The organism is Proteus sp. PR00208 (assembly GCF_016238545.1).
Lineage (GTDB): Bacteria > Pseudomonadota > Gammaproteobacteria > Enterobacterales > Enterobacteriaceae > Proteus.
Window position 1 is genome coordinate 1 of the sequence record NZ_JAEHQE010000016.1, and the last position, 57671, is coordinate 57671.

49 protein-coding genes and 5 tRNA genes (1 of these 54 running past the window's edge) are annotated in these 57671 nt (G+C 39.7%); 41 read left to right on the forward strand and 13 right to left on the reverse strand.

The genetic code is table 11. The features are described 5' to 3' along the window. Positions 1-5: 5 nt before the first annotated feature. Positions 6-81: transfer RNA gene (locus JEP36_RS11730), tRNA-Trp, on the forward strand. Positions 82-329: 248 nt separating this feature from the next. Here JEP36_RS11730 and hdfR read toward each other — a convergent pair. Further along, entirely contained in the window at positions 330-1151 is an 822-nt protein-coding gene (gene hdfR, locus JEP36_RS11735) for an HTH-type transcriptional regulator HdfR (protein ID WP_198626380.1), read from the reverse strand. A 115-nt stretch (positions 1152-1266) separates the two neighbouring features. Between hdfR and JEP36_RS11740 the strand changes: the two genes are divergently transcribed. After that, a complete protein-coding gene (locus JEP36_RS11740) occupies positions 1267-1605 on the forward strand; it encodes a DUF413 domain-containing protein (RefSeq protein WP_036939631.1) in 339 nt (112 codons plus the stop codon). Positions 1606-1650: 45 nt separating this feature from the next. Here JEP36_RS11740 and JEP36_RS11745 read toward each other — a convergent pair whose 3' ends face one another. After that, positions 1651-3183 (reverse strand): YifB family Mg chelatase-like AAA ATPase, encoded by a 1533-nt coding sequence (locus tag JEP36_RS11745; protein WP_198630236.1) that lies wholly within the window; start codon positions 3181-3183, stop codon positions 1651-1653. 450 nt (positions 3184-3633) lie between these two features. Between JEP36_RS11745 and ilvL the strand changes: the two genes are divergently transcribed. From ilvL to ilvA, 6 genes are all read left to right on the forward strand, one after another. Then, complete coding sequence (ilvL, locus tag JEP36_RS11750) at positions 3634-3735, forward strand: ilv operon leader peptide (RefSeq protein ID WP_071788577.1); 102 nt, start codon at positions 3634-3636, stop codon at positions 3733-3735. 130 nt (positions 3736-3865) lie between these two features. Continuing rightward, on the forward strand, positions 3866-5515 hold the full coding sequence (ilvG, locus tag JEP36_RS11755) for an acetolactate synthase 2 catalytic subunit (RefSeq protein ID WP_198620258.1): 1650 nt from the start codon (positions 3866-3868) through the stop codon (positions 5513-5515). Continuing rightward, entirely contained in the window at positions 5512-5787 is a 276-nt protein-coding gene (gene ilvM, locus JEP36_RS11760; protein ID WP_023583660.1) for an acetolactate synthase 2 small subunit, read from the forward strand. The genes ilvG and ilvM overlap by 4 nt, the downstream gene beginning before the upstream one ends. Positions 5788-5797: 10 nt before the next feature. Continuing rightward, a complete protein-coding gene (locus JEP36_RS11765) occupies positions 5798-6724 on the forward strand; it encodes a branched-chain-amino-acid transaminase (RefSeq protein WP_198630237.1) in 927 nt (308 codons plus the stop codon). A 72-nt stretch (positions 6725-6796) separates the two neighbouring features. Beyond that, a complete protein-coding gene (gene ilvD, locus JEP36_RS11770) occupies positions 6797-8647 on the forward strand; it encodes a dihydroxy-acid dehydratase (protein ID WP_109372751.1) in 1851 nt (616 codons plus the stop codon). Positions 8648-8650: 3 nt separating this feature from the next. Beyond that, entirely contained in the window at positions 8651-10225 is a 1575-nt protein-coding gene (gene ilvA / locus JEP36_RS11775; protein WP_198626378.1) for a threonine ammonia-lyase, biosynthetic, read from the forward strand. Here ilvA and ilvY read toward each other — a convergent pair. Next, positions 10211-11098 carry an HTH-type transcriptional activator IlvY gene (ilvY, locus tag JEP36_RS11780; RefSeq protein ID WP_198630238.1) on the reverse strand — a complete coding sequence of 296 codons (888 nt, stop codon included), beginning with the start codon at positions 11096-11098 and terminating at the stop codon, positions 10211-10213. The genes ilvA and ilvY overlap by 15 nt on opposite strands. A 170-nt stretch (positions 11099-11268) precedes the next feature. Here ilvY and ilvC point away from each other — a divergent pair, with 170 nt between their 5' ends. Both ilvC and rep read left to right on the forward strand, forming a co-directional pair. Then, complete coding sequence (gene ilvC, locus JEP36_RS11785; protein ID WP_109372748.1) at positions 11269-12744, forward strand: ketol-acid reductoisomerase; 1476 nt, start codon at positions 11269-11271, stop codon at positions 12742-12744. 550 nt (positions 12745-13294) lie between these two features. Then, positions 13295-15319 carry a DNA helicase Rep gene (rep, locus tag JEP36_RS11790; RefSeq protein WP_196534380.1) on the forward strand — a complete coding sequence of 675 codons (2025 nt, stop codon included), beginning with the start codon at positions 13295-13297 and terminating at the stop codon, positions 15317-15319. A gap of 77 nt (positions 15320-15396) precedes the next feature. Here rep and gppA read toward each other — a convergent pair whose 3' ends face one another. Together gppA and rhlB are read right to left on the reverse strand one after the other, a co-directional pair. Next, positions 15397-16905: a guanosine-5'-triphosphate,3'-diphosphate diphosphatase gene (gene gppA / locus JEP36_RS11795; RefSeq protein WP_109372744.1), complete on the reverse strand. Its 1509-nt coding sequence runs from the start codon at positions 16903-16905 to the stop codon at positions 15397-15399. A 3-nt stretch (positions 16906-16908) separates the two neighbouring features. Next, positions 16909-18213 carry an ATP-dependent RNA helicase RhlB gene (gene rhlB / locus JEP36_RS11800; protein ID WP_160229885.1) on the reverse strand — a complete coding sequence of 435 codons (1305 nt, stop codon included), beginning with the start codon at positions 18211-18213 and terminating at the stop codon, positions 16909-16911. Between the two features lie 119 nt (positions 18214-18332). On the opposite strand from rhlB, the gene trxA reads away from it, so the two are divergent. The 19 genes from trxA to JEP36_RS11895 all read left to right on the forward strand — a co-directional run bounded on the left by trxA (position 18333) and on the right by JEP36_RS11895 (position 35705). Further along, positions 18333-18659: a thioredoxin TrxA gene (gene trxA / locus JEP36_RS11805; protein WP_006535838.1), complete on the forward strand. Its 327-nt coding sequence runs from the start codon at positions 18333-18335 to the stop codon at positions 18657-18659. Positions 18660-19226: 567 nt separating this feature from the next. Further along, complete coding sequence (gene rho, locus JEP36_RS11810; protein WP_023583649.1) at positions 19227-20486, forward strand: transcription termination factor Rho; 1260 nt, start codon at positions 19227-19229, stop codon at positions 20484-20486. Between the two features lie 409 nt (positions 20487-20895). Continuing rightward, complete coding sequence (gene wecA / locus JEP36_RS11815) at positions 20896-21984, forward strand: UDP-N-acetylglucosamine--undecaprenyl-phosphate N-acetylglucosaminephosphotransferase (protein WP_198620254.1); 1089 nt, start codon at positions 20896-20898, stop codon at positions 21982-21984. A gap of 24 nt (positions 21985-22008) precedes the next feature. Continuing rightward, positions 22009-23067 carry an ECA polysaccharide chain length modulation protein gene (gene wzzE, locus JEP36_RS11820; protein WP_198630239.1) on the forward strand — a complete coding sequence of 353 codons (1059 nt, stop codon included), beginning with the start codon at positions 22009-22011 and terminating at the stop codon, positions 23065-23067. Between the two features lie 127 nt (positions 23068-23194). Beyond that, complete coding sequence (gene wecB / locus JEP36_RS11825; protein WP_198630260.1) at positions 23195-24325, forward strand: non-hydrolyzing UDP-N-acetylglucosamine 2-epimerase; 1131 nt, start codon at positions 23195-23197, stop codon at positions 24323-24325. Then, positions 24322-25584 (forward strand): UDP-N-acetyl-D-mannosamine dehydrogenase, encoded by a 1263-nt coding sequence (gene wecC / locus JEP36_RS11830; protein WP_109372740.1) that lies wholly within the window; start codon positions 24322-24324, stop codon positions 25582-25584. The genes wecB and wecC overlap by 4 nt, the downstream gene beginning before the upstream one ends. After that, positions 25581-26648 carry a dTDP-glucose 4,6-dehydratase gene (rffG, locus tag JEP36_RS11835; RefSeq protein WP_198630240.1) on the forward strand — a complete coding sequence of 356 codons (1068 nt, stop codon included), beginning with the start codon at positions 25581-25583 and terminating at the stop codon, positions 26646-26648. Before wecC ends, rffG begins: the two co-directional genes overlap by 4 nt. Before the next feature lie 21 nt (positions 26649-26669). Next, the gene (gene rfbA, locus JEP36_RS11840) at positions 26670-27551 is read left to right on the forward strand and encodes a glucose-1-phosphate thymidylyltransferase RfbA (protein ID WP_198620262.1); all 882 of its coding nucleotides are present in this window, start codon (positions 26670-26672) and stop codon (positions 27549-27551) included. Then, complete coding sequence (rffC, locus tag JEP36_RS11845; protein WP_198620253.1) at positions 27529-28242, forward strand: dTDP-4-amino-4,6-dideoxy-D-galactose acyltransferase; 714 nt, start codon at positions 27529-27531, stop codon at positions 28240-28242. Before rfbA ends, rffC begins: the two co-directional genes overlap by 23 nt. A gap of 1 nt (position 28243) precedes the next feature. Beyond that, positions 28244-29374: a dTDP-4-amino-4,6-dideoxygalactose transaminase gene (gene rffA / locus JEP36_RS11850; protein ID WP_198620252.1), complete on the forward strand. Its 1131-nt coding sequence runs from the start codon at positions 28244-28246 to the stop codon at positions 29372-29374. A gap of 2 nt (positions 29375-29376) precedes the next feature. Next, positions 29377-30633 (forward strand): lipid III flippase WzxE, encoded by a 1257-nt coding sequence (wzxE, locus tag JEP36_RS11855; protein WP_196534386.1) that lies wholly within the window; start codon positions 29377-29379, stop codon positions 30631-30633. Beyond that, positions 30630-31715: a TDP-N-acetylfucosamine:lipid II N-acetylfucosaminyltransferase gene (locus JEP36_RS11860; protein WP_198630241.1), complete on the forward strand. Its 1086-nt coding sequence runs from the start codon at positions 30630-30632 to the stop codon at positions 31713-31715. The genes wzxE and JEP36_RS11860 overlap by 4 nt, the downstream gene beginning before the upstream one ends. Continuing rightward, the gene (wzyE, locus tag JEP36_RS11865) at positions 31712-33076 is read left to right on the forward strand and encodes an ECA oligosaccharide polymerase (RefSeq protein ID WP_198620249.1); all 1365 of its coding nucleotides are present in this window, start codon (positions 31712-31714) and stop codon (positions 33074-33076) included. Before JEP36_RS11860 ends, wzyE begins: the two co-directional genes overlap by 4 nt. Beyond that, positions 33076-33813, forward strand: coding sequence for a lipopolysaccharide N-acetylmannosaminouronosyltransferase (gene wecG, locus JEP36_RS11870; protein WP_099076342.1), 738 nt, complete (start codon positions 33076-33078; stop codon positions 33811-33813). The genes wzyE and wecG overlap by 1 nt, the downstream gene beginning before the upstream one ends. A 226-nt stretch (positions 33814-34039) precedes the next feature. Further along, positions 34040-34116, forward strand: a tRNA-Arg gene (locus JEP36_RS11875). A gap of 64 nt (positions 34117-34180) precedes the next feature. Beyond that, a tRNA-His gene (locus JEP36_RS11880) sits at positions 34181-34256 on the forward strand. A 22-nt stretch (positions 34257-34278) separates the two neighbouring features. Beyond that, positions 34279-34365 (forward strand) — tRNA-Leu (locus tag JEP36_RS11885). A 28-nt stretch (positions 34366-34393) separates the two neighbouring features. Further along, positions 34394-34470, forward strand: a tRNA-Pro gene (locus tag JEP36_RS11890). 917 nt (positions 34471-35387) lie between these two features. Beyond that, positions 35388-35705, forward strand: a complete 318-nt coding sequence (locus JEP36_RS11895) for a hypothetical protein (protein WP_198630242.1) — start codon at positions 35388-35390, stop codon at positions 35703-35705. An 89-nt stretch (positions 35706-35794) separates the two neighbouring features. Here JEP36_RS11895 and hemY read toward each other — a convergent pair whose 3' ends face one another. Genes hemY through hemC form a run of 4 tightly spaced genes read right to left on the reverse strand, consistent with a single transcriptional unit; the run spans position 35795 to position 39984 of the window. Then, positions 35795-37015 carry a protoheme IX biogenesis protein HemY gene (gene hemY / locus JEP36_RS11900; protein WP_196534390.1) on the reverse strand — a complete coding sequence of 407 codons (1221 nt, stop codon included), beginning with the start codon at positions 37013-37015 and terminating at the stop codon, positions 35795-35797. 4 nt (positions 37016-37019) lie between these two features. Further along, positions 37020-38288: a uroporphyrinogen-III C-methyltransferase gene (hemX, locus tag JEP36_RS11905; RefSeq protein WP_198630243.1), complete on the reverse strand. Its 1269-nt coding sequence runs from the start codon at positions 38286-38288 to the stop codon at positions 37020-37022. 20 nt (positions 38289-38308) lie between these two features. Continuing rightward, entirely contained in the window at positions 38309-39046 is a 738-nt protein-coding gene (gene hemD / locus JEP36_RS11910) for a uroporphyrinogen-III synthase (RefSeq protein WP_196534392.1), read from the reverse strand. Further along, positions 39043-39984 (reverse strand): hydroxymethylbilane synthase, encoded by a 942-nt coding sequence (gene hemC / locus JEP36_RS11915; RefSeq protein WP_198626373.1) that lies wholly within the window; start codon positions 39982-39984, stop codon positions 39043-39045. The genes hemD and hemC overlap by 4 nt, the downstream gene beginning before the upstream one ends. 996 nt (positions 39985-40980) lie before the next feature. Here hemC and JEP36_RS11920 point away from each other — a divergent pair. Then, on the forward strand, positions 40981-43575 hold the full coding sequence (locus JEP36_RS11920; RefSeq protein WP_198626372.1) for a class I adenylate cyclase: 2595 nt from the start codon (positions 40981-40983) through the stop codon (positions 43573-43575). Positions 43576-43643: 68 nt separating this feature from the next. On the opposite strand, the gene cyaY is transcribed toward JEP36_RS11920, so the two are convergent. Continuing rightward, positions 43644-43961, reverse strand: a complete 318-nt coding sequence (gene cyaY / locus JEP36_RS11925; RefSeq protein WP_088494024.1) for an iron donor protein CyaY — start codon at positions 43959-43961, stop codon at positions 43644-43646. A gap of 79 nt (positions 43962-44040) precedes the next feature. On the opposite strand from cyaY, the gene lptM reads away from it, so the two are divergent. From lptM to JEP36_RS11960, 7 genes are all read left to right on the forward strand, one after another. Beyond that, positions 44041-44208, forward strand: a complete 168-nt coding sequence (gene lptM / locus JEP36_RS11930; RefSeq protein ID WP_151436666.1) for an LPS translocon maturation chaperone LptM — start codon at positions 44041-44043, stop codon at positions 44206-44208. A 41-nt stretch (positions 44209-44249) separates the two neighbouring features. Continuing rightward, complete coding sequence (gene dapF, locus JEP36_RS11935; protein ID WP_099076350.1) at positions 44250-45074, forward strand: diaminopimelate epimerase; 825 nt, start codon at positions 44250-44252, stop codon at positions 45072-45074. 25 nt (positions 45075-45099) lie between these two features. Continuing rightward, positions 45100-45810 (forward strand): DUF484 domain-containing protein, encoded by a 711-nt coding sequence (locus tag JEP36_RS11940; RefSeq protein WP_198630244.1) that lies wholly within the window; start codon positions 45100-45102, stop codon positions 45808-45810. Next, positions 45807-46730 (forward strand): tyrosine recombinase XerC, encoded by a 924-nt coding sequence (gene xerC, locus JEP36_RS11945; RefSeq protein WP_160229887.1) that lies wholly within the window; start codon positions 45807-45809, stop codon positions 46728-46730. Before JEP36_RS11940 ends, xerC begins: the two co-directional genes overlap by 4 nt. Continuing rightward, positions 46730-47446 (forward strand): 5-amino-6-(5-phospho-D-ribitylamino)uracil phosphatase YigB, encoded by a 717-nt coding sequence (gene yigB / locus JEP36_RS11950; protein WP_198620242.1) that lies wholly within the window; start codon positions 46730-46732, stop codon positions 47444-47446. Before xerC ends, yigB begins: the two co-directional genes overlap by 1 nt. A 145-nt stretch (positions 47447-47591) precedes the next feature. Beyond that, a complete protein-coding gene (gene uvrD, locus JEP36_RS11955) occupies positions 47592-49748 on the forward strand; it encodes a DNA helicase II (protein ID WP_198630245.1) in 2157 nt (718 codons plus the stop codon). Positions 49749-49895: 147 nt separating this feature from the next. Next, entirely contained in the window at positions 49896-50291 is a 396-nt protein-coding gene (locus JEP36_RS11960; protein WP_198630246.1) for a hypothetical protein, read from the forward strand. A gap of 7 nt (positions 50292-50298) precedes the next feature. Here the strand turns inward: JEP36_RS11960 and rarD are convergent, their stop codons facing one another. After that, positions 50299-51192 (reverse strand): EamA family transporter RarD, encoded by an 894-nt coding sequence (gene rarD / locus JEP36_RS11965; protein WP_099076355.1) that lies wholly within the window; start codon positions 51190-51192, stop codon positions 50299-50301. A 145-nt stretch (positions 51193-51337) separates the two neighbouring features. Continuing rightward, positions 51338-51805: a thioesterase family protein gene (locus JEP36_RS11970; RefSeq protein WP_109372720.1), complete on the reverse strand. Its 468-nt coding sequence runs from the start codon at positions 51803-51805 to the stop codon at positions 51338-51340. 233 nt (positions 51806-52038) lie between these two features. Between JEP36_RS11970 and pldA the strand changes: the two genes are divergently transcribed. From pldA to yigL, 4 genes are all read left to right on the forward strand, one after another. Continuing rightward, on the forward strand, positions 52039-52914 hold the full coding sequence (gene pldA / locus JEP36_RS11975) for a phospholipase A (RefSeq protein WP_109372719.1): 876 nt from the start codon (positions 52039-52041) through the stop codon (positions 52912-52914). Positions 52915-53028: 114 nt separating this feature from the next. Next, entirely contained in the window at positions 53029-54858 is a 1830-nt protein-coding gene (recQ, locus tag JEP36_RS11980; protein WP_198630247.1) for an ATP-dependent DNA helicase RecQ, read from the forward strand. Between the two features lie 18 nt (positions 54859-54876). Then, positions 54877-55881, forward strand: a complete 1005-nt coding sequence (gene pldB / locus JEP36_RS11985) for a lysophospholipase L2 (RefSeq protein WP_198620238.1) — start codon at positions 54877-54879, stop codon at positions 55879-55881. Positions 55882-55893: 12 nt separating this feature from the next. Continuing rightward, a complete protein-coding gene (yigL, locus tag JEP36_RS11990; RefSeq protein ID WP_109372716.1) occupies positions 55894-56694 on the forward strand; it encodes a sugar/pyridoxal phosphate phosphatase YigL in 801 nt (266 codons plus the stop codon). Between the two features lie 70 nt (positions 56695-56764). On the opposite strand, the gene mscM is transcribed toward yigL, so the two are convergent. Then, positions 56765-57671, reverse strand: the 3' end of a protein-coding gene (gene mscM, locus JEP36_RS11995; protein ID WP_198630248.1) for a miniconductance mechanosensitive channel MscM. It continues 2429 nt past the right edge of the window; 907 of the gene's 3336 nt are visible here — the last part of the coding sequence; its start codon lies off the right edge, out of view; its stop codon occupies positions 56765-56767.

Below are 57671 nucleotides of genomic sequence, written 5' to 3' on the forward strand. Positions count from 1 at the left end.
TATTTAGGGGCGTAGTTCAATTGGTAGAGCACCGGTCTCCAAAACCGGGTGTTGGGAGTTCGAGCCTCTCCGCCCCTGCCAGTTACCAATTAAGTAATAACAAAATTTATACTTCTTTGTAGCCCAGTTAATTAACTGGGCTTTTTGTTATCTATATATTCTCAATACTTACTGCACTAAATTCCCACCGACTAACCTGCCAATGAGCTTCTTTTACCAATATCTATTAGTAATATTCTCTGTTATATGTAATAAAAATTCTAGAGATGAAGCTTAAACCCAAGAGTGATTCGTTAATATCATGAATAACTATAGCGTGGATTTAAGCTTTATTGATGATTTATCGGCTGTTTTAATAGCTGTTGTATCAATACTTGTTGATCACTCGTATTTAGCCAAACCGCAAATAAAGGTTTTTGAATAATTTCTGTTGAGGCAGGGGCTAGATCTGAATAGAGATCTAGCCAATGCGTAGGTAAAAATGCAACTGCTTGTGTTGTTTTCATTAACTGATAAGCAATCATTGCGGAGTTAGTGGTTAAAATAGGATCAATTTTTTGCACTGCACCATTAGAAAGAAAAGACTGAAAATCAGCACTCCATTCAATTTTGATAAATTGTGCTATCTCTTCGGTTTTATTTGATGCGATTTTCATCAACTGAAAAGTAATATCACCAATAATTTTACTTTCTAATTCATCCATCTTTGGTGCTTCAGTCGTAAAAAGAAGATCGAGCTCTCTTGCATGAAGTTGTTTTACAAGAGATTGCCTTGTAGAGACTCTAGATTCGATTCTGAGCTCTTCTCTTTCTAGATAAGATTCCTGCAACCAAGATGTCAGATATGCTTCCCAGAGTGATGCTGTGGCGCCAATTGATAGCTCTGAATGTTGAGAAGCATGGCTAATCTCTTTTTTAGCGAGAAGCCATGTATTCATTAACGATTCAGCATAAGGGATCAGCCTTTCACCTGCGACAGTTAGACGAATATTATTACGATGGCGAGTAAATAGATTTGTGCCTAATTGTGTTTCCAGTTGTCGTATTCTAAAACTAACCGCAGACTGAGTTAAATAAAGAGATTCAGCGGCTCGCCCAAAGTGTCTAGTCTTACTGACTTCCAAAAAGGTTTTCAGTAATTCGGTATCCACATATATCTCCAAAAAAATTTGTCGTTACGATTTAAATATTTTGTTTTACAGAACCGCATGACTATCTAATACTCCGCGCCATAAGTATGATGATAGAGAATTAGGAGTGTGTCAGATGGCAGAAAGTTTTATCACGACTAATCGTTTTTTTGACAATAAACATTATCCGCGTGGTTTTTCTCGTCATGGCGATTTCACTATCAAGGAATCCCAGATATTGGAACGTCATGGTCAAGCCTTTAACGAGCTTGATTTAGGTAAACGAGAGCCTACAACTGAAGCGGAAAAATTATTTGTTGCCATGTGTCGTGGCGAACGAGAAGCAGCAACGGTTGAAGAAAAAATTTGGAAGAAATATACGAGTCGTATAAGTCGTCCAAAACGTTTTCATACATTATCGGGTGGAAAGCCGCAGCTCGATCCATCTGATGACTATACCGACTCTGATGATTAATATCATTAGTTTTAGTCAAAAGGAGCGTTTTTTCGCTCCTTTTTATTACCCATCTAGTTGTTTTTGTAAATAGATCATTAATCTATCCATTGCACGAAAGCTTAATGCTTCAATTAAATGATTTTTCTGTATTTTCTCTTCATTTGCAAGATCTGCAATAGTCCTCGATACTCTTAAAATTTTATGCCAAGCTCGTATCGATAATCCTAATTTATTAAGCGTATCTTCAAGAAAAGTTGCATCACTGGTATTCAATGAGCAATAGCATTCAATCTCTTTTCCAGTTAAATAAGTATTCACTTTTCCACATCGTGCAAATTGTCTTTCTCTTGCCTTTAGAACACGTTCTCTAATTGTCGTACTATTTTCTGTAGTAAATGTAGGATGAATAAGCGCGCCTTGGGGAAGAAGTGGCATTTCGACAGATAAATCAAACCTATCTAAAAAAGGTCCAGAAACCTTGCTTAAATAGCGTAGGATTTGCTTTATTGGTACTCGGTTGTGATTACCTTGATAATGTCCTGTTGGGCTTGGATTTAATGCACCGACCAATAATACATTGGCAGGGTAGCTTATTTTGGCTTTTGCGCGTGAAATAGTAATTTCCCTAGCATCTAGAGGTTCACGTAATGCATCGAGTACTCGGCGCTCGAATTCTGGTAATTCATCTAAAAATAAAATACCGTGATGTGCTAATGTAATTTCTCCAGGTTTAGGAAGAGAGCCTCCTCCCGTTAAAGCAACAGCAGAGGAAGTATGATGTGGAGCTCTAAATGGTCTTGTAGGCCACTTTCTTTCATCAAATGTCACTCCTCTTAAGCTACTAATGATTAATACATCAAGTGCTTCTTTAGCAGTTAAAGGCGGAAGAAGCGTACTTATTCTTTGCGCTAACATTGTTTTGCCTGTTCCTGGTGGCCCAAGAAATAAAATGTTGTGATTTCCTGCGGCTGTGATTTCTGCTGCCCTTTTTGCATTATTTTGACCAATTATATCGCTCATATCTTTATTATTTTGATTTTCAATTTCATCATTAATAATAAAACTTTCTGTTTCAATTAATGGCGTATTATTTTCTAGATGATGACAAATCTCTAAAAGATGAGAGGCTAATAAAGCCGATTTATTGGGTAATAATGAAACTTCAGTTTGATGTTCTGTTGATACAATACATATTCGATGATCTTTTGATGCACTAAGAATTGATGGAATAACCGCATTAACTCGTTGTAATTTTCCAGAAAGTGCAAGTTCTCCAATAAACTCATAACACTCTAATTTATCTGATATTAATTGTTCTGATGCAATGAGTATTGCTAGTGCAATAGGTAAATCATAACGCGCACCTTCTTTGGGTAAATCGGCAGGTGAAAGATTAATCGTTATTCTTTTTGCAGGATAAGTATATCCGCTATTAATTAATGCACTCCTTACTCTATCTTTTGCTTCTTTTACGACAGTTTCAGGTAATCCAACTAATGTTAATCCAGGTAATCCCTGACTAATATGAGCCTCGATAGTAATAAGCGGAGCTGATATTCCTAAAGAGGCACGCGTATATATTATTGCTAATGCCATTTTTTATTCTCCATTATTTTTTTCTTTTTAAATTATTTTTTCTTTTGTGTTAAATGAAGAGTTAAATAAATGCGAGATATCTCGAAAATAATATAACATATTGAAATATAATGATTAATTTTTTAAATAATTAATTTAATAAATTAATATAAATATAATGAAAATTATCATTGTTTTTTAACTTGGAATAATAAAATGCAATAGCAGAAAAAACAAAATAACGCGTTCTTTCTTGGTATTAATAACTGAAAAATAAATATTTTATAGATGAATATTCTAATTGGTGTTTGCGCTATAAAAAACATATAAAATTCATCATGTTATAATTATTTTTAAAATAAACATTGTCAATTCTAAAATATCATGATAACTCTAAAAGGACAGAGTGAAAGAAAACACAACACAACATTACAAACATACATTTTAAATAAGAAAAGAAGTTATAAAACTATGAATACTATCGTCCTAGTGATTAGCCTAATTATTGTCAGCGTGGTGGTGATTATTAACCCACCGTGCGGGGCTGCACTAGGACGAAGAAAGGCTAACTAAACTAGCCGGATCTCTTAAAAACCCCCGCACCGAAAGGCGCGGGGGTTTTTTTTGAGCCTGAGTTTGAAAAAAAGATTAAATAGAAAATAAATTCAAATTAAACAAGAAGTTAAGATGGCAGGGTGAAAGAATGAATGGAGCACAGTGGTTAGTACAGGCATTACGAAAACATCAAGTCGAAACAGTCTTTGGTTATCCTGGCGGTGCTATCATGCCTGTTTACGATGCCCTTTATGATGGTGGTGTTGAACATGTTTTATGTCGCCATGAACAAGGTGCTGCAATTGCTGCTATTGGTTTTGCTCGCTCTACGGGTACGACAGGTATTTGTATCGCGACATCAGGCCCAGGCGCTACTAATGTCATCACTGGACTTGCTGATGCATTGTTAGATTCTGTGCCTGTTGTTGCTATCACTGGGCAAGTTGCTTCCAATTTAATTGGTACTGATGCATTCCAAGAAATTGACGTTTTAGGTCTTTCATTGGCGTGTACGAAACATAGTTTTTTAGTTTCGACGGTTGATGAATTACCAAGAGTGTTATCAGAGGCATTCTCTATCGCATCTCAAGGTCGCCCTGGCCCTGTTTTAATTGATATTCCTAAAGATGTTCAATTGGCGGATGCTTCTCATTTATCAAGCTATGAATTACCAGAAGAGCAAGAATTTTCTTATCCAACACAAGAGTTAAATCAAGCTAAGCAGATGTTAGCGAAGGCACAAAAACCGATTTTGTATGTAGGTGGTGGTGTTGCCATGAGCAATGCAGTAGAAACGTTAAGAGCATTTGTGAAGCAAACAGAAATGCCCGTTGTTTCCACTTTAAAAGGGTTAGGCTGTGCCGATGCATTAGATGCTAACTATTTAGGCATGTTAGGTATGCATGGCACTAAAGCGGCAAATTATGCTGTTCAGCGTAGTGATTTATTAATCGCTGTTGGTGCTCGTTTTGATGATCGCGTTACTGGGCGATTAAATACTTTTGCACCTAATGCCAAGGTTATCCATATCGATATCGACTATGCAGAATTAAATAAATTGAAACAAGCGCATGTGGCGTTATTAGGTGATGCGAAAGTGTTGTTACCTGCTTTGTCTCAGCCATTATCTATCGCTGCTTGGCAACAAGAAATACAAGAATTAAAAGCCGAACACGCGTGGCGTTACGATCATCCAGGCTCCGCAATTTATGCCCCATTATTATTAAAACAATTATCAGATGCGAAACCTGAAAATACGATTGTGACAACAGATGTAGGCCAACATCAAATGTGGTCGGCACAACATATGACATTTGATGCACCTGAAAACTTTATCACCTCAAGTGGTTTAGGCACCATGGGATTTGGTATCCCAGCAGCAGTAGGCGCTCAAATTGCTAGACCTGATGCATGTGTTATCTGTGTGTCTGGTGATGGCTCTTTTATGATGAATGTACAGGAATTGGGCACAATTAAGCGTAAGCAATTACCTATCAAATTGGTGCTATTAGATAACCAACGTCTTGGTATGGTTCGTCAATGGCAAGAGTTATTTTTTGAACAACGTTATAGCGAAACGATTTTAACAGATAATCCAGACTTTGTTGCCTTGGCAAAAGCTTTTGATATCCCTGGGCAACGCATCACAGAAAAAGCACAGGTTGCTGATGCAATAAAATGTTTATTAGAGAGCGATGGTCCTTACTTATTACAGGTATCTATCGATGACGCAGAAAATGTCTGGCCTTTAGTCCCGCCGGGCGCAAGTAATGATGAGATGATGGAGAAATCAAAATGAACCAACACAATATCACAATTGAAGCCCGTTTTTGTCCAGAGATCTTAGAACGTATCCTGAGAGTTATTCGTCATCGTGGTTTTCATATATGCTCAATGAATATGAATATCACTGAAAGTAATAATATCAATTTAAGCCTGACGGTGAGTAGTCAACGGCCATTAGAACTTCTGTGCAGCCAGTTAACAAAATTAGCTGATGTTGCAGGTATTCAAGTATCACATCAACAGAAAGAAAAATTACGATTCATGAATGCACTAAGTGCCATGTAAGGATAAAAGAATGACAAAGCAAGCTGATTATATTTGGTTTAACGGTGAAATGGTTCCTTGGGCTGAGGCAAAGGTTCATGTTATGTCTCATGCATTACATTATGGAACCTCTGTGTTTGAAGGTGTGCGTTGTTATGATTCTTATAAAGGCCCTGTGGTCTTTCGCCATCGTGAACACATGCAACGTTTACATGATTCAGCAAAAATTTATCGTATGCCTGTTGAGCAAAGTGTTGATGAGTTAATGGAAGCCTGTCGTGAGACCTTACGTAAAAATAAATTAGTCAGTGCTTATATTCGCCCATTAGTTTTTATTGGTGATGTCGGTATGGGTGTTAATCCACCAGCTGGTTATAAAACAGATGTGATCATTGCTGCATTTCCATGGGGAGCTTACCTCGGTGAAGAAGCGTTAGATAAAGGTATTGATGCAATGGTTTCTTCTTGGCATCGTGCTGCACCAAATACTATTCCAACAGCAGCAAAAGCGGGTGGTAACTATTTATCTTCACTATTAGTGGGAAGCGAAGCTCGCCGTCATGGTTATCAAGAAGGGATTGCATTAGATGTGCATGGCTATTTATCAGAAGGTGCAGGTGAAAACCTATTTGAAGTAAAAGACGGTGTTATTTTTACACCGCCATTTACTTCATCAGCACTGCCGGGGATCACGCGTGATGCCATTATCAAATTAGCAAAAGATCTCGGTTATGAAGTGCGTGAACAAGTCCTTTCTCGTGAATCACTTTATCTTGCAGATGAAGTCTTTATGTCAGGTACAGCCGCAGAGATAACCCCAGTACGTAGTGTTGATGGTATTCAAGTCGGTATCGGACGTTGTGGCCCTGTGACCAAAGCAATTCAAAAGGCGTTCTTTGGTCTGTTCACAGGTGAGACAGAAGATAAATACGGTTGGTTAGATCCAATCAATTCATAAACATAATCAAATAAATTTGTTTAGCGGGTAGCTCGTTCCCTACTCGCTTTCTTTATCGCAGGAGTGTGAAAAATGCCTAAATACCGTTCAGCGACAACGACACACGGTCGTAATATGGCGGGAGCCCGTGCCTTATGGCGCGCAACGGGAATGACTGATGCTGATTTTGGTAAACCCATTATCGCTGTTGTGAACTCATTTACGCAATTTGTACCGGGTCATGTGCATCTGCGGGATTTAGGAAAACTGGTTGCTGAGCAAATTGAAGCCGCTGGTGGTGTCGCTAAAGAATTTAATACTATTGCGGTTGATGACGGTATCGCAATGGGGCACGGTGGCATGCTTTATTCTTTGCCATCGCGTGAACTTATCGCAGACTCTGTTGAATATATGGTTAATGCGCACTGTGCTGATGCGATGGTGTGTATCTCAAACTGCGACAAGATCACCCCAGGAATGTTAATGGCGTCTTTACGCTTAAATATTCCTGTTATTTTTGTTTCGGGTGGTCCTATGGAAGCAGGTAAAACGAAGCTTTCAGATCAACTGATCAAATTGGATCTGGTTGATGCCATGATCCAAGGAGCAAATCCCAATGTTAGCGATGCGGATAGTGAGCAAATTGAACGATCTGCTTGTCCGACTTGCGGATCGTGTTCAGGTATGTTTACCGCAAACTCCATGAACTGTTTAACCGAAGCTCTGGGATTATCTCAACCCGGAAATGGCTCATTATTAGCAACACACGCAGATCGTGAAACGCTGTTTATCAACGCAGGTAAGCGAATTGTTGAATTAACCAAGCGTTATTATGAAAAAGATGATGAGTCCGCATTACCGCGCAATATCGCTAAAAAAGAAGCCTTTGAAAATGCGATGATCTTAGATATTGCAATGGGTGGCTCGACAAATACGGTTCTGCATTTATTAGCTGCTGCACAAGAAGGTGAAGTTGACTTCACCATGGAAGATATCGACAGGCTTTCTCGCCAAGTCCCTCATTTATGTAAAGTGGCACCAAGTACACAAAAATATCATATGGAAGATGTTCACCGTGCAGGTGGAGTTATGGGTATTTTAGGTGAATTAGACAGAGCCGGATTACTTAACCGTAATGTGGATAATATCTTAGGGCTAAGCTTGCCAGAAACATTAGCGCAATATGACGTGATGTTAACGCAAGATGAGCAAGTAAAATCGATGTTCCAAGCAGGTCCTGCGGGTATTCGTACCACGAAGGCATTCTCTCAAAATTGCCGTTGGCCAACCTTAGATACCGATCGTGAAAACGGGTGTATCCGCAGTAAAGAACATGCTTATAGCCAAGATGGTGGATTGGCCGTGTTATCAGGTAACTTAGCAGAAGATGGCTGTATTGTTAAAACTGCGGGCGTTGATGAAGATAACTTGATTTTTAGCGGTCCTGCAAAAGTATATGAAAGCCAAGATGATGCTGTTGAGGCCATCTTAGGTGGAAAAGTAGTGGCAGGCGATGTGGTCATTATTCGCTATGAAGGTCCTAAAGGTGGGCCAGGTATGCAAGAGATGCTGTATCCAACCTCATATTTAAAATCAATGGGATTAGGTAAAGCTTGCGCACTTATCACTGACGGACGTTTCTCTGGGGGAACATCTGGCTTATCTATCGGGCATGTTTCACCTGAAGCAGCAAGTGGTGGTGTAATTGGTTTAGTGGAAGAAGGTGATATTGTCTCTATCAACATTCCAACTCGTGAGATCTCATTAAAGGTAGATGATAAAACGTTATCTGCACGTCGTGATGCACAAAATGCTCGTGGTGATAAAGCGTGGACACCACAAGATAGACAGCGCCAAGTCTCTTTTGCTTTACGTGCTTACGCCTCTTTAGCAACCAGTGCTGATAAAGGTGCTGTGCGCGATAAATCTAAATTAGGGGGCTAAGAAATGGCTGCCTTTAGACCTTTAAATTCAGCACCAAGTAGCGCTGAATATTTAAAAGCGGCGCTGAGCGCACCTGTTTATGAAGCGGCAATTGTCACGCCACTTCAAGAGATGACAAAAATCTCTGAACGCTTAGAAAATACGATTTTAGTTAAGCGTGAAGATAGACAACCTGTTCATAGTTTTAAATTACGTGGTGCTTACACCATGATTGCAGGGTTGACTCCTGAGCAAAAAGCGAAAGGCGTTGTAACTGCTTCGGCGGGTAACCACGCTCAAGGCGTTGCGTTGTCAGCGAATCGAATGGGTGTAAAGGCATTAATCGTGATGCCAGTGGCAACAGCGGATATCAAAGTCGATGCGGTTCGCCAATTTGGTGGAGAAGCATTGCTTTATGGTGCCAACTTTGATGAAGCAAAAGCGAAAGCTATCGCACTATCTGAAGAGATGGGATACACCTTTGTTCCGCCTTTTGATCACCCCGCTGTGATTGCAGGGCAGGCAACATTAGCAATGGAATTATTGCAACAAGATGTTCATCTTGATCGTATTTTCGTACCTGTAGGTGGTGGAGGTTTAATTGCTGGAGTGGCTGTATTAATCAAACAGCTTATGCCAGAAATTAAAATTATCGGCGTTGAAGCAGAAGATGCAGCATGTTTAAAAGCAGCATTAAAGGCAGGACACCCTGTTGAATTAGCTCGCGTAGGCTTATTTGCAGAAGGTGTTGCCGTTAAGCGTATTGGTGATGAAACTTTTCGTTTATGCCAGAAGTATGTCGATGATGTGATTACTGTTGATAGTGATGAAATTTGCGCTGCTGTAAAAGATTTATTTGAAGATGTGCGTGCGATTGCTGAGCCTTCGGGCGCATTGGCATTAGCTGGGCTTAAAAAATACGTAGAAGAGCACCAGATCAAAGGTGAGCGTCTAGCGCATATACTTTCTGGTGCAAATGTGAATTTTCATGGCTTACGTTATGTTTCTGAACGCTGTGAACTAGGCGAAAAACGTGAAGCGCTATTCGCTGTGACTATTCCTGAGCAAAAAGGCAGTTTTTTACGTTTTTGCCAAATCCTAGGTCAACGTGTGGTCACTGAATTTAATTATCGTTATAGCGATGCTGATCCTGAAAATGCACGTATTTTCGTGGGCGTACGTTTAAGTCAAGGACTTATAGAGCGTAAAGAAATTTTGCGGGAGCTTACGACTGCAGGTTATCAAGTTGCTGATCTTTCTGACGATGAAATGGCAAAACTGCATGTGCGTTATATGGTCGGTGGTCGTCCTAATAAGCCGCTTAAAGAGCGTCTATTTAGTTTCGAGTTTCCAGAATCACCGGGTGCTTTAATGAAGTTTTTAAAAACGTTAGGCACTTATTGGAATATCACACTATTCCATTATCGCAGTCATGGTACTGATTATGGTCGAGTGCTGGTGGCATTTGAATTGCCCGAAACAGAAGGGCGTTTCGAGCGACATTTAGATGCATTAGGCTATGAATATCATGATGAGACAGGAAATCCTTCTTTTCAGCTATTTCTGTCACCACAAACGACAAGCTTAGTCGTGGAGTAATCGCCAAAAAGCACTGTTCACAGGCTCTTGAAGGCGTTTGTGTAATCCGCAAACGCCTAATTCGAAAGGTTCTACCATTGAAATATTATCCAATGAAGAGATGCGATTACGCACAGGCTCTGGACAATTATCAACGACGACCTGTGGAATAAGCGCGATACCACAACCTAACGCAACCATTGAGACAATCGCTTCATGCCCTGAAACAGTCGCATAAATTAAGGGATTATGGATACGGTGGCGTTTAAACCATAATGCAATTCGTTGTCGCGATGGGCCATGTTCAGGAATGATAAATGGAATATTGAGCCAATCGGGTTTCTCTTGTGTTGCAAGATGACGAACATTACAAGGCAGAGCGGGCGCAATCAGTACTAATGGAATTTCGCCTATTTTTTCAAAACAGATATTTTCAGGAAGCTTTTCAGGTTTTCCTGCAATACCTAAATCGGCCTCATCAGATTGCACTTTATCGACTGCATCAGCTGCATCTCCTGTGGTGAGTTTTATTTCAACTAATGGGTGTTCTGCACGAAAGCGATCAAGAATAGGGGGTAAATGGCTGTAAGCCGCTGTTACAGAACAAAATAGGCGTAATTCGCCAGAAAGGCTTGGGCTATTTTGATTTAACGTGTGCTTAAGTTGCTTATATTGCAATAAGGTTTGTTGAGCATAGCGTTTTAACTGCTCGCCAGCATCGGTGAGAGTCACTTGTCTGTTATCACGTAAAAACAGAGGATGACCTAAGCTTTCTTCAAGGCGTTGAATTTGACGAGAGAGCGTTGAAGGGCTGACGTGCATTGCCTGCGCTGTCTTGGTGAAGTGGCAACTTTCAGCTAAATGCAGGAAGAGTTTGAGATCACGAATATCCATTATCAGCCACCCATTGTGATAAAAAAGTACGTTGCATTTTTTGCAACACTATCTTGTAAATATATCAATTTAAGCAATGGCTTTCATCCCATATAGTAAAGTCATGCAACACCTCACTGAGAGTGAGGATAATAACAGCAAACACATACACAACGATTTTGGAGTCTTCTATGGCAAATTATTTTAATACATTGAATCTGCGTCAGCAGTTGTCGCAATTAGGTAAATGTCGCTTTATGTCACGCGAAGAATTTGCTGATGAAGCAAATTACCTGAAAGGCAAAAAAGTCGTTATCGTTGGTTGTGGCGCTCAAGGTCTTAACCAAGGTTTAAATATGCGTGATTCAGGTTTGAATATTGCGTATGCCTTACGCCAAGAAGCGATTGATGAGAAACGTGCATCATGGCGTCGCGCGACCGAAAACGGCTTTGAAGTTGGCACCTATGAAGCGTTGATCCCTCAGGCAGATTTAGTGGTTAACTTAACGCCAGACAAACAGCACTCTGCTGTTGTTCAAGCTGTTCAACCACTGATGAAATCAGGTGCAGCATTAGGCTATTCTCATGGTTTTAATATCGTTGAAGTTGGCGAAAAAATTCGTGATGACATCACTGTTGTGATGGTTGCACCAAAATGCCCAGGTACAGAAGTTCGCGAAGAATATAAGCGTGGTTTTGGTGTTCCAACACTGATTGCTGTTCACCCTGAAAATGATGCGAAAGGCGAAGGAATGGCTATTGCTAAAGCATGGGCAGCGGCAACAGGTGGTCATCGCGCTGGTGTTTTAGAATCTTCTTTTGTTGCTGAAGTCAAATCTGACTTAATGGGTGAGCAAACCATTCTGTGCGGTATGTTACAAGCAGGCTCATTGTTATGTTATGACAAAATGGTTGCCGATGGTGTTGAACCAGGCTATGCAGGTAAGTTGATTCAGTTTGGTTGGGAAACCATTACAGAAGCACTGAAACAAGGTGGTATCACCTTAATGATGGACAGATTATCTAACCCTGCGAAAATGCGTGCATATGCATTATCAGAGCAACTGAAAGAGATCATGGCTCCACTGTTTGCGAAACATATGGATGATATCATTTCAGGTAAATTCTCTGAAACTATGATGGCAGATTGGGCAAATGATGATAAAAACTTGCTGACATGGCGTGAAGAGACTGGAGCAAGCGCATTTGAAAATTACCCTGAATATGAGGGTAAAATCAGTGAGCAAGAGTACTTTGATCACGGTGTATTAATGGTTGCAATGGTTAAAGCTGGTGTTGAATTAGCGTTTGATACCATGATTGAAGCAGGGATCTTTGCAGAGTCAGCTTATTATGAATCACTGCATGAGTTACCATTAATCGCGAATACCATCGCTCGTAAGCGTTTGTATGAAATGAATGTGGTTATCTCTGATACGGCAGAATATGGCAACTATTTGTTCTCATTTGCGGTTGTGCCGATGTTGAAAGAATTTATGACAACATTGCAAAGTGGCGATTTAGCGAAGAAAGTTCAAGATAATGGAACAGATAATGCGCAATTGCGTGATATCAATGAAGCAATTCGTCAGCACCCAATTGAAGCCGTAGGTAAAACCCTGCGTGGGTATATGACGGATATGAAGAAAATTGCTGTAGGCAACTAATTTTCCGATTTTTCGTCGCTCTTTACGCGATAAGTGCGTTGGCTACACTCGGTTACCCAAGTCACATACTCATGTATGCTCCTTGGGATAACCTCCTTTGCCGCCTTCTTCTCTCGCAAATAGCTTAGAAAAATAAGCGTAAGATTCAATTTGTTGAAAACCGTGTTTCTTAATGAAATACGGTTTTTTGTTTTTTGGTCTAAATATCTAAGTTTTTGAATAAATTATTAGCGCCATCAATATGAAAAATATCAATATTTTTATCTGTTTTTATAAAAGTGATTAATGTCTTTGGATTAGGTTCAAACTTATTCTTCTTTATGTATTTATTAATATTTTTTTGTTTTCTGTTCATCTTGTTATGTTCAAATTGATTTATGTCTGCAATATATTCCTATTTCGTTGAAATAGTATACAAAGTTTAAACTATATAAATTTAATTTTCTTATCGAAAATGATCTCCAAATCCTAAAACCGAACCATCTTTCTATGCACTTTCTGCTACAATTATCCCCCGTTATGTTCTTGGTTAATGAAGTTTGGAAAAAGTATGCGATTAAATCCCGGTCAGCAAAAAGCAGTGGAATATGTGTCAGGCCCTTGTTTGGTCTTGGCAGGTGCGGGATCGGGTAAAACACGGGTTATTACCAATAAAATTGCACATCTTATTCGTCAATGCCAATACCCAGCAAAGCAGATTGCGGCGGTTACGTTTACTAATAAAGCCGCGCGTGAAATGAAAGAGCGTGTTGCTCAAACCTTAGGTCGCCAAGAAGCGAAAGGATTAATGATCTCAACGTTCCATACCTTGGGATTGGAAATTATTAAACGTGAATATAAAGCACTAGGTATTAAAGCTAAATTTTCATTGTTTGATGATCAAGACCAATCTGCATTACTTAAAGAATTAACGGCTGATTTATTAGAAGAAGATAAAGATTTGCTGTCTCAGTTAAAGAGCCAAATCTCTAACTGGAAAAATGACATGCTCACGCCAGAGCAAGCAATAGGAATAGCGAGATCGCAACAAGATCATACTTTTGCCGAATGTTTTCGACGTTATGAACAACATCTGCGTAGTTGTAATGTGCTCGATTTTGATGACTTAATTAGTCGACCAACTATGTTATTGCGCACGAATGAAGAAGTGAGAGAGCGCTGGCAAAGACGTATCCGTTATTTGCTGGTGGATGAATATCAAGACACCAATACCAGCCAATATGAATTAGTGAAATGGTTGGTGGGTGAAAGAGCGCGTTTTACCGTTGTGGGCGATGATGACCAATCTATTTATTCATGGCGTGGTGCTCGCCCTCAAAATTTAGTGTTGTTACAAAAAGATTTCCCTCAACTTAATGTCATTAAACTTGAGCAAAATTATCGATCTTCGGGGCGTATTTTAAAATCTGCCAATATCTTGATTGAAAATAATCCCCATGTTTTTGAAAAACGCTTATTTTCAGAGTTAGGTTATGGTGATGAACTTCGTGTTTTAACGGCAAATAATGAAGAGCACGAAGCAGAGCGTGTCGCGGGCGAATTAATTGCGCATCACTTTATTAATAAAACCAATTATAAGGATTACGCGATACTTTATCGTGGTAATCACCAGTCACGTATTTTTGAAAAATACTTGATGCAAAATCGCATTCCTTATCGTATTTCGGGTGAAACCTCCTTTTTTTCACGAGAAGAGATAAAAGATATCCTTGCCTATTTACGAGTCATTACTAATCCTGATGATGATGCGGCATTTTTACGTATTGTGAATAAGCCTCGTCGTGAAATCGGCCCTATGACAATTCAAAAATTAGGTGAGTGGGCAAAAGTTCGAGATAAAAGCTTATACAATGCCTGTTTTGATTTGGGGCTAAGCCAAACATTAACAGGTCGAGGTTTGAATTCATTACAAGCATTTTCGCAATGGATGTCGCGTATAGTACAAAAATCAGAGCGAGAACCACTGTTAGCTGTACGTGATTTATTGCATGAAATGGATTATGAAAGCTGGTTATATGAAACCTCAAGTAGCGCAAAAGCGGCTGAAATGAGGATGAAAAATATTAATCAGCTATTTTTATGGATGAGTGAAATGCTTGAAGGTGATGAATTGCATGAACCGATGACGCTTTCTCAAGTCGTTAATCGTTTTACCTTGCGCGATATGATGGAGCGAGGAGAAACAGAAGAAGAGTTAGATCAAGTTCAGTTAATGACATTACATGCCTCTAAAGGTCTTGAGTTCCCTCATGTGTTTTTAGTGGGAATGGAAGAGGGCATATTGCCACACCAAAGCAGTATTGATGAAGATAATGTAGACGAAGAAAGACGTCTTGCTTATGTGGGCATTACTCGAGCACAAAAAACACTCACGTTTACGTTATGTAAGGAAAGGCGCCAATACGGTGAATTAATCAAACCTGAACCGAGCCGTTTTCTTTATGAATTACCTCAAGATGATTTGAATTGGGATACCAATAAAAAGAAAGTGTTAAGTGCTGAGGAAAAACAAGAGAAAGGGCAAAAAGGTGTTGCAGGATTAAGAGCTATGTTGGCAAGGCATAAACCTGAATAGCATAGAGAGTTGTCGATAAAACTAACCCCTTGGCATATTGATGTCCAAGGGGTTTTATTTTTGTATAAATAAAAAAGTTAACTTATACGAGAGCTATTTTGTTCTTCAATCATTAAAGACCAATGGACATAACTCTGAAGTTGGATCTCTTCTTGGAGATTTTCAGCACGTAACGGATGCTCATTAAGCCATTGATATGGCAGTGTAATAATGAGCTTCTCATCTTCAGTGCGTAATCGTAATGCAGGAAGTGTATCATCACGGCGACGGCTAGCAAAAATGATGGCTAATCGCAGTAAACGCACCAGTCGATTGGCTTGAGTTATCGGTAGGGCATTTTGATGATTAAGAGGTGCAAGATCGATGATCCCTGTTTGGTTTTTTAGCAAAGAAGCTAATAAACGTCGTTGCGCCGGTGTATATCCTGGTAAATCAAGATGAGAGATCAGATAGCTTGCATGTGAAGGTGCTTGGCGGAAATCAACACTTAGGCCAATTTCATGTAATGCACTAGCGCTATTAAGCAACTCGCGGCAACGATTATCTAACTGCCAACTCTTGCTGACTTGGATAAAAAAGTGTTCTGCAAGTTGTTGAACTCGGTGTGCTTGCTCAATATCAATCTGAAACCGACGCTGGACATTACGAAGAGTACGTTGGCGAATATCTTGCTCAATAGGAAGATGCAACATTCCATAGACTAAGCCTTCTCGTAATGCACCACCTGCTAAGATCATATTGTCGATATGCAGTGTTTCAAATATGGCGATTAAGATAGCAAGCCCACTCGGAAACACTAAGGCTCGTTCAAAAGTAAGCCCTTCAATTTCCAATTCTTCCAGTTTTCCACATTCAATGGCTTTGTGTTTGAGCCGCTCAAGCTTAGGTAAGGTGATTAATTCATCCATACCTTGAGCAATCATGATCTCTTGCAACGCCTGTACAGTACCAGAGGCGCCCACACACACTTGCCAGCCTTGCTCAATTAATTTATCCGCCACTGGGGCGAGTATCGCTTTGGCTGCGTCTTGCGCTTTAGCAAAATTTTCTTGAGTTAAAGAGCGATCAGTAAAATAGCGCTCTAACCAAGTTACACAGCCCATACTTAAGCTCATTAATTGTGTCGTTTTAGCACCAGTACCTGTAACCAGCTCTGTGCTGCCACCACCAATATCGACAACTAAACGTTGCTCTGCACCACCAGTGGTATGTGCAACGCCACGATAGATAAGGCGTGCTTCTTCCTCACCACTAATAACATGAACAGTATTGCCCAATATTTCAGACGCTTTTGCGACAAAAATATCTGCATTTTTAGCAATACGTAATGTGGCTGTTGCTACGACTCTGATTTGTTCAGTCGGAATATCACGTAGATATTCAGAAAAAAGTCGTAAACATTGCCAACCGCGTTCCATTGCCTGCTCTGACAATTCATTTTCACTGTTTAGGCCAGCAGCGAGTCGAACTTTACGTTTCACGCGGGAAAGAACTTGTATAGAGCCCGCGATTTCTCGAACGACTAACATATGAAAACTGTTAGAACCTAAATCAATAGCAGCATAAAGTGATGAGGATTTCAGCATAATTTATGGATGACTCGGGCGTTTATTTCGGTTGTTACGTTGAGTATTATTTCCTCTATTATTTCGCACTGGCGCATTATTGCGACGAGGCTGACCTTGGCGAGGACGGTGACGGCGTTTAGGCTCAGGAAGATCAGCTAATAACGCATCACTATTATATTTACTCACAGGAATAGCATGTTGAATATAAGTCTCAATTGCAGGTAAATTCAGTGCATATTCTTCACATGCAAGACTGATTGAGTTACCACTATTTCCAGCACGCCCTGTTCTACCAATACGGTGAACATAATCTTCACAATCATCAGGTAAATCATAGTTAAAAACATGCGTTACTGATGGAATATGAAGACCTCTAGCAGCGACGTCAGTGGCAACCAGAATATCAATATTACCTTGGGTAAAATCTTCTAAAATGCGTAGACGTTTTTTCTGAGGAACATCACCTGTTAATAAACCAACGCGGTGTCCATCTGCGGCAAGGTGCGCCCAAATGTCATCACAACGATGTTTTGTATTGGCGAAAATGATACAGCGATCTGGCCATTCTTCTTCAATTAATGTTTGAAGAAGACGCATTTTCTCTTCATTTGAAGGATAAAAGAGTTCTTCTTTTATGCTAAAACCTGTTTTTTGTTCAGGTTCAACTTCAACATATTCAGGGTTATTCATCTGCTCAAAAGCCAGTTCTCTGACGCGGTAAGAAAGCGTTGCAGAAAACAGCATATTCATACGCTCAGCTGCAACTGGCATACGACGGAAAATCCAACGAATATCTTTAATAAAGCCGAGATCGTACATTCTGTCAGCTTCATCAAGTACCACAACTTGGATTGCGCTAAGGTTAATATGGCCTTGTTTAACGTAATCAATTAAACGACCTGTTGTGCCAATAACAATATCGACACCATTACTTAATACTTTGAGTTGTTCGTCATAGCCATCGCCACCATAGGCGAGACCCATTTTAATCCCTGTATTTTGCGCAAGCTCTTTAGCATCAGAATAAATCTGCACGGCTAATTCGCGTGTTGGCGCCATAATAAGTGCACGAGGTTGATTGGTTTCATGCCCTTCTTTAGCAGGGTGTGTTAAAAGATAATGAAACGTTGAGGTTAAAAACGCCAACGTTTTGCCTGTTCCTGTTTGGGCTTGCCCGGCAATGTCTTGACCTTTCACAGTGATAGGTAACGTCAATGCCTGAATTTGTGTACAATTAGAGAACCCTTTTTTCTCAAGGGCTTCTATCACTTTTGGATGCAAGGCGAAGTCGGAAAACTTCTTTTCTGTCAAATATGTTTTGCTCATAATGTAATAGAATATCAGTTATGGGTTGCATTACAAAAGTTTATCCGCTGAAATGCAGACAGACTTTTGTTATTTAATGTTACACTGGTACGGTCAATATTATTCTTTGGAGTAGAACAATGAGCGATAAAATCCTTCACTTATCTGACAGCAAATTCGATGCTGATGTATTAAATGCAACCGGCCCTGTGCTCGTTGATTTCTGGGCTGAATGGTGTGGCCCATGTAAAATGATTGCTCCTATTCTAGATGAAGTTGCAACAGAATACGCTGGTAAATTAACAGTTGCTAAGCTAAACATCGATCAAAACCCGCTGACAGCACCAAAATACGGTATTCGCGGTATTCCTACACTGATTTTATTCAAAAACGGTGCAGTTGCTGCGACTAAAGTAGGCGCATTGTCAAAAACTCAACTGAAAGAGTTTTTAGACGAAAATATCTAATTTGATTTAGATATCAAAAATAAAAGTAGGACGTTTAGACCTTGTCAGTATTTCTGTTATTGACAGCTAGACGTCCGCTTCGAAGCATGATAAGTTAGCGCCACTTACTTACATAATATATCGGATCTACTTGTCAATATGATTAGACACGATTAAATAAGTCTGAGATATTGAATATCAAGCGTGCAAAGTAATAGAATTGAATAACATGATATGATATTCAATCTAATATGATATTTAATATAAGTAATCTGAATTCATCTAACCAGTCAAGTTGCCTTAGAATAATCTATAGTATTCAGGGAATATAAATTTTTCCAAAGTATGTTCCTAACCCATAAGTTGAAAGTACACTCATACATCGCGAAAATGAATGTCACTTTTCTGGGATAAAGCAGACTGGTCTAATAGTATTAACACTCTCTAACATTATCATTTTAGTTATACCCTTATGTTAGAAAGTTATAATCTGTAATTTTACACATGACGAAACTGACAGCGATTCGCTGTTATACTATTCACGTTCATAGTTCGAGAGTTACCCCGAGTTATTAAGAACCCACCATTATGAATCTTACCGAATTAAAAAATACGCCGGTATCAGAACTGATAGCACTTGGCGAAAATATGGGGCTAGAGAATCTGGCTCGAATGAGAAAGCAAGACATTATTTTCTCTATCTTGAAGCAACACGCGAAAAGTGGAGAAGATATTTTCGGTGACGGTGTGCTGGAAATATTGCAGGATGGCTTCGGCTTCCTACGTTCCGCAGACAGTTCCTACCTTGCTGGTCCCGATGATATCTACGTTTCTCCAAGTCAAATTCGCCGTTTTAACCTTCGCACTGGTGACACCATCGCAGGGAAAATTCGTCCTCCTAAAGAAGGTGAACGCTATTTTGCCCTCCTAAAAGTTAATGAAGTTAACTTTGATAAGCCAGAAAATGCCCGCAGTAAAATCCTCTTTGAAAACTTAACACCTTTACATGCTAATAATCGTTTACGCATGGAACGTGGTAATGGTTCAACAGAAGACTTAACCGCGCGTGTTCTTGACTTAGCGGCACCAATTGGCCGTGGTCAACGTGGTCTTATCGTTGCTCCACCAAAAGCGGGTAAAACCATGTTGCTGCAAAACATTGCAGCAAATATTGCTCATAACTACCCAGATTGCGTATTAATGGTACTTCTGATTGATGAACGTCCAGAAGAAGTGACAGAAATGCAACGCTTAGTAAAAGGGGAAGTTATTGCTTCAACCTTTGACGAGCCAGCTTCTCGCCACGTACAAGTTGCAGAAATGGTGATTGAAAAAGCGAAGCGTTTAGTTGAGCATAAAAAAGACGTTATCATCCTGTTAGACTCCATCACACGTTTAGCGCGTGCTTATAACACAGTTGTTCCTTCATCAGGTAAAGTGTTAACAGGTGGTGTGGATGCAAACGCATTACATCGTCCTAAACGTTTCTTCGGTGCGGCTCGTAATGTTGAAGAAGGTGGTAGCTTGACTATCATTGCAACAGCATTAGTCGATACGGGTTCTAAGATGGACGAAGTTATCTACGAAGAATTTAAGGGTACAGGTAATATGGAATTACACCTGTCTCGTAAAATTGCTGAGAAACGTGTTTTCCCTGCGATTGATTACAATCGTTCTGGTACACGTAAAGAAGAGTTACTGACGTCTCAAGATGAGCTACAAAAAATGTGGATCCTGCGTAAAATTATTCATCCAATGGGTGAAATTGACGCAATGGAATTCCTCATTAACAAGTTAGCAATGACTAAGACAAATGAAGAATTCTTCGACTTTATGAAACGTTCATAAAGGGTATTAGCAAAGTGATTGAGCTGAGAATAGGATATAAAATATTAAAATAGTGTGCTCTGTTACAGAATAAGTAATATCACCTCAATTTATATGCTGTTAAGCTCATTTACTTTGTAAGAATGACGATATGATGAAAACGCCACAATAGTTGTGGCGTTTTTTTGTTTTTTATGGATGTAATTCAATTTTAGATTGCAATATTTTAGCGCGATGTTGGTATATATATTGCATGTTTTGGTAATTGATAAAAATAGCGATGGCATCAATAAAAATAGTTAAGGAAAACTTATAATTGATGAAGGGTGGTGGGTTTTGAATGAACTCGTCGTGGTGAGGCTGGAAAAAAGAATAAAAACACATGGAAGCGTAAAATAACCAGCTATATTTATTATAGAGAACAAGTACTGTGGATATACTAAAAATGAGCACAAGCATTTTTTATGTGTTCTTATTTTCTTTCGCTTTTTTATTTTTGGCTCGTAAAATTGCAAAGAAAATTGGACTCGTGGATAAACCGAATTATCGTAAAAAACATCATGGATTGATCCCCTTAGTTGGCGGAATATCAGTCTATTTTGGTATTGTTTTCGCATTTTATATTGCAGATATCTATATTCCTCATAAGGAACTGTATCTGGCTTGTGCGGGACTTCTTGTTTTTATCGGTGCTTTAGATGATCGCTTTGATATTAGTGTCAAAATTAGAGCTACAATTCAGGCTTTTGTTGGGATCGTAATGATGGTGGGTGCAGGGTTAAAACTTGACACTCTGGGTCATGCTTTTGGTCCTTGGGAAATGCATTTAGGGCCTTTCGGCTATATTGTTACACTTTTCGCTGTTTGGGCAGCAATCAATGCCTTTAATATGGTTGATGGTATTGATGGGTTATTAGGTGGTCTTTCTTGTGTCTCTTTTGGCGCGCTTGGTATTTTATTATATCAAAGTGGCAATTCAGCTCTTGCATTCTGGTGCTTCTCATTTATCGCGGCAATTCTACCTTATATCCTTTTAAACTTAGGGTTATGCGGTAAAAAATTCAAAGTCTTTATGGGAGATGCGGGAAGCACACTGATTGGATTTACCATTATTTGGTTATTGGTCGCATCAACACAAACTCAACCTCGCCCTGTTAAAGCGGTAACCGCATTATGGATAATTGCTATCCCTCTTATGGATATGGTGGCAATTATGTACCGTCGTTTACGCAAAGGGATGAGCCCTTTCTCACCAGACCGTCAACATATCCACCACTTGATTATGCGTGCAGGGTTTACCTCTCGCCAAGCCTTTATTTTAATTACGTTGGCGGCAGCTTTATTAGCCGCAATTGGTATTATCGGTCAAAACCTATCATTTGTACCTGAATGGTTTATGTTGGCATTATTCTTGCTTGCATTTGTTATGTATGGTTATTGTATTAAACGCGCGTGGCGAGTCGCTCGTTTTATTAAACGACATAAGCGTCGCTTACGTAGAGCAACACAACAGCATTAATATAAGCAGAGGTTTTTTAACGTGATGAACTCGGAAAATAACGCCTCCCGACAGGGTGAACAGCCAGATAATGAACTCGATATTCGAGGTCTTTTTTGTGCACTTTGGTCAGGAAAAAGCTGGATTATAGGGTTCGCTCTGCTTTTTGCAGTGATTGCACTCGGTGCATCTTATTTGATGCAACCTAAATGGAGTGCAATTGCAATGACAGAGAAACCAACGATTAATAACTTAGGCAGTTATTATTCGCAATCTCAGTTTTTGCGCAATCTTGATACACAGATTAATCCTGCTGCACAAACCTCAGCTTTAACTATTTCAGATGAAGCTTATCAAGAGTTTATTACTCAAGTCGCGGCGTTTGATACACGTCGTGAATTTTGGTTGCAAACGGATTATTTCAAACAGCGCAAAGAGAGTGATGAACAGGCTAATGCTGCGTTATTGGATGAGTTAATTAACAATATTCAATTTACGCCTGCCGATGAGAAAAAATTAGTTAATGATCAACTAAAACTTATTGCGGAAACATCAAAAGAAGCGAGCCAATTATTAAATGAGTATATTGCTTTTGCTAATAAGAGAGCAGCTACCCATCTTAATGATGAAGTGATAACAGCTTGGACAACTAGAACTCAATCAATGAAAGCGCTAGTTAAACGTCAAGAAATGGCGGCTCAATCTGCGTATCAACGCCAAATTAACTTATTAGAGCAATCAATCAAAGTGGCTGAGAAACAAGGTATTTCTCAAAAACAAACCTCGATTGCGATTGATGAGTTACCAGATTCTAAACTGTTTTTGTTAGGTGTCCCGCTGTTGCAATCACAGCTAGAAACTTTAGTTGCAACAGGTGCTGATTTTGATAGTGATTATGATCAAAATACGGCAATGTTAGCGACCCTTGCTGTGGGCGCCAAATTACAAGACAGCTTCCAAACTTACCGTTTTCTACGTACCCCTGAAGATCCTGTGAAACGTGATAGTCCTCGCCGTGCCTTTATGATGGTACTTTGGGGCGCTATTGGTATTTTAGCGGGTGCAGGTGTTGCATTAGTAAGACGCAGTTCATTAAAAAAATAATAATTAAATTTTGTCATTGATGACAATAACGAGACATCAGGTGTTTCGGCACTTGATGTATTGAGAATAAGGGCATATTGCTTTCCCAAAAATAAGCGATATAACAATGAAAAAAAAGAGAGCCACTGTGAAAGTGTTGACTGTTTTTGGCACACGCCCTGAAGCGATAAAAATGGCACCTTTAGTGCACGCTTTAGCAAATGATGATTCGTTTGAAGCGAAGGTATGTGTTACGGCCCAACATCGAGAAATGCTTGATCAGGTATTAAATCTTTTTGAGATCAAACCAGATTACGATCTCAATATTATGAAACCAGGACAAGATTTAACGGATATTACCTGTCGTATTTTAGAAGGGTTAAAACCGGTATTAGCGTCATTTCAACCTGATGTTGTTTTGGTACATGGTGATACAACAACGACCATGGCAGCAAGTTTAGCCGCATTTTATCAACGAATTCCCGTTGGTCATGTGGAGGCTGGGCTACGTACTGGCAATCTTTACTCCCCTTGGCCTGAAGAGGCAAACCGTACTATTGCAGGTCATCTTGCAATGTATCATTTCGCACCAACAGAAACTGCAAAATTAAATTTGGTACGAGAAGCGGTTGCGGATAAAAATATTTTTGTCACGGGGAATACGGTAATTGATGCGTTGTTTTGGGTAAGTGACAGAGTGATGGGCAATCAAACACTCTTAAATGAGCTTGCTGTAAACTATCCATTTATTCAGCCTGATAAGAAAATGATCTTGGTAACAGGACATCGTCGAGAAAGTTTTGGTGGTGGTTTTGAACGTATCTGCCAAGCTTTAGCTGAAATTGCATTAGCACACCCTGATGTAGAAGTTGTTTATCCTGTTCACTTAAATCCTAATGTGAGTGAGCCTGTTCAACGGATCCTTCATGGTATTGATAATATTAAGCTGATCCAGCCACAAGATTATCTCCCATTCGTTTACTTAATGAACCATGCTTACCTTATTTTGACCGACTCTGGTGGAATTCAAGAAGAAGCTCCTTCATTAGGTAAGCCTGTTCTTGTAATGCGAGACACAACAGAACGCCCAGAAGCTGTTGAGGCGGACTCTGTTCGTTTAGTCGGAACAGATACTAAACGTATTGTTAGCGAAGTAACTTCTTTATTGACAGACGAAAACGCGTATCACCAAATGAGTAAGGCGACAAACCCTTACGGTGATGGTCATGCCTGCCAACGTATTCTTGAAGCATTGAAAAAAAATCAGGTGACATTATGAGTTTTGAAACTATTTCTGTTATCGGCCTCGGCTACATTGGTTTACCTACAGCGGCAGCTTTTGCCTCTCGTAAAAAAAGCGTCATCGGTGTTGATGTTAATCAGCATGCAGTTGATACGATTAATAAAGGTCAAATTCACATTGTTGAGCCTGATCTTGATAAAGTCGTTAAACAAGCGGTTGAAGAAGGTCATTTAAAAGCCTATACCACGCCACAACCAGCAGATGCTTACCTTATTGCTGTACCTACACCATTTAAAGGTGAGCATGAGCCTGATTTGGCTTATGTTGAAGCAGCTGCCCGCTCTATCGCACCTGTACTGAAGAAAGGTGATCTTATTATTCTAGAATCAACCTCACCAGTTGGTTCTACTGAAAAAATGGCAGAGTGGTTAGCAGAAGCTCGCCCAGATTTAACTTTCCCTCATCAACAAGGTGAAGATGCTGATATCGATGTTGCTTACTGCCCTGAGCGTGTATTACCGGGTCAAGTGATGATTGAACTTATCCGCAATGACCGTGTTGTCGGTGGGATGAACCGTAAATCTTCAGAACGTGCGAGTGAGTTGTACAAAATTTTCCTTGAAGGTGAATGTGTTATCACCAATGCACGTACCGCAGAAATGTGTAAGCTGACTGAAAATAGCTTCCGTGATGTTAATATTGCGTTTGCTAATGAATTATCACTGATCTGCGCTGACCAAGATATTAATGTGTGGGAGCTAATTAGCTTGGCGAACCGCCATCCTCGCGTCAATATTTTACAACCAGGTCCAGGCGTTGGCGGACACTGTATCGCTGTTGACCCTTGGTTTATCGTGTCACAAAATCCAAAACAATCTCGTTTAATTCACACTGCGCGTTTAGTCAATGATGGCAAACCAGTGTGGGTTATCGATCAAGTTAAAGCCGCTGTTGCAGATTGCCTTACTGAAACAGGTAAACGTGCAAACGAAATTAAAATTGCCTGCTTTGGTTTAGCCTTTAAGCCTAATATCGATGACTTACGTGAAAGCCCAGCAATGAATATCACTAAACAAGTTGCTGATTGGCACAGTGGTACTACGTTGGCGGTTGAACCTAATATTCATGAATTACCAACAAAACTGAAAGGGATCACAGAGTTAGTATCAACAGAACAAGCTCTGAAAGACGCTGATATTGTCTTAATGTTAGTTGATCACCAACAATTTAAAGCGATCCCTGGTAGTAAAATCACTCAAAAATGGATTGTAGATACTAAAGGAGTATGGCGTTGAAACGCATTCTAGTGACAGGCGGAGCCGGTTTTATCGGCTCTGCTGTTGTTCGACATATTATTGAAAACACCAATGACAGCGTTGTTGTGGTGGATAAACTAACTTATGCCGGTAATTTAGAGTCATTAGCAACTGTAGCCGACAGTGAACGTTATGCTTTTGAGCAAGTCGATATCTGTGATAGAGCCGAGCTTGACCGCTTATTTGCTCAATATCAGCCAGATGTTGTGATGCACTTAGCGGCAGAAAGCCATGTTGACCGCTCTATTGATGGTCCTGCTGCGTTTATTGAAACCAATATTGTTGGCACTTACACCTTATTGGAAGCAGCTCGCCACTTTTGGCAAGTTTTACCACAAGAAAAGAAAACGGCATTTCGGTTCCACCATATCTCAACAGATGAAGTGTATGGCGATTTAGAAGGTACAGACGACTTCTTCACTGAAACAACGCCTTATGCACCAAGTAGCCCATATTCTGCTTCTAAGGCCTCAAGTGACCACTTAGTGCGTGCTTGGTTACGGACTTATGGCTTACCAACTGTAATTACCAATTGCTCAAATAACTATGGTCCTTACCATTTTCCTGAAAAATTAATCCCATTAATTATCTTAAATGCGATTTCAGGAAAACCATTACCTGTTTATGGTAAAGGTGAACAGATCCGTGATTGGCTCTATGTTGAAGATCATGCTCGTGCGCTTTATTTAGTCGCAACAACGGCAACACCGGGTAAAACCTACAATATTGGCGGTCATAATGAGCGTCGTAATATTGATGTTGTGAAAACAATTTGTGCATTACTTGAAGAGCTATACCCGAACAAACCCGCAGGCATTGCTCAATATGTTGATTTAATCACGTATGTGAAAGACAGACCGGGTCATGATCTACGTTACGCCATTGATGCAGCGAAAATTGAAGCTGAATTAGGTTGGAAACCAGAAGAGACATTTGAATCAGGCATTCGTAAAACCGTGTTGTGGTATTTAAATAACGAAACTTGGTGGAAACGTGTGCTTGATGGCTCTTATGCAGGTGAACGTCTAGGGCTTGGGAACTGATTAAGTAAAGAAGGATAAATGATGAAAGGTATTATTTTAGCGGGTGGTTCTGGTACACGACTGCATCCGATAACCAAAGGGGTATCGAAGCAGTTATTGCCTATCTATGATAAGCCCATGATCTATTATCCGCTTTCAGTTCTGATGCTTGCTGGCATTCGAGATATTTTGATCATCACAACACCAGATGATATGACCTCATTTCAGCGCTTATTGGGTGATGGTTCTGCATTTGGTGTTCGTCTTCAATATAAAATTCAGCCATCTCCTGATGGCTTAGCCCAAGCCTTTATTTTGGGCGAGGAATTTATTGATGATGACCATTGCTGTTTAGTTTTAGGCGATAATATCTATTTTGGTCAAGGGTTTAGTCCAAAACTGAAACAAGTTGCACAACGTGAACGTGGCGCAACCGTGTTTGGTTATCAAGTGATGGATCCTGAGCGATTTGGTGTCGTTGAATTTGACGATGATTTCAAAGTGTTATCCATTGAAGAGAAACCAGAACAGCCTAAGTCTAATTGGGCGGTGACAGGGCTTTATTTCTACGATAACCGTGTGGTTGATTTTGCCAAACGAGTCAAACCTTCGATTCGTGGTGAATTAGAAATTACGTCGATTAATCAGATGTATCTTGAATGTGGTGAGCTTAACGTTGAACTACTGGGACGTGGTTTTGCGTGGTTAGATACCGGAACTCACGATAGTTTAATTGAAGCCAGTACCTTTGTTCAAACCGTTGAAAAACGCCAAGGATTTAAAGTGGCGTGTCTTGAAGAGATTGCTTGGCGCAATGGTTGGCTCAGTGATGACCAAGTAAGAGAAAGCGCAAAATCACTGTCTAAAACAGGTTATGGCCGCTATCTATTGGATTTATTACATGTCCGTCCTCGCCAATATTAATTATCTTGAGTGGGAAAGTGAGTATTTCTCCCTCAAAACAGGGCGTCTTGAGTTTGATACACAAGCGCCCGTGTTAACAGACGAACAACTTGACGCTTTTGCTGTAGTTCAAGCTAAAGTCGCATCTCATGAGCTTTCTCTCATCGATAAACTCAGCCAATTAGGTTTTCAATTTGCGGAAGGTGAAATTGATTTTAAACTTTCAATTGGCACAGAAAATGCTTGTAAGAAAGCGACGGAATATTGTTTTAGAAAAGCCAATGAAGATGATATCGATTTATTGATGGCAACGGCTTCAGAAGCTTTTATACAAAGTCGTTTTAGAACACCTTGGTATCAAGAAGGCGATAGCAGTCGTTTTTATGCATTATGGGTTAAAAAAGCAGTGTTAGGTACGTTCGATGATATCTGTTTACTGACTTGTGATGCTGAAAATAACGTGAGTGGTTTTGTCACTTTACGTCAAATATCTGAAAGTGAAGCAAGAGTGGGATTACTCGCAGTAATGCCCAACAGAATAGGACAAGGCATTGGTAAACAACTGATGTCGGTCGCGAAGTTTTGGTGTCAACAACAAAGTATTTCAACCTTATATGTTGCAACACAGATCAGCAATATTGCAGCTTCGCGTTTATACACACACAGTGGGGGCTTAATAGAGAGCACCACTTATTGGTTATACAGGGGATAATATGATTCCGTTTAATAAACCACCCGTTGTCGGCACAGAATTAGAATATATGAAACAGGCTATGGAAAGTGGCAAGCTCTGTGGTGATGGCAATTTCACAAAGAAATGTGAAAAGTGGTTAGAAGAACAATTTCATTGTCATAAAACGCTGTTAACGCCTTCTTGTACAGCATCGCTTGAAATGGCTGCCATCTTATTAGATATCAAGCCTGGCGATGAAGTCATCATGCCAAGTTTTACCTTTGTTTCGACCTCTAATGCGTTTGTATTACGTGGCGCAACGATTGTTTTCGTTGATATTCGTCCAGATACTATGAATATTGATGAAACAAAAATTGAAGCAGCAATCACAAATAAAACGCGCGCGATAGTGCCTGTTCATTACGCAGGTGTTGCGTGTGAAATGGATACCATTATGGCGATTGCGAAAAGACATAATCTATTCGTGATTGAAGATGCTGCACAAGGTGTCATGTCAACTTACAAGGGCAAAGCGCTTGGCACGATTGGTCATATTGGTTGTTATAGCTTCCATGAGACTAAAAACTACTCATCAGGTGGTGAGGGTGGTGCAACGTTAATTAACGATCCTGATTTAATCAATCGCGCAGAAGTTATCCGTGAAAAAGGCACTAACCGCAGCCAATTTTTCCGTGGTCAGGTAGATAAATATACTTGGCGAGATATTGGTTCTAGCTATTTAATGTCAGACTTACAAGCAGCTTATCTGTGGGCTCAACTTGAAGAAGCTGAAAAAATTAATGAGCGTCGTTTAGCATTTTGGCAGATTTACTATGATGCATTGACACCATTAGCAGAAAAAGGCTTATTGGCGCTTCCAATCGTTCCTGAAGGGTTAGAACACAATGCACATATGTTCTATATCAAACTGAAAGATATCGAGCAACGTACCGCGTTTAATGACTACATGAAAGAGCATGGTGTCTTAACGGTATTCCACTATGTGTCATTACATACCAGCCCAGCAGGTATGAAGTTTGGTCGCTTTGACGGTGAAGATATTTTCACAACGCGAGAAAGTGAGCGTTTAGTGCGTTTACCTATGTTCTACAACATGACAGAAGAAGAGCAACAGACTGTTATTGGTCATATTCGCGACTTTTTTGCTTAATTATGTCATTAGCCAAAGCATCAATTTGGACAGCCGGATCAACCCTGATAAAAATCGGGGCTGGTCTGCTTGTCGTTAAGTTACTTGCTGTCTCTTTTGGTCCAACAGGAGTCGGATTAGCGGGTAACTTTCGTCAATTAATCACCGTACTAGGCGTCTTGTCTGGTGCGGGTATTTTTAATGGTGTGACGAAATTAATCGCACAATATCAAGATGATGATATTCAACGCAAAAAAGTGTTGGGTACTTCATCATCCATGATTTTGCTGTTTTCCACACTATTAGCTATTTTATTTCTTCTTTTTTCTGCCCCCATTAGCCAAGTGTTATTTGGTGATGATTATCATCAATATCAGGATATTGTAAGAGCTGTTGCTTTTATTCAAATGGGAATTGCATATAGCAATTATTTTCTTGCCATATTAAAAGGTTATCGTGATGCGGCAGGTAATGCCTTATCAGTGATTGCAGGTAGCATTATTGGTGTTGTTGCTTATTATTTATGCTATTTATTTGCGGGTTATCACGGTGCATTAATTGGACTAGCATTAGTGCCTGCACTTATTTTATTTCCTGCTACATTTTTAGTAGTAAAGCGTAAACGCTTCGCGTTGAGTGAGCTGAAACCCCACTGGGATAAAGCGATTGCCAGCCATCTTGGCAAATTTACTATTATGGCTATTTTGACCTCTATTACGCTCCCAGTCGCTTATATCATGATGCGTAATCTATTGGCTAAACATTATAGCTGGGATGAGGTTGGGATTTGGCAAGGCGTGAGTAGCATTTCAGATGCTTACTTACAATTTATTACGGCATCTTTCTCTGTTTATTTACTGCCAACCCTCTCTCGATTAACACAAAAGAGTGATATCACTAAAGAGATAGTAAAGTCGCTGAAGTTTGTATTACCTGCGGTTGCTGTTGCCAGCTTTATGGTGTGGTTATTACGTGATTTTGCGATTTGGTTACTGTTTTCAGATAAATTTGTCGCTATGCGTGATTTATTTGCATGGCAACTTGTCGGTGATGTTTTAAAAGTAGGCGCCTATGTCTTTGGCTATCTTGTCATTGCAAAAGCGGCACTACGTTTTTATATCCTTACAGAAGTAAGCCAGTTTGCCTTATTAACGCTATTTTCGCGTTGGCTTATTCCTGAGCATGGCGCACTGGGTGCAGCTCAAGCCTATATGGCAACGTATATTATTTACTTCCTTCTCTGTAGTTCTGTTTTCGTGATTTATTGCAGGCGCAAATGACAACTTTGATTTACGTACTAGGTTCAGACATTGTGCATCATAACAACACAATGTTACGGTTTTTTAACGACCACCTCGTGACTGAGGCGGGGTTAACGTATAAACCTCGTTTTATCGTTGCCAGTAAAAATACTTCACTGCAAGAAAGCTATCCAGCTTTAGATATTGAGTGTTTAGCTGATAAAAAGCAGGTTGCACAGAGAGTGGTTACATTGGCAAAAGTCGATACTCACCAACGATTCCTTTTTTTAGGTCAGTTTAATGCGCCTATTTGGCTGGCATTATTGACTGGCAAGATTAAACGTCATCAATTTTGGTGGCATATTTGGGGTGCTGATTTATATCAGGATTCTAAACAGCTAAAATTTAGACTCTTTTATCTTCTTCGTAAACTTGCTCAAAAGCGTGTGGGGCGAGTATTTGGTACACGAGGTGATCTAAATTACTTCGCGCAATTTAACGTTAATATTCCAGCCAGTTTGCTCTATTTTCCAACAAGAATGGATCCTGCGCTGACGGTAACAGAAAAAGCGCCTATTGATGAAAAACAAATCACCATTATTGTGGGTAATTCAGGGGATAGATCGAATCGTCATATTGAAGCTTTACAGGCGATTGCAGAGCAATATGGAACACGCGCAAAAGTGATTATTCCAATGGGATATCCTGAAAATAATCACGTTTATATTGATGAAGTAACCCAAGCAGCTGGCCAGTTGCTTCCATATAATCAGGTTGAAATATTACGTGATAAATTGGCATTTGATGATTATCTTACGTTATTGAAAACATGTGATTTAGGCTATTTTATTTTCCATCGTCAACAAGGTATCGGCACGCTTTGTCTGCTTATTCAATTTGCGATCCCTTTTGTTATTAGTCGTCAAAACCCATTTTGGCAGGATTTAACTGAGCAAAATGTTCCTGTTTTTTTCTCGGGTGATAAATTAGATGTTGCGCTAATTGAAGAGGCTAAACGTCAATTACTGATGCTTGATCGCCAAAATATTGCCTTCTTTGCGCCTAATTTTACGGACGGATGGAAAGAGCTAATTGAGATGAGTACAGGAGAGCCGCAATGACATTGGCGGAACTGGGTGGCTTAGCACTTGTTTATTTTATCTCTTTAAGTTTTATTTTATTGCTGACTTATCAAGAATTTCGTCGAGTTCGCTTTAATTTTAATGTTTTTTTCTCAATGCTCTATCTGCTGACCTTTTATTTTGGTTTTCCACTGACTTGTATGTTGGTATTCCAATTTGATGTCGCAGTTGTACCGGTTGATTCATTATTATACGCGCTATTAGCTTCTACCTGCTTCTATGCCATTTATTATGTCACTTATAAGGTAAGGTTGAGAAAACCGGTTAGCGGCCCTTCTAGGTCGTTATTTACCATGAATAGAGTAGAAACCAACCTCACTTGGATTTTATTGGCGTTAATCGCATTTGTAACCGTCGGAATTTTCTTTCTGCAAAATGGCTTTTTACTCTTTAAGCTCAAAACGTATAGCCAAATTTTTTCAAGCCAAGTGTCAGGTGTCGCGCTTAAGCGCTTTTTCTATTTCTTTATTCCCGCAATGCTGGTGGTTTATTTCTTAAAACCAACGCAACAACGCTGGATTTTCTTCCTTTGTGCGACGGTAGGTTTTGGGATCTTAACTTACATTATCGTGGGTGGAACGCGCGCCAATATCATCATCGCTTTTGCGCTGTTTTTGTTTATCGGTATTGTTCGTGGCTGGATAACCTTGTGGATGCTGGTTGCAGCAGGGGTTATGAGTATCGTTGGAATGTTCTGGTTGGCATTAAAACGCTATGGTCTTGATGTGAGTGGTGCCGAGGCATTCTATACTTTCTTGTACCTTACTCGTGATACGTTCTCTCCTTGGGAAAACTTAGCGTTGTTACTTGATAACTATGACAAGATTGAGTTCCAAGGACTTGCTCCGATAATTCGTGATTTTTATGTTTTTATTCCTTCTTGGGTTTGGCCTGAACGCCCAGATGTTGTACTGAACTCTGCAAATTACTTTACGTGGGAAGTGCTTAATTACCATGCGGGTCTTGCTATTTCGCCAACCTTAATTGGCTCGTTGGTTGTGATGGGGGGCGTTGTCTTTATCCCATTAGGTGCCATCGTAGTCGGGTTGATTATTAAATGGTTTGATTGGCTATACCAGCAAGGGTTGAGTGAGAGCAATCGCTATAAGTCCGCTATCTTACAAGCTTTTTGCTTTGGGGCGATTTTTAATATGATTGTTTTAGCACGAGAAGGGGTCGATTCGTTCGTCTCTCGTGTTGTGTTCTTCTGTTTAGTTTTTGGTTTATGTTTAGTGGTCGCAAAACTGCTTTATTGGTTATTTGAAAGTGCGGGATTGGTACGCAATTACGTGACTCGTCAACTACAAAGTGAACCTCGTTTAGAGAAAAAGGAAAAGTAATGGGATCCAATTCAATTCCGAAGTATTCAATCCGCGGACATAATATCTGGGGATTTCGCGATATGGCTCATTTTCTGGATTATCTCTATGAAGGAGCACAAATAAAAAGTGGCTCTCTGATTGCCATTAACGCAGAAAAAATTCTCACAGCAGAAACAGACTCAGCACTCAATGAGCTACTCAATGAAGCTGATTATCTTTATGCAGATGGTATCAGTGTTGTGCGAGGTATTCGTCGTAAATATCCTGATGCAAATGTTTCTCGTATTGCTGGTGCGGATTTATGGGAAGCGTTAATGGAAAGAGCAGGTAAAGAGGGAACACCTGTCTTTCTTGTCGGTGGTAAACCTGAAATTCTTTCGCAAACCGAAGATAAGCTTAAAGCACAGTGGAACGTAAACATTGTGGGTAGCCAGAACGGTTACTTCACACCACAAGATAGAGAGGCGTTATTTGAGCGTATAAAGGCCTCTGGTGCGAAGATAGTGACTATAGCCATGGGATCACCTAAGCAAGAGTTGTTTATTCGTGCATGTCGTGAAATTTATCCTGATGCATTATATATGGGTGTCGGTGGGACTTATGATGTGTTTACGGGTCATGTTAAGAGAGCACCAAAAGCATGGCAAAATCTTGGATTAGAGTGGTTATATCGTTTGTTATCACAACCAAGTCGAATTAAGCGTCAATTTAAGCTGTTAAAATTCGTTGGGTATTATTATTCCAATAAATTGTAATAGTAATAGCGTCTTTTTTGTTAGGTGGGGCTGATTAAATGATTTATTCATGCATTTATCTAGCATCTTACTTGTTTAATTATTATACTGACGGGGCGTTTAGCGTGTAAAAACGCTCCATTTATCGACGAAATGCACAAACTATCGTCAAACAAACTTTTTTTTTCAAAAAGCACTAGACAGACAGAGCGTAAATCCGTACTATCCTCTCCCGCAACGGCGTGAAGCGCCCGTAGCTCAGCTGGATAGAGCGCTGCCCTCCGGAGGCAGAGGTCTCAGGTTCGAATCCTGTCGGGCGCGCCATTAAAGCGTGCTAAGAGTTACGGTGAAGAGCGTTGTTGTAAGAAGTAATAAGATAGCTGTTATGGTGGCTATAGCTCAGTTGGTAGAGCCCTGGATTGTGATTCCAGTTGTCGTGGGTTCGAGTCCCATTAGCCACCCCATCTTATCTTAGTTATTGTTTATGCGAGGGTGGCGGAATTGGTAGACGCGCTAGCTTCAGGTGTTAGTGTTCTAACGGACGTGGGGGTTCAAGTCCCCCCCTTCGCACCAATAAACAAGATAAGAGCAGTGATGCAGACGGCGAGTAGCGCAGCCTGGTAGCGCAACTGGTTTGGGACCAGTGGGTCGGAGGTTCGAATCCTCTCTCGCCGACCAATAAGAAAAAGCCTCGATTATATCGAGGCTTTTTCGTATCTACGATTTACTTTTTAAAGACCGCTATACCATATCTACTTCTACTTCTACTTCTACTTCTACTTCTATAAGTCGTTACTCTTATCCATATTTTTTATTTCTTGTTATGTGTTCCAGATAAGAAAACCAAAATGATGTTTTTAACGGAAATGCCACCCTTGTCACTTAAGGGTTATTAATAATTTAATTTATTACCGAATTTTAATCTTCATAAAAAGATGAGTTAAATACGTAAAATAATTGATTTTAACTATATGAAATATAAGTTTTTTGTTTTATTTGTCGGTAAATGCCAACACTCGCTATTTTTTATGTCTCCAATAGGAGACATTTAACATATTGATTTTAAATAATTAAATAATCAGTGTGTTTTTCTTGTCGTGAAAAAGAGACGTATATCAGACCCTATATTTTCTTTTCTATTTAGCAATAGCATGGTGAAAGCACAAACCATAGCGTCTTTATCATTGAAAATGAGTAAAGCCAGAAAGGAAAACCAAAATTCAATAAGTTATCTTATACTTTTTAGCGATAGGGGATATTTTTAATAAAAAATGAAAAATTGGCACGCTAAATGCAATACGTATATTGTAGATGCTCATTCCACTCCTTATGACAGCATATGGCTTCATAAACCTAGGAATGATGCAGAGCCGATTATTCGGTGCCTACGTCCACGTTAACGATGAACATCATTCATCATCAACAGGACGAAACGTTGAGTGAGGCACCATCCGTCTGTAGACCTGATTGTATATTTATACGCCTGTATAGTTTTATACAGGCGTTTTTTTATATATCAACCACTCATCCATTTTGTATTCACCGCATTATCACGCTATTATCCAGCGCAAGGGTAGATTGGAGATAGCATCAATATGATAAATAAACAAAAAGCATATCTTGCACAAGAAAAACTCTTTCTTATAGAGAAGTTTGGCCCATTATTGTTCTTTTTGATCCCTCTTATCATGCTTATTATTGGTGGAAAATCATGGGCTAAATATGTGGCTTTTCTTTGTCAGGGGATCGCACTGATTTATATCGTCGTGTTTTATCAAGCGAGAAAACATTATCTGTCATTTAAGCAAGAAAATGAGAAGGGAATACCCACTCGCTTTTATCGTATTGCTTGGGTGTATGTGTTTTTGACTTTATGTGTGGAAGTGGTGTTGTTATTTCAATGTGTCTTTTAAATCACATAAAAAAACCCTCAATAATTAATAAAGAGGGTTTTTAGATCAGGTGATTAAACGATTTATGATCACGTTCTTATCGAATAAGCTTATTTACTTTTTTTAGGCTCTTCAAAAATGACAGAATCCTTTTTCAGTGTCATTAATAAAGCATCTTTACGCACTTTCGCCGACTCTTCAGATTTTTTCTGTTTATCTAATGCATCAGCAAGCCACGCAAAGTCATGAACATCAGGGCGTTGCTTTAATGCATTACGAAAAGCCTCTTCAGCTTGAGCCCATTTCCCTTGTTGCATCGCTATCTGACCTAATGTGCTATTGAGTAATGGCGTTGGCCCATGTTGTTTAATTAATGTATTAAGCACTTTCATAATAACATTGGCATCTGTATTTTTTAAACGAGGCAATAGTAAGATCAAGCGTTCATCATATTGGCGTTTAATACCGTCTAAGATGATCGTTTGAGCGGTATCAGGATCGTTACACTCAATAAGGTGTTCAGCCAAAACGACACGCAATGCATTATCATGATGTACTTTACGCGGTTGTGCTTTCCACCAATTTTTCAGTCCATCACAGCCATTTTCGGACATCTTCTGTCCCATAATACCGATATAGGCTTTTTGGCGTAATTGCTCTAGTTCATCATCTGTGTGTAATGCAATTTTTTGCATGGAAGGAATGATATCAAGCAGTGCTTGCCAAGCTGCTGTTCGTGTATAAGCGACTTCTGCAAGACGTAACACTTCTGGGTGACGTGGCACTTGATTTAATAACTCATCAACCCCAGTACGCGCAGCGTGATTTTCGTTTTGTGCTAATAAAATACGCACTCGAGTGATATCAACAGGAAGCTGATTGGTATCGGCAAGCTCAGCTGCACGTTCGAGGTGTTGTTGAACTCGGAATTCATCACCACGTTGTTGTGCGGCTTCAGCGGCTAACAGGTAGTTTACAACAGGCTGCTCTGCATAATCTGCATTACGGCTCATTAGTTTTTCAACTTCTTTAAAATCACCTTCCGCTAATTTCATTAATGCCATGCTGGTTTGTTTGCGTGCGCGATTACGTTTACGGAAAGAAAACCAACTATATGCTTTTGAGCCTGTACCAATGAAACGGCGATAACTCCAACCAATCAGTAACAATGCTAATTGTAGTAAAACAAACATAATGACAAGGCTGGTTACACTGGTTTCAATATCCCAATCATCAGTTTGTATAAGTACATAACCTTGATGGCCTGCCAATAGTGGGCCAAAAATGATGCCCGCAATAAGCACCACAAAAAGGAGAAGTATTTTTAACATAAGCTTATTCTCCTTGTTGTGTTACTGGTGCATCAACAGTTGTACTATCAGCTGCAGCATCTTGTACGCTTTCTGATGCATTATGTTCAGCTTCTACGGCTTGGGCATCTTGGGCTTCAACAGCTTGTGCTCCAGCAACTTGTGGTTCTGCATACTCATTTTGTGCCAGTAAATTGCGAATTTGTTTTTCTACACGTTTTTCTAGCAATGTCGGGCTCTTCAATTCTGATGGCATTGCAAGCGTAATAGGCTGTTTCTCTAATTCAGAAACCGTATCTAAAAATGCAGTTGTACTTGGATCAGAGGTATCAAAATAAGCACGTACCCAAGTGGATACCGCTTCCAGTGATTGCTGATAAGTTTCAGTTTGGTGACGAGGCACGGCTTGAGAAGCAATTAATAAACGTGAACGGATATTCTCACGTAAATAGACATCTTGATTCGGTGCTAATAAAGGAACGGCTGCGGTATCACGGCGACGAATGGTAATAAAATCATCCATAAAGCTTTTCCAGCTTTTGCTTAGATTCTGTTTCCAATCAGAAAGTGAACCTGAAATGGTTTCATCGTTTTTATCCATTGGGGAGCCATTACGCTCAAGATCAGCTAAACGGAGATTATCAACCTGATTCGCTAACTGGTTTAATTGTAAGATGATGCCATCATTATCAATTTTGCTGAGAGCAGCTAAACTGCTGATATCTTCATTAATAGCACGACGGATCTCAAGTAAACTCGGATCGTTCATTTCCGCTAAGCTACTATCAGCACCTTTTAGTAAACTCACGGCGGTCACAACATCTTGATCATTCCATAACTTACGACCAGCCATTTTCACCATAAAATCGGCTTGTGCTAATAGCCAACTTTTGACATCTGCACTAGAAATAGCGGCAAAGCGTGTTTGTAGATCTTGAATTTGGCGCTCTGTTGTTTGGCGTTCGTTTTGTAATTTATCGATAGTCTGTTTTTGTGAGTCAAACATACTATCAATATTGTCAAAGCGTTGTTGATACGTATTTTGGAGTTGTTGTAATTGGGTAAGCTCAGATTTGAGTGATTGATTTTCTACACTCAGCTTTGATGCTTGTTGATTGGTGTAATAGTAAAGGCTACCACCGATTGCCAAAATAACAAGGATAGCAACAGCACTTCCAATTAGACCTGAGCGCTTGTTATTAACAGGTTTGACTTCCTGATAGCGGACATTCTCATCAGCTTTAGCTGCATCTTTTGGCAAGTCATTATCATTTGTATTTTTCTGTTCCGTCATATCGGCGTCTCATTTAGGTTCTATATTAATGCATGAAATAAAGCATCATTATTGGCACTTTCAGCAACGGTGACAGTTTCCCACCCTAATGTTTTTGCTATTGTTGCTAATCGTTCACTGACCACAAGTAAATGGCAGTTTAACAGCCATGCTTTTTTAGATTCAGCGACCAGATCAAAGAGTTGTTGTAACATTTCACCGCTAGTGACAACAAGCGTATCAACCTGTGCTTTTTCCCATTGAAGCGCAAAGTCTTCAGGGGAATAATGAATAAATAGGCGTTGGTAACATTCGCATTCATCAACGATTGCGCCTCGTTGGCTCAATGTTGTTGCGAGTAAGTCACGACCACCGTTACCTCTAAGCAGTAATATTTGCTTGTTTTTCACCTGATTAAGCTCAGGAAGGTCAAGAAGATCTTCGCTGGTTTCTCCTTGCTCAGGGTAGCAAATTGGAAGACTGCTTAAATGTTGGAAATCTTTCGCTGTGCTTTGACCTATTCCATAATAGGATAGCGTATCTGGCCATGATTGTTGTAATTGATTTAGCTGCCAGTTTGCGTATGACACCGCATTTTTAGAAAGTAAAAATACACAATCACCCGCCCTTAATCCTTTTAGTTTAGCATCTAATAAAGGGAGCTCACGACCTGCGGTGATCTCTATTAAAGGTGCTTGAAAGGCTGTTTTTCCCGCATCAATTAAACGTTGGGTTAATGCCTTTCCTGCTGGGTTGGGGCGAGTAACTAAAATACTCATGCAGGTGTGCTGCCTTGATACACTGCCGTTAAAATGGCTCGTGCACCTTTATCTAAAAGCTCTTCAGCCAATGAGATACCCGCAGTTTCAGCGTCTTCTGGAGACACTAAGCGCTCACCACGCAAAATAGTTTCGCCATCAGGAGAACCGACTAAAGCACGTAACCAAATTTTGTCATTTTGCCAAATGGCATAGCTTCCAATCGGAACTTGGCAACCGCCTTCAAGACGAGTATTCATTGCACGCTCTGCTTTAACGCAAATTGCAGTGCGAGAATGGTTTAGTGCATCTAATAACTGACGAGTTTCATTATCATCTAAGCGACACTCAATTCCCACTGCACCTTGCCCAACCGCAGGTAAAGATTGCTCAGCAGATAATGGTGTACGAACACGTTCGTTAAGACCTAGGCGTTTTAAGCCAGCAACGGCAAGAATAATGGCATCATAATCACCATTATCTAGTTTCCCTAAACGAGTACCGACATTACCACGTAAATCACGAATAATCAGGTCAGGGCGCTGTGCTTTTAATTGGCATTGGCGACGTAAACTGGATGTGCCTATAATACTACCCGCAGGAAGTTGTTCTAAAGAATCATAATGATTAGAGACAAAGGCATCACGAGGATCTTCGCGTTCACAAATAGTCACTAACCCTAAGCCTTCTGGGAAATCAATAGGAACATCTTTCATAGAGTGAACGGCAATATCTGCGCGTGATTCAAGTAGGGCAAGTTCTAACTCTTTTACAAATAGCCCTTTGCCACCTACTTTAGCTAAAGGTGTATCTAAAATGATGTCACCTTTAGTGACCATCGGTATTAATTCGACGACTAAACCTGGATGAGCAAGTTGTAGTTGTTCTTTCACATAGAGCGCCTGCCACATAGCAAGAGGGCTTTGGCGGGTAGCAATACGGATGGTACTTTTTGACATAATAGTATTATCTCTTCCGAGCGATTAGCGATATTTTTGTTTAGAAATAAGGCATTGTTTTAACACTTTAAAGCTCAATTTTCCAGTTAAGGCGCTTTGAGTCGTAATAACAATGAAAGAAATGAGGCCATCTTCGAAAAAGAAAAAAAGAAAGAGGAAATAAAAAATAAGTAAATTATTAATGGATACTATCGGGTTTAGTTATTTTTAGAATTTTATTCTTTTTATATCTATATAAAAAGTGTGGTTATTTACAAAATCAAAACATTGAGTTAATGTTGTTAACATTTGGCGGGTGAGAAGTGAGACAAATATTATGTTTAATCTGAACACATTGATAAAACAACTATTATTTTAAATTTACTTATTTTTCTTATTATTTTTCAATATATAAAAACACTATAAATTTTAACAAAATTATTATTAAATAAAAGAAAGAGAAATAATAAGAATAGAGAAAAGAATTTATTCTTAAATTAAATAATTAATTAATAAAAATTAAATATTATTTTAAATATTATTATCGCAACATTAAAAATAGAATTCTTATTTTAAGTGTAAAAATAAAAAATAATCAAAAATTAAAAATAATTCATGATTATCAATCGGTTGCTTTTATTTTTACTTTTTTATCTATTTTTTACGTTTTGTCAAAATTTATTTTCAGTTTCATCATTAAGTAAACAGGGGTTTTTGTGGGGTAAAGGGAGGATTGAGATATTTTTTTATCATTTTTTCTATAAATAAAACAATTTATCTTCATGATTATAAAGATATTTATTTGATGGCTTTACACGATTAAGCGCTTAAATATCACTTTTAGATCTTGGTGCTATATTTTGAGTTCCTCTTTACGCCTTGCGCTCAAGGTGTTAAATTGATCACGTTTCCGAGATTTTGTTAGTAAAGTTTTATCTATTAATATTCCCTAACTCAACCTTGGTCACTTATAAACTCAGATTCTACTATCTTCTTAGTATTGTTCAGGCGAAACTCTTGTATCTTTATATTGAAACACTGAAGCAACGGCTGGATGCGATTAATCAACTCAGACTGGAACGAGCATTTGCATCGATGTGTGATGTTTTTAAACAGGTCTATGGTTTAATTCCTGTTTTATTGCATTACCACCATCCTGAGTTGCCCGGCTACATACAAGGAAATGTTCCTCACGGCACATGTTTCTTTGAACCCGATGACATGCAACGTCAATGGGCGAATAAGCTGGTTAACGCATTATGTGATGATCCGATGGATGGATACGCCAATGGAGAGTTGCCAATTACTGGCATCTATTCAATGGGGAGTACCTCTTCTATTGGTCAAAGTCACTGCTCCGATATTGATATTTGGGTCTGCCATCAATCATGGCTGGATCAAGATGAACGTGCACTTTTACAACGCAAATGCCAATTGATTGAACAATGGGCTGGCGAACTAGGTATTGATGTTACGTTTTTCTTAATTGATGAAAATAGATTTCGTCACCATGCAAGTGGTAGCTTAGGTGGAGAAGATTGCGGCTCTACCCAACATATTCTTTTACTTGATGAATTTTATCGCACAGCAGTACGCCTAGCAGGTAAACGCTTGCTATGGGCGATGGTGCCTATTGAAGAAGAACATCATTATGATGAATATGTTAACTCCCTTTATGCTCAAGGTGTATTAACGCCAAATGAGTGGTTAGATCTCGGGGGATTAGGTGAACTTTCTGCTGAAGAGTACTTTGGCGCAAGTTTATGGCAACTCTATAAAAGTGTCGATTCACCTTATAAAGCCGTACTAAAAAGTATTTTATTAGAAGCCTATTCAGCAGACTATCCTAATGGGAAGTTGCTGGCATTAGAAATGAAACAACATCTACACCGTGGCGAAATCGTTAATTACGGTTTAGATGCTTATTGTATGATGCTTGAGCGTGTCACTCGCTATTTGGTTTCTATTAATGATTTAACTCGCCTTGATCTTATCCGTCGCTGTTTCTACCTGAAAGTGTGTGAAAAATTATCTAACGAAAAAACACAAAACGAACCTGAAGGTTGGAGACGACAAGTCTTATCGCAATTGGTCACTCAATGGCAATGGGATAATGAGCGCTTAACAGTACTCGATACACGTGATAGCTGGAAAATCGAGCGTGTGCGTGATGCACACAATGAGTTATTAGATACGATGATGCAAAGCTATCGTAATCTTATTCGTTTTGCGCGTCGTAATAATTTAAGTGTCAGTGCAAGCCCACAAGATATCGGTGTCTTAACACGTAAGCTTTACGCTGCGTTTGAAGCATTACCGGGTAAAATCACACTGGTTAATCCACAAATATCACCTGATTTATCAGAGTCACATCTAACCTTTATTTATGTACCACAAGGTCGAGCAAATCGTAGCGGATGGTATTTATATAATCGTGCCCCTGATTTTGAAAATATCGTTGGACACCAACCATTAGAATATAACCGCTATTTAAATAAATTAGTGGCATGGTCTTATTTTAATGGGCTGTTAACAAAAGAGTCTCGAGTTTATATTCATCAAGGAGAATCTTCTTGTGATGAAATTAAACTGCATGAATTAGTCAGGGATATGTCGAGCCATTTCCCAATTCGTTTACCTGCACCAACACCGAAAGCACTGTATAGCCCTTGTGAAATTAGACATCTCGCGATTATTGTCAATTTAGAAACTGATCCAACAGAAAGTTTTTCTGATCACGTGGTTCACTTTGATTTTAGAAAACTCGATGTGTTTAGTTTCGGTGAAAAAGAGCAGTGTCTTATTGGTAGTATTGATTTGTTGTACCGTAACTCTTGGAATGAAGTTAGAACCCTTCATTTCAGTGGCACACAATCTATGTTGGAATCGTTAAAAACGATATTGGGTAAAATGCACCAAGATGCGGCTCCACCTGCCTCTGTGGAAGTATTTTGTTATAGCCAACATTTGCGTGGTTTAATCCGCACTCGTGTTCAGCAGTTAGTCTCAGAATGTATTGAATTGCGATTATCAACGAATCGTTTAGAGCCAGGTCGTTTTAAAGCTTTACGCATTGCTGGGCAAACGTGGGGATTGTTCTTTGAACGCCTCAATGTGTCGGTACAAAAATTAGAAAATGCTATCGAGTTTTATGGCGCAATTTCGTATAACAAGCTTCATGGGTTGCCAGTTAAATTAGATAAGGACGCCCGCTATTTACCTGCGGTGATTGATGGTTTTGCTTGTGAAGGGATTATTCAATTCTTCTTCGAAACCACAGAAGATAGTAATGTCTTTAATATCTATATATTAGATGAAGCAAATCGCGTTGAAATCTATTCCCATTGTGAAGGAAGTAAAGAAGAGTTAGTGAAAGATGTTAGTCGTTTCTACTCTTCATCTCATGATCGATTCACATACGGATCAAGCTTTATTAATTTTAATCTGCCGCAGTTTTATCAAATTGTGAAAGTGGAAGGATCAACTCAAGTGTTACCTTTTGCTGGTGGATCCTTTGGTAAATTATCCGATCTGGGTAGTAAAGAAACGCAACCTGAAATGAATGTTGTTGCCCACGGATTTACAGATTATAAAGCGGTACAGCATTCTTAATTAAGTACAAGCCAATAAACACAAATGGGAGCTTTGATAGCTCCCATTATTGTTGTTAATTGCGCTTATTAGAAAGAAAACGCTTCCCCACTTTGTTCTGTTATTGCTTGTGCCAGCATGGTTAAAAATTCACCACCACTTCTATCACAAATCCATTGTTCGTCTTTCCAATCAAAGTGATAGCCACCAGAGCGTGTCGCTAACCAAACTTGATGAAACGCTTCTTGGCGATTAATAATAATTTTACTATTATTTTCAAAGGTTAATGTCATTACACCGCCATTGATTTCACAATCAATATCTGCGTCACCTTCATAATTATCAATAGTTTGTTCTATTTCTGACAAGAGTTCATCAGCTAATTGGTGAAATTCACTGTCGTTCATCTTCATTTCCTATTTGCTTTTCGAGATCTAACTGCGATTATAGAGGATATTAACCAAATAAATGACAGGCAGATTTCGAATGAAAACGTATTTACGTTGCACTCTTGCTATAATAACACTGATTTCTCTTTCTGGTTGTGGCTTGAAAGGCCCTCTTTATTTCCCTCCTGAAGATACTCAGGCAAAAATGACACAGTCATCCCAGCCAACCCAGCAAGTTGAGAGCGACTCAACTCAGACCAATTAGTCAATCTTAGAAACGGTAATTTCGTTTCAGGCAGGGGCAAGATGCAATTTTCAAAAATGCATGGTCTTGGCAACGACTTTATGGTGGTCGATGCTGTGACTCAAAATGTTTATTTTTCACCAGAGTTAATATGTCGATTAGCGAATCGCCATACTGGTGTTGGGTTTGATCAATTATTGGTAGTTGAAGCACCTTATGATCCTGAACTCGATTTCCATTATCGCATTTTTAATGCTGATGGAAGTGAGGTTGCACAGTGTGGTAATGGTGCTCGTTGCTTTGCTCGATTTGTGAGATTAAAAGGACTTACAAACAAAAGAGAGATAAAAGTCAGTACGCAGTCTGGCAGAATGACCTTGCATGTTATGGACAATGATGATGTGTGCGTCAATATGGGCGAGCCCGAATTTGAACCTCAAAAAGTCCCTTTCCGTGCACAAAAGGCAGAAAAGACCTATATTATCAGGGCAATGGAACGCACTGTGTTATGCGGTGTAGTTTCAATGGGAAATCCTCATTGCGTTATTCAGGTTGAAGACATTAAAACAGCAGAAGTTGAGTTGTTAGGGCCTGTGTTAGAGCAACATGAACGTTTTCCTGAACGTGCTAATATTGGTTTTATGCAAATCGTAGACAGAAGTAATCTTCATTTGCGGGTATTTGAACGTGGTGCAGGTGAAACAAATGCCTGTGGTAGCGGGGCTTGTGCAGCTGTCGCAATTGGTATTTCACAAGGCTTATTAGATAAACGTGTGAAAGTCACCTTACCGGGTGGATCATTGCTAATTGAATGGAAAGGAGAGGGTAACTCTCTTTATATGACTGGGCCTGCGACACATATTTATGATGGGATCATTCAGCTATAATATTATTTTTTGAGAGGCTATCTGTATGACGGATAAAAATGAGCAGTTCTGTTGCCCTGAAACCAACGAACTTAATGATCAACAAGTGATCCGTTATCTCAGGGAACATCCTGGTTTTTTTATCCGTAATGCAAGCTATATTGAGCAAATGCAAGTTCCTCATCCCGTCAGAGGAACCGTTTCTTTAGTCGAATGGATAATGTCACGCCAACGTAACCGCATCCATTATCTTGAAGAAGATATGCGTTTGTTGATAGAACAAGCCTCTGAAAATGAAGCACTGTTTAGCCAACTCTTATTATTAATTTCTGAACTATCCAACAGTGCTTCTCTTCACGAAATGCTAGAACGATTAAACCTTTGGGCTAAGGGATTAGGGCTTTATTCAGTTCAATTACGTCTATTTACCGATCGTTGGCAATTACAGCCACCTTTAGATGCACAAGATCTCCCATTATCTCGCCAAGCATTTGAACATTTTCGCATTCAACGTATGGGTGATGATAACCACTATTTAGGTCCATTAAATGGGCAAGAGATAATGCTACTGATGCCTAATGTACGACGCTCTGGTTCCGTTGCGCTTTCATTGTTAGGGCATTATGGGGATTTGGGCGTGATTATTTTTAATAGCCGAGATAACCAACATTTTCAGGAAGGGATGGGAACAGTCATGCTGGATAAGCTTGCCCATATTTTACCAGAATTGTTACTTCGTTGGATTGCAAGGCAATGAATCAACCAATAGATATTCCAGAAACACTCTCTACCGCTATTGAACAATTCCTGCGTTATATTCAAGTTGAACGCCGATTAAGCCCTGTCACAGTAGAAAATTATCATCGCCAACTGACTGCATTAGCGCAAATGATGGTGGCAATGAATATCTGCGAATGGAAATCACTGGAAAGCCAACATGTGCGCATGTTATTGGCGAAAAGTCACCGTAGTGGATTACAACCCACCAGCCTTGCTTTGCGCTTTTCGGCGTTACGTAGCTTTCTTGATTGGCAAGTGGCACAAGGAATGTTAGACGTTAATCCAGCAAAAGGCATTCGCACACCTAAATCCGGTCGTCACCTTCCTAAAAATATGGATGTCGATGAAGTTAGCCAATTAATGAATATTGACTTAAAAGATCCTCTTTCTGTTAGAGATAGAACCATGCTGGAAGTGATGTATGGTGCAGGATTACGTCTATCAGAATTGACTAACTTAAATATTAGCGATATTGACATGAATGAAGGTGAAGTTCGTGTATTAGGTAAAGGAAGTAAAGAGCGAAAAGTTCCGCTAGGAAGAAAAGCGCTAGAGTGGTTACAAAATTGGTTTCCGATGCGAGAGCTCTATGCCCCTGAGGATAAAGCTGTCTTTATCTCAACCCAAAGTGGTAAGCGTTTATCGGTACGTAGCGTGCAAAAACGTTTTGAACTTTGGGGTATTAAACAAGGACTAAGTAGCCATGTGAATCCTCATAAATTACGCCACTCGTTTGCCACTCATTTATTGGAATCCAGTGGTGATTTACGTGCTGTACAAGAGTTATTAGGGCACGCTAATTTATCGACCACACAAGTTTATACCCACTTAGATTTTCAGCATTTAGCGAAAGTCTATGATGCTGCTCATCCGAGAGCTAAGAGAGAAAAATCATAATGCGCTTTTATAGAACTCTGACGCCAATTGCAGCGATGACTTTTGATTTAGATGACACGCTGTATGACAATGTGCCAGTAATGGATAAAACTGAAAAAGAGACGCTGGCCTTTATTCGTCAATATGATGAGCGTTTTAACCAATTCACAGAAAAAGATGTGAATGCCTATAAAAAGCCACTTCTAGAGAACAATCCTGATATTTTTCATGATATTACAAAATGGCGTTGGCTTGCGGCTAGAAACATGTTGTTAGATTATGGTTACAATGAAGCCAAAGCACAGCAAGGTGCTGATGAAATTATGGCGCACTTTGCTTATTGGCGTAGCCACATTAATGTGCCTAAAAATACTCATCAAGTCCTCACCGAATTGGCACAGAAAATCCCATTAATTGCGATCACAAATGGTAATGCAAACCCATTAAGTTGTGGTTTGGGACAGTATTTCTCACATATTTTAAAAGCCGGTCCCGATGGTCGCTCTAAGCCTTATCCTGATATGTTTGATAAAGCCTCCTCACTGTTAAATCTTCCACATGAGAAAATCCTACATGTGGGTGATCACCTTGTAACAGATGTTGAGGGTGCCGTTAATAGTGGATTACAAGCGTGCTGGATTAACCTTGATAACCGTAGCTTGTTTGAAGAAGGTGAAACCAGAGTAATGCCACATATTGAAATTACAGATTTAAGCAAACTGATAGAATTGGTTTAATGTGATGTTCGGTAAGAATGGCACAGATAAACGAGGCTAAAAAAGGCTTTATTTTGCATAGTGCGTAAATTCCTGTTAGTTTGTTGCTTACTCTCTATTTCTGTATATATCCACAGTATTTTTCTTCACTAAATGATTGGTAATTATGGACGTCTCATATCTGCTAGAAGGCCTTAACGATAAACAGCGCAAAGCTGTAGCCGCACCTCGTATTAATATGCTGGTGTTAGCTGGCGCAGGCAGTGGTAAAACACGGGTACTGGTACATCGTATCGCTTGGTTATTATCTGTTGAACAAGCTTCACCTTTTTCGATTATGGCAGTGACGTTTACCAATAAAGCCGCCGCAGAGATGCGCCATCGTATTGAAGACTTAATTGGTACAAGCCAAGGTGGCATGTGGATTGGTACTTTCCATAGCCTGGCTCATCGTTTATTGCGAGCGCATTATCTTGATGCGAATTTGCCACAAGACTTCCAAATTATTGACAGTGATGATCAATATCGCCTTATTCGTCGTATTGTTAAGTCAATGAATCTTGATGATAAACAGTGGCCTGCGCGTCAAGGTATGTGGTATATCAACGGTAAAAAAGATGAAGGTTTACGTCCTCAACATATTCAAACTTATGGCAATCCTGTTGAAACCACTTGGCTGAAAGTATACCAAGCTTATCAAGAAGCGTGCGATCGCGCAGGGCTTGTGGACTTTGCAGAGCTTTTATTACGTGCTCATGAACTTTGGTTAAACAAACCGCAAATTTTGGAGCACTACCAAAACCGTTTTACCAATATTTTAGTGGATGAGTTTCAAGATACTAACCGCATTCAATATGCGTGGATAAGAATGTTGGCAGGTCAATCTGGTAAAGTCATGATTGTGGGTGATGATGATCAATCCATCTATGGTTGGCGCGGTGCGCAAGTTGAGAATATTCAAAATTTCTTAAATGAATTTCCTGGTGCAGAAACCATTCGATTAGAGCAAAACTATCGTTCGACAAGCAATATTTTAAAAGCGGCGAATGCGTTAATTGCAAATAACAGTGACAGATTAGGTAAAAATCTGTGGACTGAGGGTGCCGAAGGTGAGCCTATCTCGCTTTATTGCGCCTTTAATGATTTGGATGAAGCCCGCTATGTGGTTGGGCGGATCAAGCGTTGGCAAGAAGAAGGCGGCGCGCTAACAGATTGCGCCATTCTTTATCGTAGTAATGCGCAATCTCGTGTGATGGAAGAGGCGTTATTACAAGCCGCAATGCCATACCGTATTTATGGTGGTCAACGATTTTTTGAACGCCAAGAAATCAAAGATGCACTTTCTTATATGCGATTAACAGCTAATCGCCATGATGATGCTTCTTTTGAGCGTGTTGTGAATACACCAACCCGAGGCATTGGTGATAGAACCTTAGATATTGTTCGTCAAGTGGCAAGAGATAACCAGATTACCTTATGGGAAAGTGCATTGCAGGTTATCGAGCATAAAATGCTGGCAGGGCGTGCAACCGCGGCCATTCAGCGGTTCTTAGAGTTAATTGAGACGTTAGCTTCTGAAACGGCTGATATGCCACTACATGTGCAAACAGACCGAATTATTCGTGATTCAGGCTTAAAAGCGATGTATGAGCAAGAAAAAGGTGAAAAAGCTCAAGCTCGTATTGAAAACTTGGAAGAGTTGGTTACGGCAACTCGCCAATTTAGTTATCAAGATGAAGACGAAGATTTAATGCCACTGCAAGCGTTTCTTTCACATGCCGCATTAGAATCAGGCGAAAGCCAAGCTGATGCATATCAAGATGCCGTACAGTTAATGACACTTCACTCCGCTAAAGGGCTCGAGTTTTCACAAGTCTTTATTGTGGGTGTAGAAGAGGGTATGTTCCCAAGTCAAATGTCGTTGGATGAAGGTGGTCGCTTGGAAGAAGAGCGTCGCTTGGCGTATGTTGGCGTTACCCGAGCAATGAAAAAGTTAACGCTCACTTACGCTGAAAACCGCCGTTTATATGGAAAAGAAGTCAGTCATCGTCCTTCTCGTTTTATTGGTGAGTTACCGAAAGAGTGTGTTGAAGAAGTCCGTTTACGCGCAACAGTTTCACGCCCTGTTAATCATAGTCGTTTAGGGACTCCGATTATCAGCAATGATACGGGCTATTCACTTGGACAACGAGTGAAGCACCCTAAATTTGGTGACGGTACTATCATTAATATCGAAGGCAGTGGTGAACATTGCCGATTACAAATTGCCTTTAATGGTGAAGGTATTAAATGGCTGGTGGCAGCATTTGCTCGACTGGAATAAACCTCAATTAGAGTGAATTAGCATTACCTCAATATAAAAAAACACCCTTACTTATTTAATAGATAAGCTGGGGTGTTTTTTTTAAGGGAAGTTCAAGTTGGTTACTTAATAATCTCGTTATCTATTCTTACTTAACGGGATTAATTGATGAAAATCTCTAGCGTATTTTTTCATGCCTACTCTTTTGTCGCACCTTGCACGCGAACGTCTTCTGTCTCTTTTTCTAGTAATGAATTGTTGATCGAAAATACTGAGGAAGTCCTTTGTGATACCTATTATCCCAGCGAACCTATCAATGAATTTGAAGAAGATCTCTATTGTAAATTGCTGAGGCATCAGCGTGATTTTGTTCCTCGAATCAATCTCTATCCTTGGATTGTGATTAACCGTATTCAAGTGATTAATAACTCAATATCAGCACTGTTTAGGCGCTCGTGTCGGTATGTGGAAGAGATAGCGAAGAATGCACATCTATTAAAGAAAAATCAGAAGAGAAAATGCTCTTCCGCTTTTACTCAAATTGGTAATTTAGCGGAAGAGTGAGTATGTACTAACTACGTCTTAAACGACGTTGAGTATAGAGCGCATCAAGTGTAAAGAGGATCAGCGCAACCCAAATAAAGCCAAAGGTCACTAATCGTTCTGCATCAATTTGTTCGCCATATACCATGGTGGCAAGAATAAACATCAAGGTTGGACCAATATATTGGAAAAAGCCCAAAGTTGATAAACGCAGATGATGCGCCGCTTCTGTAAATAGCAATAATGGTACGGTTGTAATGATACCAGCTGCGATTAACAGGGTATTTAACGACCAACTGTTTTCAAGCATATTGCTCGTCGGTGAATGTGTGAAAAATAAGATATAAACTAATGCAACAGGGAATAGCCATAATGTTTCTACCAACATACCTGTTTGTGCATCGACACCCAATTTTTTGCGCAGTAAGCCATAAAGACCAAAAGTCACGGCGAGGCTTAATCCAATCACGGGGACTGAACCAAAGTGCCAGAGTTGAATAAATACACCAGTAAATGCTAACCCTACCGCGACCCATTGCATACGGCGGAAGCGCTCGCTCAAGAAAAGCATGCCAAACAGTACATTAACCAGTGGGTTAATAAAGTAACCAAGGCTGGCTTCTAGCATATAGCCGTGGTTAACCGCCCATATATAGGTAAGCCAGTTAGTTGCGATAATGACGGCAGTCAGTGCTAAAAGAAGAATTTTTTTAGGTTGACGTATTAATTGGCGCAAATAAGGCCAATGACGGCTGATAGTCATTAAAATCAACATAAAAAAGAACGACCATAAAATACGGTGCGTTAAGATCTCTTCTGCGGGCACTTCTTGAATGCTTTTAAAATAAACAGGGGCAATACCCCAGATCAAATAGGCGCCTAAGGCACATAAAACGCCTTTCATCGTGTTTTTCTGGCTCATGCTATCTCTGGAATTGATGGAAAGGAAAAGTGTGACGGGGTTATCATACCCAATGACATTATCTAATGTGTCATTAGGCATGTATTTTTACAAGTAATTAATATCAATCTAAGCATCATAAAGCGCAATGAATCTTAACAAAGTATTAACCTACGATATAGGTTGCTGTCCCGCTCGCAATATGAACTTGTTTTTCATTATGTAATTCAACACGAGCAACAGACACTTTATTACCACTGCGTAAAATATGGCTACTTGCAGTAAAACATTCTCCACGTCCTGGTCTTAAATAATCAACACGTAAATCAATTGTGCCCATGTTAGCAAGTTTCTGTTCGAGTTGCTCTTGGGATATTGGTGCTAAACGTGTTAATGCGTTACCGACACAAACTAATCCCGCACTAACATCAAGTACAGAAGCAATAAGTCCGCCATGTAAGATACGTTGAGCAATATTACCAACAAGTTTATCTTGATACCGAAATTGAATTTCAGCGTAGTCTTGTTCAAAGCGAACTAGCTCTAAGCCGATTAATTGATTAAAGGGCATCTTATAAACAAAAACATGACCAATAAGTGCTTGAGCCTCTTCTAATGTTAACTGTTTTTCCATTTTTAGAACCCCTGACATCACGTTATTAAGTTAATACTATGTTAATAATACATGACAAAATCGTAATTGCACATTTGTGCTATAAATATAATGGTATAAAAATATACGAGATTTAATGGCGATTACGTGTAAAATATGGGCGCTAAAGTGTAATAAAGCACATATATAAGAACTAATTCTAAAGTAAGTACTAACTTTTTATATTATTCAATAATGAGACAGGATAATTAACTATGCGTTACATCCGTTCTTTACTCGCGGTGGCTTTATTCTATCCAGCATGGGGATTTGCATCCGAAATACCAGCATCATCATCTCCTGCACCGCTTGTTCAGGGCAGTATTATTTCTGGTTTATTACAAGAATACGATTCACCTTTTGTTCTTTATCCTTATGAATCCAATTATATTATTTATACGAAAACCTCTGATATGAATAAAGAGGCTATTCAAAGTTATGATTGGGGGAATAAGGCTAAAAAAGATGAGGTGAAATTTCAACTCAGTCTTGCCTTCCCTTTATGGCGCGGTATTGCAGGTGAAAACTCTGTTTTAGCAGCATCTTATACCCAACGCTCTTGGTGGCAATTAAGCAATAAGAAAGAATCTGCCCCTTTCCGTGAGACAAACTATGAACCTCAACTCTTTTTAGGTTGGGCAACAGACTATAAATTTGCGGGTTGGACACTACGTGAAATAGAAACGGGTTTTAACCACGAATCGAATGGGCGCTCTGATCCCACATCTCGTAGTTGGAACCGTGCTTATGCACGTTTTATGGCACAAAAAGGCAATTTGCAGCTTGATTTAAAACCTTGGTATCGCTTTAGTGAAAGTGCTCAACGTGATGATAATCCAGAAATTAATCGCTATATGGGCTATTACCGTTTAAAAGCAGGCTATCGCTTAGGCGATAGTGTGATCACTGCGACAGGGCGTTATAACTGGAACAGTGGCTATGGGGCGGCTGAATTAGGCTGGAGCTACCCAATTACTAAGCATGTACGCTTTTATACCCAAGTATTTAGTGGTTATGGCGAATCAATGATTGATTATAATTTCCGTCAGACGCGGGTCGGTGTTGGCGTGATGCTTAATGATATGCTGTAATTTTCCCCGTTCTGGGTTAGCATAGCGCTATAAATGATGATGGCACCTTCACATTGGTGCCTTTTCTTTTACTCCTCATCATAGTTTTTATCAGCAGCTTTTCAGAGGAACGGCGTGTCCACAGCAGAAGTTCTTAATTCAATGCCATCAGCACAGGCTATTTTGCGAGAAACCTTTGGTTATCAGCAATTTCGCCCTGGTCAGCAAGAAATCATCCATACCATTACAACTGGGAGAGATTGTCTAGTTGTGATGCCGACAGGGGGTGGTAAATCCCTTTGTTATCAAATTCCCGCATTATTGCTTGATGGGCTGACTGTGGTTGTTTCGCCACTCATCTCACTGATGAAAGATCAGGTTGATCAACTTTGCCTTCATGGTATTGAAGCTGCTTATTTAAATTCAACCCAAACGCGTGAAGAGCAGTTTGATGTTCAAATACGTTGTCAAAAGGGTGAAATAAAACTGCTGTATATTGCCCCTGAACGTTTAATGATGGAGAGTTTTCTTCATCAATTAGTGCAATGGAAACCTGCATTATTAGCGGTTGATGAAGCGCATTGTATTTCACAATGGGGTCATGATTTTCGTCCTGAATATCGCGGTATAGGATTATTAAGACAATATCTTCCTGATGTGCCGATTATTGCACTGACGGCAACGGCGGATAATACAACACGTTTCGATATTATTAATCAGCTAGTGTTACGTGACCCTCTGATTCATATCAGCAGTTTCGATAGACCGAATATCCGCTACACTTTAGTAGAGAAATACAAACCGCTTGATCAACTTTGGCTATTTATTCGCGGTCAGAAAGGAAAATCTGGCATTATTTACTGTAACAGTCGCAGTAAAGTCGAAGAAACCGCCGAGCGCCTGAGTAAACGAGGATTAAGCATTGCGGGTTATCATGCAGGAATGGAAATAGCACAGCGTGCTAAAGTACAAGAAGCTTTCCAGCGAGATGATTTGCAAATTGTGGTTGCCACAGTTGCATTTGGTATGGGTATCAATAAACTCAATGTACGTTTTGTGGTTCACTTTGATATTCCTCGTAATATTGAATCCTATTACCAAGAAACAGGGCGTGCAGGGCGAGATGGATTGCCTGCTGAAGCGGTATTATTTTATGATCCTGCCGATATGGCGTGGTTGCGTCGTTGTTTAGATGAAAAGCCAGAAAGTGACCAAAAAGCGATTGAAATGCATAAGCTTAATGCGATGGGTGCATTCGCAGAAGCACAAACGTGCCGACGCTTAGTGTTACTTAATTACTTCGATGAACATCGACAAAATGCCTGCGGTAACTGTGATATTTGCCTTGATCCCCCTAAACAATATGATGGTTTAGTGGATGCCCAAAAAGCCTTATCCTGTATTTATCGCACAGGTCAGCACTTTGGTATCGGTTATATTGTTGAAATATTAAGAGGCGCGAATAATCAGCGTATTCGCGATTCTGGACACGATACATTACCTGTTTATGGTATTGGTAAAGCGCAAAGCCATGAACATTGGGTGAGTGTGATCCGCCAGCTTATTCATTTAGGTATGGTGACACAAAATATTGTCCATCGCTCTGCATTACAACTGACAGAGATGGCTAGACCAATCTTGCGTGGTGAAGTGCCATTACAATTAGCCGTACCTAGATTATTAAGCCCGACAAAAAGCCGTAATCAACAAACAAAAAATACCCATAGACAGTACGATAGAAAATTGTTTGCGAAACTACGTAAATTACGTAAGTCTATTGCTGATGAAGAAAACATTCCGCCATTTGTCGTTTTTAATGATGTCACATTGATAGAAATGGCAGAGCAGTGCCCCGTTTACCCTGATGAATTGTTATTAATAAACGGTGTTGGGCAACGAAAATTAGAACGATTTGGACCCGCGTTTATGACACTCATTCGTGACCATATTGAGGGCTTTGAATAACGCCAATAAGGAGAGCCAATGACAACCACCCTATTTAAATATTCGTGGTTATCTCGCGAAAAGCAGTTTTCTGCTTTTACGAACGGCGTCTTATTGGATTTTTGGAGCCAACGTGAAGAAGGTGAGTTTATTGGTGTTGATGGCGTCAAAATTCGTTATGTTCATTGGCGCTCACCATCGCACAATAAAGCACTGGTTATTGCTTCAGGTCGGAGTGAAAGCTATGTAAAGTATCCTGAAGTTGCGTTTGATTTCTTTCACTCAGGCTATGATGTTTTTCTTCTCGATCATCGAGGTCAAGGGCTTTCTGACCGACTTCTGGATGATACTCAAAAAGGGCATGTCGAAAAATTTAGTGATTATATTGATGATTTCTCAACTTTCGTCGATACGATTGTTTTGCCTTATCAATATAAACATTATTTTGCTTTAGCCCATTCAATGGGTGGCGCAATTTTAGCAGGCTATCTACTTCGACAGCCTGATGTGTTTAAAGCAGCAGCGCTATGTGCGCCGATGTTTGGCATTAAATTACCTATACCTCGCTGGGTGGCTAATTTTTTAGTTAACCGAGCAGAACAAAGTCAATCTGAAAGAAATAACTATGCGGTATCAACAGGTAAATGGTTTCCACTGCCATTTATCCTTAATGTGTTAACACATAGCCATGAGCGATATCGCCGGTATTTACGTTATTATGCTGATTTTCCAGAACTACGATTAGGCGGACCGACTTATCATTGGATGGGAGAAAGTCTAAAAATGGGAGATTGGTTAATTGAACATGCGGGAGAGATTAATACCCCTCTATTAGTGCTCGAAGCAGAGCATGATAAGGTGGTAGATAATCAAGAGCTAAGGGCTTTCTGTGAACGTTATAGTCAGTCCAGAACAAGAGAAGAAAAGCAAAAATTGCCACTGGTGATTGAGGGTGCGCATCATGAAATCTTGTTCGAAATAGATAAGCTACGCTCACAAGCATTAAATGAAATCTGTGAGTTTTATGATAAGCATTTATTTTAATCAGGAATGTGTATGTATTCGATAGTCGCTTCAGATCTTGATGGCACACTGTTATCACCTAATCATGTATTAACTCCCTATACGCAAGAAACCCTGCATCTACTTATTAATAAAGGCGTGCATTTTGTATTCGCAACAGGTCGTCATCATGTTGATGTTGCTCAAATTCGTGATGGATTAGGCATTAACGCTTATATGATAACCTCTAATGGTGCACGAGTGCATAACACTCATGGCGACCTTATTTTTAGCCAAGATCTTGAGCCTGAAATTGCTTATGACTTGTCTTTGTGTGTTTTTGATCACCCTGAAATTGAAACTAATATTTACGCTGGCGACTATTGGTATGTTAATAAAGAAATGCCAGGAGCTTGTGAGTTCTTTCGAGAATCGGATTTTAATTATGAGCTGTTTTGTAAAACAGGGTTTCCGACCACCAATGTCTGTAAGGTCTTCTTCACCTCTGATGATCATGAACTGTTGCTGACACTGGAAAGTGAAATTAATCAGCGCTGGGGTGATAAGGTCAATGTGAGTTTCTCACTGCGTAATTGCTTAGAGGTGATGGCGGGTGGTGTATCTAAAGGTGAAGCTCTCGAGAAAGTGGCTAAATTGATGCAACACACTGCCAAAGATGCAGTTGCGTTTGGTGATGGTATGAATGACAAAGAGATGCTACAGATAGCTGGTAAAGGTTGCATTATGGAAAATGCGCATCAGACATTAAAAGATTTACTCCCAAATATGGAAGTGATCGGAACTAATGCTGATGAAGCTGTACCTCATTATTTACGTAAATTATACCAAGTGTGATCCTCCCTAAAAGAAAAGGCGAACAACGTGATATTGTTCGCCTTTTTTATATTCCAATGGAATAGATTAATTACAATCCACCGACTTCTCTTGGTGTTGCACGCATAGAGCTGCGGATTGTATTGCCCATCATATCCACTCTGGCTTGGAATGGTGGGAACGGTAATGGGATGCCATGCTCTGCAAAGGCTAAGAGAATATTTTGATGAATTTCATGTCTTGCTGGCATTCTGTGTCCCATCTCTGCGGCATAAACACGTAATTCAAAAATCTGAATACCTTGCTGTAAATCGACCAGATAAACCTCTGGTGCAGGGTTTTCTAAAATCATTGTAGAGCGTTTTGAGGCTTCTAATAACACATTTGTTACTTGCTCACTGTTACAGTCTGCTGGAGCAGGGATGGTCATTACGATACGAGTGACTGAATCTGAGAGTGACCAGTTAATAAATTGCTCTGTAATAAAAGCTTTGTTCGGTACGATAATTTCTTTTCTATCCCAGTCGGTTAAGGTAGTTGCCCGAGTGTTGATCTTAGAAATATTTCCAGTCAAATTCCGAATAGTGACGGTATCGCCAATACGGATTGGTTTTTCAAATAAGATCATCAAACCTGAAATGATGTTGGCAAAAATTTCTTGTAAGCCAAAACCTAATCCAACACCCATTGCCGCCACTAGCCACTGTAATTTTGACCACTCAATCCCTAATAAAGAGAAACCCACAATACTCCCAATTAAGGTGATGGTGTATTTGGTCATCGTGGTAATGGCGTAACCTGTACCTGGTGTTAAATCAAGATGCTGTAAAATGGCCAACTCAAGTAAAGCAGGGAGATTTCGTACTAATTGGGTTGTAATAATAATGACAAGGATTGCCACTAAAATAGAACCCATCGTAATAGGTTGCACCGTGTTAACACCATTTACCGATGAGGTGACGTCCCAAAGTCGGATATTATCAACGAAAGAGAACGCG

Coding starts and splice junctions, on each gene's coding strand:
- JEP36_RS11740 (WP_036939631.1), top strand. CDS start 1,267: ATGGCAGAAAGTTTTATCACGACTAATCGTTTTTTTGACAATAAACAT.
- JEP36_RS11745 (WP_198630236.1), bottom strand. CDS start 3,183: ATGGCATTAGCAATAATATATACGCGTGCCTCTTTAGGAATATCAGCT.
- ilvL (WP_071788577.1), top strand. CDS start 3,634: ATGAATACTATCGTCCTAGTGATTAGCCTAATTATTGTCAGCGTGGTG.
- ilvG (WP_198620258.1), top strand. CDS start 3,866: ATGAATGGAGCACAGTGGTTAGTACAGGCATTACGAAAACATCAAGTC.
- ilvM (WP_023583660.1), top strand. CDS start 5,512: ATGAACCAACACAATATCACAATTGAAGCCCGTTTTTGTCCAGAGATC.
- JEP36_RS11765 (WP_198630237.1), top strand. CDS start 5,798: ATGACAAAGCAAGCTGATTATATTTGGTTTAACGGTGAAATGGTTCCT.
- ilvD (WP_109372751.1), top strand. CDS start 6,797: ATGCCTAAATACCGTTCAGCGACAACGACACACGGTCGTAATATGGCG.
- ilvA (WP_198626378.1), top strand. CDS start 8,651: ATGGCTGCCTTTAGACCTTTAAATTCAGCACCAAGTAGCGCTGAATAT.
- ilvY (WP_198630238.1), bottom strand. CDS start 11,098: ATGGATATTCGTGATCTCAAACTCTTCCTGCATTTAGCTGAAAGTTGC.
- ilvC (WP_109372748.1), top strand. CDS start 11,269: ATGGCAAATTATTTTAATACATTGAATCTGCGTCAGCAGTTGTCGCAA.
- rep (WP_196534380.1), top strand. CDS start 13,295: ATGCGATTAAATCCCGGTCAGCAAAAAGCAGTGGAATATGTGTCAGGC.
- gppA (WP_109372744.1), bottom strand. CDS start 16,905: ATGCTGAAATCCTCATCACTTTATGCTGCTATTGATTTAGGTTCTAAC.
- rhlB (WP_160229885.1), bottom strand. CDS start 18,213: ATGAGCAAAACATATTTGACAGAAAAGAAGTTTTCCGACTTCGCCTTG.
- trxA (WP_006535838.1), top strand. CDS start 18,333: ATGAGCGATAAAATCCTTCACTTATCTGACAGCAAATTCGATGCTGAT.
- rho (WP_023583649.1), top strand. CDS start 19,227: ATGAATCTTACCGAATTAAAAAATACGCCGGTATCAGAACTGATAGCA.
- wzzE (WP_198630239.1), top strand. CDS start 22,009: ATGAACTCGGAAAATAACGCCTCCCGACAGGGTGAACAGCCAGATAAT.
- wecC (WP_109372740.1), top strand. CDS start 24,322: ATGAGTTTTGAAACTATTTCTGTTATCGGCCTCGGCTACATTGGTTTA.
- rfbA (WP_198620262.1), top strand. CDS start 26,670: ATGAAAGGTATTATTTTAGCGGGTGGTTCTGGTACACGACTGCATCCG.
- rffC (WP_198620253.1), top strand. CDS start 27,529: ATGTCCGTCCTCGCCAATATTAATTATCTTGAGTGGGAAAGTGAGTAT.
- rffA (WP_198620252.1), top strand. CDS start 28,244: ATGATTCCGTTTAATAAACCACCCGTTGTCGGCACAGAATTAGAATAT.
- wzxE (WP_196534386.1), top strand. CDS start 29,377: ATGTCATTAGCCAAAGCATCAATTTGGACAGCCGGATCAACCCTGATA.
- JEP36_RS11860 (WP_198630241.1), top strand. CDS start 30,630: ATGACAACTTTGATTTACGTACTAGGTTCAGACATTGTGCATCATAAC.
- wzyE (WP_198620249.1), top strand. CDS start 31,712: ATGACATTGGCGGAACTGGGTGGCTTAGCACTTGTTTATTTTATCTCT.
- wecG (WP_099076342.1), top strand. CDS start 33,076: ATGGGATCCAATTCAATTCCGAAGTATTCAATCCGCGGACATAATATC.
- JEP36_RS11895 (WP_198630242.1), top strand. CDS start 35,388: ATGATAAATAAACAAAAAGCATATCTTGCACAAGAAAAACTCTTTCTT.
- hemY (WP_196534390.1), bottom strand. CDS start 37,015: ATGTTAAAAATACTTCTCCTTTTTGTGGTGCTTATTGCGGGCATCATT.
- hemX (WP_198630243.1), bottom strand. CDS start 38,288: ATGACGGAACAGAAAAATACAAATGATAATGACTTGCCAAAAGATGCA.
- hemD (WP_196534392.1), bottom strand. CDS start 39,046: ATGAGTATTTTAGTTACTCGCCCCAACCCAGCAGGAAAGGCATTAACC.
- hemC (WP_198626373.1), bottom strand. CDS start 39,984: ATGTCAAAAAGTACCATCCGTATTGCTACCCGCCAAAGCCCTCTTGCT.
- cyaY (WP_088494024.1), bottom strand. CDS start 43,961: ATGAACGACAGTGAATTTCACCAATTAGCTGATGAACTCTTGTCAGAA.
- lptM (WP_151436666.1), top strand. CDS start 44,041: ATGAAAACGTATTTACGTTGCACTCTTGCTATAATAACACTGATTTCT.
- dapF (WP_099076350.1), top strand. CDS start 44,250: ATGCAATTTTCAAAAATGCATGGTCTTGGCAACGACTTTATGGTGGTC.
- JEP36_RS11940 (WP_198630244.1), top strand. CDS start 45,100: ATGACGGATAAAAATGAGCAGTTCTGTTGCCCTGAAACCAACGAACTT.
- xerC (WP_160229887.1), top strand. CDS start 45,807: ATGAATCAACCAATAGATATTCCAGAAACACTCTCTACCGCTATTGAA.
- yigB (WP_198620242.1), top strand. CDS start 46,730: ATGCGCTTTTATAGAACTCTGACGCCAATTGCAGCGATGACTTTTGAT.
- uvrD (WP_198630245.1), top strand. CDS start 47,592: ATGGACGTCTCATATCTGCTAGAAGGCCTTAACGATAAACAGCGCAAA.
- JEP36_RS11960 (WP_198630246.1), top strand. CDS start 49,896: ATGAAAATCTCTAGCGTATTTTTTCATGCCTACTCTTTTGTCGCACCT.
- rarD (WP_099076355.1), bottom strand. CDS start 51,192: ATGAGCCAGAAAAACACGATGAAAGGCGTTTTATGTGCCTTAGGCGCC.
- JEP36_RS11970 (WP_109372720.1), bottom strand. CDS start 51,805: ATGGAAAAACAGTTAACATTAGAAGAGGCTCAAGCACTTATTGGTCAT.
- pldA (WP_109372719.1), top strand. CDS start 52,039: ATGCGTTACATCCGTTCTTTACTCGCGGTGGCTTTATTCTATCCAGCA.
- pldB (WP_198620238.1), top strand. CDS start 54,877: ATGACAACCACCCTATTTAAATATTCGTGGTTATCTCGCGAAAAGCAG.
- yigL (WP_109372716.1), top strand. CDS start 55,894: ATGTATTCGATAGTCGCTTCAGATCTTGATGGCACACTGTTATCACCT.